Source organism: Tsukamurella pseudospumae (assembly GCF_001575205.1).
GTDB lineage: Bacteria > Actinomycetota > Actinomycetes > Mycobacteriales > Mycobacteriaceae > Tsukamurella > Tsukamurella pseudospumae.
The window spans coordinates 114,077-169,534 of sequence record NZ_LSRE01000013.1; the positions used below are offsets into that span (position 1 = coordinate 114,077).

The 55,458-nt window shown below is 71.0% G+C and carries 56 protein-coding genes (2 of these 56 only partly in view); 25 read left to right on the forward strand and 31 right to left on the reverse strand.

The features are described 5' to 3' along the window. From AXK61_RS11450 to AXK61_RS11470, 5 genes are all read left to right on the forward strand, one after another. Positions 1 to 498, forward strand: partial view of a superoxide dismutase gene (locus AXK61_RS11450; RefSeq protein WP_068573585.1) — the 3' portion only. The gene continues 105 nt to the left of window position 1, outside the view; 498 of the gene's 603 nt are visible here — the last part of the coding sequence; its start codon lies beyond the left edge, outside the window; its stop codon occupies positions 496 to 498. A gap of 138 nt (positions 499 to 636) precedes the next feature. Continuing rightward, positions 637 to 1,110, forward strand: coding sequence for a hypothetical protein (locus tag AXK61_RS11455; protein WP_068745402.1), 474 nt, complete (start codon positions 637 to 639; stop codon positions 1,108 to 1,110). A gap of 30 nt (positions 1,111 to 1,140) precedes the next feature. After that, the gene (locus tag AXK61_RS11460) at positions 1,141 to 1,746 is read left to right on the forward strand and encodes a class I SAM-dependent methyltransferase (RefSeq protein ID WP_068745404.1); all 606 of its coding nucleotides are present in this window, start codon (positions 1,141 to 1,143) and stop codon (positions 1,744 to 1,746) included. A 288-nt stretch (positions 1,747 to 2,034) separates the two neighbouring features. Beyond that, the gene (locus tag AXK61_RS11465; protein ID WP_068745406.1) at positions 2,035 to 2,760 is read left to right on the forward strand and encodes a TMEM165/GDT1 family protein; all 726 of its coding nucleotides are present in this window, start codon (positions 2,035 to 2,037) and stop codon (positions 2,758 to 2,760) included. 79 nt (positions 2,761 to 2,839) lie between these two features. Next, positions 2,840 to 3,598, forward strand: coding sequence for an SDR family NAD(P)-dependent oxidoreductase (locus AXK61_RS11470; RefSeq protein WP_068745408.1), 759 nt, complete (start codon positions 2,840 to 2,842; stop codon positions 3,596 to 3,598). On the opposite strand, the gene AXK61_RS11475 is transcribed toward AXK61_RS11470, so the two are convergent. The 3 genes from AXK61_RS11475 to AXK61_RS11485 all read right to left on the reverse strand — a co-directional run bounded on the left by AXK61_RS11475 (position 3,595) and on the right by AXK61_RS11485 (position 5,789). Continuing rightward, complete coding sequence (locus AXK61_RS11475) at positions 3,595 to 4,707, reverse strand: MAB_1171c family putative transporter (RefSeq protein ID WP_068745409.1); 1,113 nt, start codon at positions 4,705 to 4,707, stop codon at positions 3,595 to 3,597. The genes AXK61_RS11470 and AXK61_RS11475 overlap by 4 nt on opposite strands. Next, complete coding sequence (locus AXK61_RS11480) at positions 4,698 to 5,201, reverse strand: hypothetical protein (RefSeq protein WP_068573579.1); 504 nt, start codon at positions 5,199 to 5,201, stop codon at positions 4,698 to 4,700. The genes AXK61_RS11475 and AXK61_RS11480 overlap by 10 nt, the downstream gene beginning before the upstream one ends. A 105-nt stretch (positions 5,202 to 5,306) precedes the next feature. Then, positions 5,307 to 5,789 (reverse strand): helix-turn-helix transcriptional regulator, encoded by a 483-nt coding sequence (locus AXK61_RS11485; RefSeq protein WP_068573578.1) that lies wholly within the window; start codon positions 5,787 to 5,789, stop codon positions 5,307 to 5,309. Positions 5,790 to 5,986: 197 nt separating this feature from the next. On the opposite strand from AXK61_RS11485, the gene AXK61_RS11490 reads away from it, so the two are divergent. Continuing rightward, positions 5,987 to 7,054 (forward strand): hypothetical protein, encoded by a 1,068-nt coding sequence (locus AXK61_RS11490; RefSeq protein WP_068745411.1) that lies wholly within the window; start codon positions 5,987 to 5,989, stop codon positions 7,052 to 7,054. On the opposite strand, the gene AXK61_RS11495 is transcribed toward AXK61_RS11490, so the two are convergent. Continuing rightward, positions 7,051 to 8,637 (reverse strand): TM0106 family RecB-like putative nuclease, encoded by a 1,587-nt coding sequence (locus AXK61_RS11495; protein WP_068745413.1) that lies wholly within the window; start codon positions 8,635 to 8,637, stop codon positions 7,051 to 7,053. The genes AXK61_RS11490 and AXK61_RS11495 overlap by 4 nt on opposite strands. A gap of 97 nt (positions 8,638 to 8,734) precedes the next feature. Between AXK61_RS11495 and AXK61_RS11500 the strand changes: the two genes are divergently transcribed. Then, positions 8,735 to 9,430 carry a DUF6474 family protein gene (locus tag AXK61_RS11500; RefSeq protein WP_068745415.1) on the forward strand — a complete coding sequence of 232 codons (696 nt, stop codon included), beginning with the start codon at positions 8,735 to 8,737 and terminating at the stop codon, positions 9,428 to 9,430. A gap of 1 nt (position 9,431) precedes the next feature. Here AXK61_RS11500 and AXK61_RS11505 read toward each other — a convergent pair whose 3' ends face one another. Together AXK61_RS11505 and AXK61_RS11510 are read right to left on the reverse strand one after the other, a co-directional pair. Next, positions 9,432 to 9,980: a M15 family metallopeptidase gene (locus AXK61_RS11505; protein ID WP_068745417.1), complete on the reverse strand. Its 549-nt coding sequence runs from the start codon at positions 9,978 to 9,980 to the stop codon at positions 9,432 to 9,434. Positions 9,981 to 10,060: 80 nt separating this feature from the next. Next, positions 10,061 to 10,552, reverse strand: a complete 492-nt coding sequence (locus tag AXK61_RS11510) for a hypothetical protein (protein WP_156485640.1) — start codon at positions 10,550 to 10,552, stop codon at positions 10,061 to 10,063. 85 nt (positions 10,553 to 10,637) lie between these two features. Here AXK61_RS11510 and AXK61_RS11515 point away from each other — a divergent pair, with 85 nt between their 5' ends. After that, complete coding sequence (locus AXK61_RS11515) at positions 10,638 to 11,564, forward strand: SGNH/GDSL hydrolase family protein (protein WP_068745419.1); 927 nt, start codon at positions 10,638 to 10,640, stop codon at positions 11,562 to 11,564. On the opposite strand, the gene AXK61_RS11520 is transcribed toward AXK61_RS11515, so the two are convergent. Further along, positions 11,547 to 12,308: a helix-turn-helix domain-containing protein gene (locus AXK61_RS11520; protein WP_068745421.1), complete on the reverse strand. Its 762-nt coding sequence runs from the start codon at positions 12,306 to 12,308 to the stop codon at positions 11,547 to 11,549. The two genes, AXK61_RS11515 and AXK61_RS11520, sit on opposite strands and share 18 nt — an antisense overlap. Before the next feature lie 125 nt (positions 12,309 to 12,433). On the opposite strand from AXK61_RS11520, the gene AXK61_RS11525 reads away from it, so the two are divergent. Continuing rightward, the gene (locus AXK61_RS11525) at positions 12,434 to 12,787 is read left to right on the forward strand and encodes a nuclear transport factor 2 family protein (protein ID WP_068745423.1); all 354 of its coding nucleotides are present in this window, start codon (positions 12,434 to 12,436) and stop codon (positions 12,785 to 12,787) included. A gap of 52 nt (positions 12,788 to 12,839) precedes the next feature. On the opposite strand, the gene AXK61_RS11530 is transcribed toward AXK61_RS11525, so the two are convergent. Further along, complete coding sequence (locus AXK61_RS11530) at positions 12,840 to 14,390, reverse strand: succinic semialdehyde dehydrogenase (protein ID WP_068745425.1); 1,551 nt, start codon at positions 14,388 to 14,390, stop codon at positions 12,840 to 12,842. Between the two features lie 233 nt (positions 14,391 to 14,623). Between AXK61_RS11530 and AXK61_RS11535 the strand changes: the two genes are divergently transcribed. Next, positions 14,624 to 15,529, forward strand: coding sequence for a PDDEXK family nuclease (locus AXK61_RS11535; RefSeq protein WP_068745427.1), 906 nt, complete (start codon positions 14,624 to 14,626; stop codon positions 15,527 to 15,529). A 38-nt stretch (positions 15,530 to 15,567) separates the two neighbouring features. After that, positions 15,568 to 16,059 carry a ribonuclease E activity regulator RraA gene (rraA, locus tag AXK61_RS11540; RefSeq protein ID WP_068575230.1) on the forward strand — a complete coding sequence of 164 codons (492 nt, stop codon included), beginning with the start codon at positions 15,568 to 15,570 and terminating at the stop codon, positions 16,057 to 16,059. Between the two features lie 80 nt (positions 16,060 to 16,139). On the opposite strand, the gene AXK61_RS11545 is transcribed toward rraA, so the two are convergent. Together AXK61_RS11545 and AXK61_RS25385 are read right to left on the reverse strand one after the other, a co-directional pair. Continuing rightward, positions 16,140 to 16,358 carry an RNA-binding S4 domain-containing protein gene (locus AXK61_RS11545; protein WP_414929997.1) on the reverse strand — a complete coding sequence of 73 codons (219 nt, stop codon included), beginning with the start codon at positions 16,356 to 16,358 and terminating at the stop codon, positions 16,140 to 16,142. A gap of 8 nt (positions 16,359 to 16,366) precedes the next feature. Further along, a complete protein-coding gene (locus AXK61_RS25385; protein ID WP_068573570.1) occupies positions 16,367 to 17,185 on the reverse strand; it encodes a hypothetical protein in 819 nt (272 codons plus the stop codon). A 47-nt stretch (positions 17,186 to 17,232) separates the two neighbouring features. Between AXK61_RS25385 and AXK61_RS25390 the strand changes: the two genes are divergently transcribed. Next, a complete protein-coding gene (locus tag AXK61_RS25390; RefSeq protein WP_068573569.1) occupies positions 17,233 to 18,063 on the forward strand; it encodes an alpha/beta fold hydrolase in 831 nt (276 codons plus the stop codon). Here AXK61_RS25390 and AXK61_RS24945 read toward each other — a convergent pair. After that, positions 18,056 to 18,196, reverse strand: coding sequence for a hypothetical protein (locus AXK61_RS24945; protein ID WP_156485641.1), 141 nt, complete (start codon positions 18,194 to 18,196; stop codon positions 18,056 to 18,058). The genes AXK61_RS25390 and AXK61_RS24945 overlap by 8 nt on opposite strands. A gap of 201 nt (positions 18,197 to 18,397) precedes the next feature. On the opposite strand from AXK61_RS24945, the gene AXK61_RS11560 reads away from it, so the two are divergent. Then, entirely contained in the window at positions 18,398 to 18,925 is a 528-nt protein-coding gene (locus AXK61_RS11560) for a DUF937 domain-containing protein (RefSeq protein ID WP_068573567.1), read from the forward strand. Between the two features lie 98 nt (positions 18,926 to 19,023). Here the strand turns inward: AXK61_RS11560 and AXK61_RS11565 are convergent, their stop codons facing one another. Together AXK61_RS11565 and gltB are read right to left on the reverse strand one after the other, a co-directional pair. Further along, positions 19,024 to 20,490 (reverse strand): glutamate synthase subunit beta, encoded by a 1,467-nt coding sequence (locus tag AXK61_RS11565; protein WP_068573566.1) that lies wholly within the window; start codon positions 20,488 to 20,490, stop codon positions 19,024 to 19,026. Next, on the reverse strand, positions 20,483 to 25,090 hold the full coding sequence (gltB, locus tag AXK61_RS11570; protein WP_068745429.1) for a glutamate synthase large subunit: 4,608 nt from the start codon (positions 25,088 to 25,090) through the stop codon (positions 20,483 to 20,485). Before gltB ends, AXK61_RS11565 begins: the two co-directional genes overlap by 8 nt. A 227-nt stretch (positions 25,091 to 25,317) precedes the next feature. Between gltB and AXK61_RS11575 the strand changes: the two genes are divergently transcribed. Further along, the gene (locus AXK61_RS11575; RefSeq protein ID WP_068573564.1) at positions 25,318 to 26,100 is read left to right on the forward strand and encodes an ABC transporter permease; all 783 of its coding nucleotides are present in this window, start codon (positions 25,318 to 25,320) and stop codon (positions 26,098 to 26,100) included. A gap of 46 nt (positions 26,101 to 26,146) precedes the next feature. On the opposite strand, the gene AXK61_RS11580 is transcribed toward AXK61_RS11575, so the two are convergent. Next, positions 26,147 to 27,019 carry an aldo/keto reductase family oxidoreductase gene (locus tag AXK61_RS11580; RefSeq protein WP_068745431.1) on the reverse strand — a complete coding sequence of 291 codons (873 nt, stop codon included), beginning with the start codon at positions 27,017 to 27,019 and terminating at the stop codon, positions 26,147 to 26,149. A gap of 91 nt (positions 27,020 to 27,110) precedes the next feature. Next, a complete protein-coding gene (locus AXK61_RS11585; protein WP_068573562.1) occupies positions 27,111 to 27,572 on the reverse strand; it encodes a GbsR/MarR family transcriptional regulator in 462 nt (153 codons plus the stop codon). A 65-nt stretch (positions 27,573 to 27,637) separates the two neighbouring features. On the opposite strand from AXK61_RS11585, the gene AXK61_RS11590 reads away from it, so the two are divergent. From AXK61_RS11590 to AXK61_RS11600, 3 genes are read left to right on the forward strand one after another with little or no spacing between them, the layout of a single operon-like run. Next, complete coding sequence (locus AXK61_RS11590; protein WP_068745433.1) at positions 27,638 to 28,534, forward strand: ABC transporter ATP-binding protein; 897 nt, start codon at positions 27,638 to 27,640, stop codon at positions 28,532 to 28,534. Next, positions 28,531 to 30,111, forward strand: coding sequence for an ABC transporter permease (locus AXK61_RS11595; protein ID WP_068573560.1), 1,581 nt, complete (start codon positions 28,531 to 28,533; stop codon positions 30,109 to 30,111). The genes AXK61_RS11590 and AXK61_RS11595 overlap by 4 nt, the downstream gene beginning before the upstream one ends. 53 nt (positions 30,112 to 30,164) lie before the next feature. Next, complete coding sequence (locus AXK61_RS11600; protein WP_068573559.1) at positions 30,165 to 30,668, forward strand: hypothetical protein; 504 nt, start codon at positions 30,165 to 30,167, stop codon at positions 30,666 to 30,668. Positions 30,669 to 30,827: 159 nt separating this feature from the next. On the opposite strand, the gene AXK61_RS11605 is transcribed toward AXK61_RS11600, so the two are convergent. The 4 genes from AXK61_RS11605 to AXK61_RS11620 are packed head-to-tail and all read right to left on the reverse strand — an operon-like array spanning position 30,828 to position 34,356. Beyond that, on the reverse strand, positions 30,828 to 31,625 hold the full coding sequence (locus AXK61_RS11605; protein ID WP_068573558.1) for a glutamate racemase: 798 nt from the start codon (positions 31,623 to 31,625) through the stop codon (positions 30,828 to 30,830). A gap of 9 nt (positions 31,626 to 31,634) precedes the next feature. Further along, positions 31,635 to 33,023 carry a sensor histidine kinase gene (locus tag AXK61_RS11610; protein ID WP_068573557.1) on the reverse strand — a complete coding sequence of 463 codons (1,389 nt, stop codon included), beginning with the start codon at positions 33,021 to 33,023 and terminating at the stop codon, positions 31,635 to 31,637. Positions 33,024 to 33,047: 24 nt separating this feature from the next. Continuing rightward, positions 33,048 to 33,734 carry a response regulator transcription factor gene (locus AXK61_RS11615; RefSeq protein ID WP_068573556.1) on the reverse strand — a complete coding sequence of 229 codons (687 nt, stop codon included), beginning with the start codon at positions 33,732 to 33,734 and terminating at the stop codon, positions 33,048 to 33,050. Beyond that, a complete protein-coding gene (locus AXK61_RS11620; protein WP_139058044.1) occupies positions 33,706 to 34,356 on the reverse strand; it encodes a hypothetical protein in 651 nt (216 codons plus the stop codon). The genes AXK61_RS11615 and AXK61_RS11620 overlap by 29 nt, the downstream gene beginning before the upstream one ends. 229 nt (positions 34,357 to 34,585) lie before the next feature. Here AXK61_RS11620 and AXK61_RS11625 point away from each other — a divergent pair, with 229 nt between their 5' ends. Both AXK61_RS11625 and AXK61_RS11630 read left to right on the forward strand, forming a co-directional pair. Next, entirely contained in the window at positions 34,586 to 36,091 is a 1,506-nt protein-coding gene (locus AXK61_RS11625) for a SulP family inorganic anion transporter (protein ID WP_068573554.1), read from the forward strand. 9 nt (positions 36,092 to 36,100) lie between these two features. Next, on the forward strand, positions 36,101 to 36,508 hold the full coding sequence (locus AXK61_RS11630; protein ID WP_068573553.1) for a MerR family transcriptional regulator: 408 nt from the start codon (positions 36,101 to 36,103) through the stop codon (positions 36,506 to 36,508). A gap of 101 nt (positions 36,509 to 36,609) precedes the next feature. Here the strand turns inward: AXK61_RS11630 and AXK61_RS11635 are convergent, their stop codons facing one another. From AXK61_RS11635 to AXK61_RS11645, 3 genes are all read right to left on the reverse strand, one after another. Further along, positions 36,610 to 38,760 carry a solute carrier family 23 protein gene (locus tag AXK61_RS11635; RefSeq protein ID WP_082789317.1) on the reverse strand — a complete coding sequence of 717 codons (2,151 nt, stop codon included), beginning with the start codon at positions 38,758 to 38,760 and terminating at the stop codon, positions 36,610 to 36,612. A 69-nt stretch (positions 38,761 to 38,829) separates the two neighbouring features. Next, the gene (locus AXK61_RS11640) at positions 38,830 to 39,753 is read right to left on the reverse strand and encodes a sensor histidine kinase (RefSeq protein ID WP_068573551.1); all 924 of its coding nucleotides are present in this window, start codon (positions 39,751 to 39,753) and stop codon (positions 38,830 to 38,832) included. Further along, complete coding sequence (locus AXK61_RS11645; protein WP_175400074.1) at positions 39,750 to 40,439, reverse strand: response regulator transcription factor; 690 nt, start codon at positions 40,437 to 40,439, stop codon at positions 39,750 to 39,752. Before AXK61_RS11645 ends, AXK61_RS11640 begins: the two co-directional genes overlap by 4 nt. Positions 40,440 to 40,507: 68 nt before the next feature. Between AXK61_RS11645 and AXK61_RS11650 the strand changes: the two genes are divergently transcribed. Both AXK61_RS11650 and AXK61_RS11655 read left to right on the forward strand, forming a co-directional pair. Further along, positions 40,508 to 41,392 (forward strand): cytochrome c oxidase assembly protein, encoded by an 885-nt coding sequence (locus AXK61_RS11650; RefSeq protein WP_082778245.1) that lies wholly within the window; start codon positions 40,508 to 40,510, stop codon positions 41,390 to 41,392. Between the two features lie 29 nt (positions 41,393 to 41,421). Next, entirely contained in the window at positions 41,422 to 42,057 is a 636-nt protein-coding gene (locus AXK61_RS11655; protein WP_068573549.1) for a DUF998 domain-containing protein, read from the forward strand. Here the strand turns inward: AXK61_RS11655 and AXK61_RS11660 are convergent. Then, entirely contained in the window at positions 42,005 to 42,349 is a 345-nt protein-coding gene (locus AXK61_RS11660) for an ArsR/SmtB family transcription factor (RefSeq protein WP_068573548.1), read from the reverse strand. The genes AXK61_RS11655 and AXK61_RS11660 overlap by 53 nt on opposite strands. 105 nt (positions 42,350 to 42,454) lie before the next feature. Here AXK61_RS11660 and AXK61_RS11665 point away from each other — a divergent pair, with 105 nt between their 5' ends. Next, a complete protein-coding gene (locus AXK61_RS11665; protein WP_068573547.1) occupies positions 42,455 to 43,672 on the forward strand; it encodes an MFS transporter in 1,218 nt (405 codons plus the stop codon). Between the two features lie 617 nt (positions 43,673 to 44,289). Here the strand turns inward: AXK61_RS11665 and AXK61_RS11670 are convergent. Genes AXK61_RS11670 through AXK61_RS11685 form a run of 4 tightly spaced genes read right to left on the reverse strand, consistent with a single transcriptional unit; the run spans position 44,290 to position 47,474 of the window. Next, the gene (locus AXK61_RS11670) at positions 44,290 to 45,633 is read right to left on the reverse strand and encodes a L,D-transpeptidase (protein WP_068575228.1); all 1,344 of its coding nucleotides are present in this window, start codon (positions 45,631 to 45,633) and stop codon (positions 44,290 to 44,292) included. A gap of 34 nt (positions 45,634 to 45,667) precedes the next feature. Further along, positions 45,668 to 46,309: a 5,6-dimethylbenzimidazole synthase gene (bluB, locus tag AXK61_RS11675; protein ID WP_068745439.1), complete on the reverse strand. Its 642-nt coding sequence runs from the start codon at positions 46,307 to 46,309 to the stop codon at positions 45,668 to 45,670. After that, the gene (locus AXK61_RS11680; RefSeq protein WP_068745441.1) at positions 46,309 to 46,851 is read right to left on the reverse strand and encodes a GNAT family N-acetyltransferase; all 543 of its coding nucleotides are present in this window, start codon (positions 46,849 to 46,851) and stop codon (positions 46,309 to 46,311) included. Before AXK61_RS11680 ends, bluB begins: the two co-directional genes overlap by 1 nt. Beyond that, complete coding sequence (locus AXK61_RS11685; protein WP_197466797.1) at positions 46,848 to 47,474, reverse strand: TetR/AcrR family transcriptional regulator; 627 nt, start codon at positions 47,472 to 47,474, stop codon at positions 46,848 to 46,850. The genes AXK61_RS11680 and AXK61_RS11685 overlap by 4 nt, the downstream gene beginning before the upstream one ends. Positions 47,475 to 47,613: 139 nt before the next feature. On the opposite strand from AXK61_RS11685, the gene AXK61_RS11690 reads away from it, so the two are divergent. The 3 genes from AXK61_RS11690 (at position 47,614) to AXK61_RS11700 (ending at position 51,664) form a co-directional block, all read left to right on the forward strand. Then, positions 47,614 to 48,009, forward strand: coding sequence for a DUF5313 domain-containing protein (locus tag AXK61_RS11690; RefSeq protein ID WP_068573543.1), 396 nt, complete (start codon positions 47,614 to 47,616; stop codon positions 48,007 to 48,009). Between the two features lie 92 nt (positions 48,010 to 48,101). Further along, positions 48,102 to 49,184: an alpha/beta hydrolase gene (locus tag AXK61_RS11695; RefSeq protein WP_068573542.1), complete on the forward strand. Its 1,083-nt coding sequence runs from the start codon at positions 48,102 to 48,104 to the stop codon at positions 49,182 to 49,184. 230 nt (positions 49,185 to 49,414) lie between these two features. After that, a complete protein-coding gene (locus AXK61_RS11700; protein WP_068745518.1) occupies positions 49,415 to 51,664 on the forward strand; it encodes a heavy metal translocating P-type ATPase in 2,250 nt (749 codons plus the stop codon). 165 nt (positions 51,665 to 51,829) lie between these two features. Here the strand turns inward: AXK61_RS11700 and AXK61_RS11705 are convergent, their stop codons facing one another. The 4 genes in view from AXK61_RS11705 to AXK61_RS11720 are tightly spaced (at most 56 nt apart) and all read right to left on the reverse strand, a layout consistent with a single transcriptional unit that may run on beyond the window. Continuing rightward, a complete protein-coding gene (locus AXK61_RS11705) occupies positions 51,830 to 53,668 on the reverse strand; it encodes a cytochrome c oxidase assembly protein (RefSeq protein WP_139058043.1) in 1,839 nt (612 codons plus the stop codon). 10 nt (positions 53,669 to 53,678) lie between these two features. Further along, entirely contained in the window at positions 53,679 to 54,401 is a 723-nt protein-coding gene (locus AXK61_RS11710) for a hypothetical protein (RefSeq protein WP_139058042.1), read from the reverse strand. Between the two features lie 56 nt (positions 54,402 to 54,457). Then, entirely contained in the window at positions 54,458 to 54,913 is a 456-nt protein-coding gene (locus AXK61_RS11715; RefSeq protein ID WP_139058041.1) for a hypothetical protein, read from the reverse strand. A 10-nt stretch (positions 54,914 to 54,923) separates the two neighbouring features. Then, positions 54,924 to 55,458, reverse strand: the 3' portion of a protein-coding gene (locus AXK61_RS11720) for an O-antigen ligase family protein (protein WP_082789319.1). It continues 839 nt past the right edge of the window; 535 of the gene's 1,374 nt are visible here — the last part of the coding sequence; the start codon falls outside the window, past its right edge; the stop codon is at positions 54,924 to 54,926.

Genomic DNA, 55,458 nt, shown 5'->3' on the forward strand with positions numbered 1-55,458 from the left:
TACGTCGCCGGCGCCAACCAGGCCCTCGAGCAGCTCGCCGAGGCCCGCGAGGACGGCTCGATCGCCACCAAGGCGCCGCTGCTCTCGAAGAACCTCGCCTTCCACCTGGGTGGCCACACCAACCACTCCATCTTCTGGAAGAACATGTCGCCCAACGGCGGCGACAAGCCGGTCGGCGACCTGGCCGCGGCCATCGACGACCAGTTCGGCGGCTTCGACAAGTTCCAGGCGCACTTCAACGCCGTCGCGATGACGCTGCAGGGCTCCGGCTGGTCCGTGCTCGCGTACGACCACATCGGGCAGCGCCTCGTCATCCAGCAGCTGACCGACCAGCAGGGCAACATCTCGGAGGCCCTCACCCCGCTGCTGCAGCTCGACATGTGGGAGCACGCCTTCTACCTGCAGTACAAGAACGTCAAGGGCGATTACGTGAAGGCCTGGTGGAACGTCGTGAACTGGGACGACGTCGCCGCGCGCTACGCCGCCGCCACCGCCTGAGTCCTCATCCCCTCAGCCTCGGAACCCCGTCCAGCGCACTGCGCCGGCGGGGTTTCGTCGTCGGGGCACATCTCGCGCGACAGGAGTACCGTTTTTCGTTATCGTGATTACGGTATTCACGTCATCGGAAGGATCTCCATGATCTCGCGCGGCTCCGCAGCAGTGCTCATGTCCACCGTCTCCCTCGCCGCCCTCGGCCCCGCCGTCGCACACGCCGCGCCGGCCCCCGGCGACGAGGCCACTGCCCGTCGGATCGCCTGCGAGCAGTACGCGGTCGGCGCCGCCACCGTCGACTACCGCGAGTTCGGCCAGTGGCGCGCGAGGCTGACCCGAGGCACCACACCCGAACTCGCCCGGACACTGACCGACGCCTCCGTCGGTATGGAGTCCCTCTACCGGGATCTCCAGTGGGTCTCGACCGCCGGCCTCGCGGGTGCGGAGATCACGTCGCTGGGCAATGACACGTGGCGCGCGACGTGCTTCGTACGGATCCGCACGACCTCTGTGAAGGCGCCGGCCGGGGCGTCCACGGTCTCGGTCTACAACGTCACCCTCGACAAGAAGCGCAACTGGCAGATCACGGACATCGAGGGGGATCCCGCCGCGCGCTGAGATGTCGGTGCCCCGTGCCACAGTGATCGCATGACGCAGCCGGGGTACGACGCGATGGCCGATCTCTACGCGGAGACCTTTCCGGACCCGTACGAGTTCCCGATCGAGGCGCACGCCGCTGCTGCGTTCGCGGAGGCGGCCGCGGGTCGCCCCGGTCGCACCGTGGACGTCGGGTGCGGTGTCGGGCACGTCGCCGCCGATCTGACCGCGCGGGGCCTCGACGTGATCGGTGTCGATCCGAGCCCCGGCATGCTCGCCCACGCCCGCAGGCTGCACCCCCACGTTCCCTTCGTCGACGGTGACGCCTCCCTCAGCGCCCTGCCCGCCGGCCCGATCGCCGCGATCCTCGCCCGGTTCAGCCTGATTCACGTGGAACCGTCCGAGGTCCGCCGGGCGTTGGGGGCTTGGGCCGCGCTCCTGTCCCCCGGCTCGCCGGTGCTCGTCGCGTTCCAAGCGGCCGACGAGCCGGGCCCGCCGATCCCCTTCGATCACGCCGTCGCGCCGGCCTGGCGATGGCACCCGGACGGGTTCGGCGAGGTCCTCGCCGAGGCGGGTTTCGACGAGGCCTGGCGGATCGTGTACCGCGACAAGGGCTACCGCTTCCCGATGGCGCAGTTGCTGGCCCACCGGCGTTGAACGGGGCACCGGCACCGTCGGATACGGGGAGCCGAAACCCTCGCACAGGACGCCTGAAGAACTGCGACAGGTCGTTAAAACTATTGCGTTACTTGCGATTCCGCTGAGGCGTGACTACGCTGGACTATGCACGAAGGGGAGTAGCCCCCAATCGCGCGGTCGACACACTGGAACCCCGATGGCGCCCGGCCCCGCGAACCGCACGTCGCGGTGGGCGAGACCTTTGTGCCACTTGCGCGGTCTGCGAACGCGGATCCGTGTGGCACAGGTCTTTTCGGAGGTTCCACCGTGTTCAACGCTTTGATCGTCGGCTTCCTGGTCGTCTTCCTCGCCGAGCTGGGGGACAAGTCCCAGCTGATGGCGCTCACGTTCGCCATGAAGCACCACTGGGCCACCGTCCTCGCCGGCATCACCGTGGCCACCGTCGCGATCCAGGCCGCATCGGTGGTCATCGGGGCGACGGTCGGCGCGGCACTCCCGACGCACGTCCTGGCGGTCGGCGCGGCGCTCACGATGCTCGCGTTCGCGTTCTGGACCTGGCGTGGCGAGGGCCCCGACGACGACGAGCAGCCCGACACCGCGGCGTCCGCGCGCTCCAACTGGGCGGTGTTCCTGGCCGTGACCTCGGCGTTCGTCCTCGCCGAGCTCGGCGACCGCACCATGCTCGCCACGATCACCCTCTCCACCGGCCACAACGCGCTGGGTATCTGGATCGGCTCGACGATCGGCATGATCCTGGCCGGCGGCATGGCGATCGCGGTCGGCGCACTGTTCGGGCACCGCATCCCCGAGCGCGCGGTGCACGTCATCGCGACGGTGCTGTTCTTCGGCTTCGCCGGGTGGATGCTCGTCGACGCGATCGTCGGGCTGACCAGCGGTACCGCGGTGGCCGTGACCCTCGCGCTGACGACGGCCGTCACCGCCCTGGGCCTGTACGCGGTCCGGCGCGCCCATGTGGCCCGACGGTCCGCCCTCGCCCCGGCCGATGAGCTGTCCGGCACCCCCGCGCCCTGAAGAACGGCCGCTCACTACTGTGAGACGGGTCGCCCCGCCCACCGGCGAGGGCGCATGTCACCACAGAAGGGAAACAGCCATGGACGTGTCCGGCTCCTCCGTCATCGTCACCGGCGCCGCCTCCGGCCTCGGCGCCGCCACCGCCAAGCGCTTCGCCGAGGCGGGCGCCACCGTCTTCGGGCTCGACCTGCAGCCGTCGATCGACAAGGCCACCCCCGTCGAGAACGTGCACCTCATCGCCACCGATGTGACCAAGGAGGACGAGGTCCTCGCCGCGATCGCCGAGGCCGTCAAGGCCGGCCCGCTGCGCGTGGCCGTCAACTGCGCCGGCGTCGGCTGGGCCGGCCGCATCCTCTCCAAGAACGGCCCGCACGCCCTGGACCTGTTCCAGACCGTCATCAACATCAACCTGGTCGGCACGTTCAACGTCATGCGCCTGGCCGCCGACCAGATGAGCAAGCAGGAGACGGCCGACGCGCAGGGCTCCCGCGGCCTCATCGTCAACACCGCGTCCGTCGCCGCCTTCGAGGGCCAGATCGGCCAGATCGCCTACACCGCCTCCAAGGGCGGCGTGCACGCGATGACCATCACCGCGGCGCGCGACCTGGCGCAGTTCGGCATCCGCGTCAACACCATCGCCCCCGGCATCATCAACACCCCGATGCTCGCCGGCGTGACCCCCGAGTTCAAGCAGACCCTTGAGGCGGGCGTGCCCTTCCCGCAGCGCCTCGGCGAGCCGTCCGAGTACGCGGACCTCGCGTACTTCCTCTCGCAGCACGACTACCTCAACGGCGAGACGGTGCGCATGGATGGGGCCATTCGGATGGCTCCGCGCTAGATCTGCAGTTCCTCCGCCGGCGTCGCCCCGACCGCGTCCGACAGGACGAGGAGCGGGGCGGCGTCGTCGTCTATCGAGGTGCCCTCGGGCGGCAGCACCATGCTCGACGGTGCCGGGGCCGCCCCGGCCTCGTTACGCAGGTCGATCGCGACGAGCAGGTTGTGCACGTTCTCCTCGGGAACCCCGTCGCCGAAGTCGTCCGGCAGGTAGGGGCTGAGCTGGACCAGTACGTCCCGGATCTCGACGACACGTCGCTGGAACCGCAGGTGCGGGTCCTTGCCGGCCGATTTCGCGTCGAGCACGACCTCGGGCACCGCGGTGGTCAGGAGCTGCCACAGCGGCTCCAGCCGCTTGTAGTCCCGGCGGTGCCGCTTGCGGTAGTCGAGCTGCACGAAGAAGCCCCGCACACCGGGGTAGCTGAGCCCGATGACGAACAGCACGATCCCCACCGCGGTGCACCCGCGCGAGACCGTGAGCAGGACCGGCCAGGACACGGCGTGCACGATGCTGGTGAGCACGAAGACGACCTGCGTGAGGGAGCCGATCGCCGTCAGCGCGAGGCCGGCGGCCATGAGCCGCAGCGAGGTCACCAGGTAGCCGTCCGCGAAGGGCATGAGTCGCGTGAGGGACAGGACGCAGTCCGCGAGGCCGTACATGAGGTAGCCGCCCGCGATCGCGAAGAACACGGCGAAGCCGAGCTCCTGCACGGTGAGCGTGTCCAGGGTGGCATCGCGCAGCGACGGCGGCATCACCGTCATCGCGACGGACAGACCGATGACGGACGCGAGGAGCGGGACCGCCTCCATGCCGGCGCGACGCTGCCGCGCGGACTCGGTGGGGCCGTAGAAGAAGGCGACGGCGAGCGCGGCCACGCCCAGCGCCAGCGCCGCGTAGCCGCCGAGGCGGCTGGAGCCGCGCCACAGCGCACCGTCGATGCTCGAGGCGAGGGGCGAGTTCAGCAGGAGCACCGCCAGGGTGAGCGCCGCGATGGCGACGGTCACGGCCACGGCCTGGATGCCGGCCTTGGCGCGGTAGAGCCGGTCGACGCGGTAGCACAACACCAGGGTGAAGAACGCGACGCCGAGTACGTTCACGATCTTCACAGCCACCGGGAATGTCCTCCCAACGCGCGTTGGATGCCGCGCAGGCTGTCGTGTTTCGCGGTGCGGCCGGCGAGGGCACCGGCCTCGGACGCCCAGCCGAGGATGATGGAGGCGATCATCTCCGCCTCCCACTCGTTCGCGTCGTCGTAACAGGTCCGGTGCAGGGCGGCGTCGGCCTCCTCGGCGGGCATCTGCTCCGCGTGCACCGAGGGGCCGGCGTTCTGATGACCGGCGATGAGGTGGCCGAACTCATGGATGATGATCTGGTCGCGATGGGTGCGCGACGTGTTCGCCTGGTAGAAGAAGTAGTCCGCGTCGTCACCGACGAGCCACAGCCCGTTCGGCATTCCGACGGGAAGCGGCTGCGAGATCACCAGGATGTCCCGACCGCGGCGCTTGCCGTACTTCTCGCACAGCTGCACCGCGTCGAAGGGCAGGTCGAGGTCGAGACTGCGCACCTCGTTCTCACAGAGGCGGCGAAGGGCCTTGACGGAACGCACGCACGCCCCTCCTTCGACGGATCCAGGAGGGACGGCGCGGACCGGCAGACGCGCGCTCGCGGCCCGTCCTACGGGCCGCTGAGCGGCGAGGTCAACCGGAGAAGGTTACAGTCCCTCAGTTTCGCGCGAGTCTACGGGAAGTTCCGGCGGATCGGCGGGCAGGCCCTGCTGCACCCGGAGCACCTTGATGAGCTCGTTGACCATGTTCACCGAGTCCGGCGAGAGGCCTGCCAGGCGGAACGCGGCCATCTGCACCTTGGTGTCGGCCTGGAGCCGCATGAGGTGGATCTGGTCACGCGTGCGCTGCGCCGCCTCGTCCTCGAGGAAGTAGTGCACGTCCACACCGAATGCCGCGGAGATGCCCTCGACGGTGCGGAACGACGGCGACTTCGCCTTGCCCGAGCGCAGCTGGCTCAGGTAGGACTCGCCCAGGCGGAAGCCCAGGGCCGTCGACCGCTGGGCGATCGCCTTCGCGGTGAATGCGCGACCGTTGGGGCCGGGCACCGTGCGGAACAGCTCCTCGAGCCGACTCGCGAACAGACCCTGACCCACCAGGGCGTCGCTGTCGTACTTATTACCTGTGTCCACTTTGTGCCATCCCTCTCTATCACCGGCACGACCTGCCGCCTGTGGCCCCACCTCGTCTGTTGCGAGTCCACCAAGCTTGATCACACTATAGCGCACTTTGCCATCGGCCACGACCTCTTCGTGATCGCCTATCGAATCAGTGCATCCATGCTGTATTCTTACTCATAACTGTGCGACAACTGCGGAAGGGGTGCGTTGTGTCTCGCCCTGCGCATCTTTCCCGCCGCATTCGGGCCGTCATCGTAACGGCCCTGGCAGTCGGTGCAATCGCATCCGCGCCGGCGTGGGCCGCCCCCGATTCCGACACCTCGTCCGGCTCCTCCGATGGAGGCCAGTCGACCTCGCAGAGCGAGAGTTCGTCCTCGTCGAGCAACGACGACAGCAACTCCAACGACGGCAACTCCGGCGGCGGTGTCCGCGGCGGCGACAGCTCGGCGTCCGGCTCGGGCGGTAGCTACGGACGGGGCGTCAACCCCTCGAACTCCGGCAACGACAGCAACGGCGGCACCGGCAACGGCAACGGCAACGGCGGCACTGGAACCGGCACCGGCGGCACCGGCACCGGCACCGGCACCGGCACCGGCACCGAGAGTGGTGGAACCGGCGGCACGACCGGAACCGGCGGAACGGGCGGCAACGGCGGCAGCCACCACGGTGGCGGCATCATCGGCGGAATCCTGGGTGGCATTTTCGGCGGCTCGGGCAGCGGCTCGTCCGGCGGCGCCACGGCACCGTCGATCCCCTCCGGCTCGACCGGCGGATCCTCGACCGGCGGGTCGACGGGTCCGGCGAAGCCCGAGACCCCCGGCGTCCGCACCGGCAGTCCGCTCCCCGAGACCACGGCGGGCCTGGGCGACGATTCGTCCGCCACTGCCGACGAGCCCAGCGCTCCGGCCGCCGCTCCCGCGGCGCCCGCCGCCGCGGCGCCCGCACCGGTCGTGGTCCCTCCCCTCGTGGTGGGTCCCGTCGCCGCTGCGCCGGCACCGGCCGTCCCGAAGCCGGTTCCCGCACCGGCTCCGGCCGCGCCGAAGCCGGCACCGTCGGACACGGACCGCCCGACGAGCAACCAGAGCACCGGCCCCCAGGAGACCACGGTGTTCGCGTCGGCGGTCACGTCCGCGCAGCGCGTGGCGCCGGTCGCCGCGGAGACGGCGCGCCAGCTCTCCCCCGCCATGATCGCGATCCTCGGCGGCATCGCACTGCTCGGCAGCGGCAGCTTCGCGGACGCATTGCGGCGCGCGCACCTCCGCCAGGCGCAGGCCTAAGCGCCCACCACCGGCAGCGCGAGTACGCGGTCGCTCGACATGAACGCGCGGAGCGCGGCCGTGGCCTTCACGTCGTCCTCGTTGTACTCGAGGATCCGCTGCCGCTGCACCGCGCGCTCGGCGTCGCCGAATCCCCCGTCGATCCCGACGCCCACGCGGTACCAGAGCATCGAGGCCTCGCCGCCGGCTTCGGCGTCGCGCCAGTGGAATCCGGCGACGGGCGCGACCTTCTTCAGGCCCCGGCCCTCCAGTGAGAGGAAGGAATCGCCGACCGCGTCGAACATGTCGACCCATTCCGGTGACGCGATGAACTCCTCGACCGCGCGCCGCACCGGGACGCCGGGCTCGCCCACGAACCTGTCCGCCGACGCCAGGAGCCACTTGTTCTCGGCGTTCTGCGAGTAGCAGTACGCCGCGAAGGTCCTGCCCGTGGCGTGCGCCTCCGCGCGACGGTCCATGAGGAAGGCCCAGAACTCCGCGAAGGAGCGCGCCTCGTCACGCGTGGGCACCGGGTCCCAGGTGACGAAGGGCCGGTAGCCCAGCTCGACGCCGTCGCGCCGCAGCCACGTGCCCCAGAGGTACGCGCCGTACTCCTGGTAGCTCTCCATGTCGACGTCCACCTCGACATCGGCCCGGCGCACCGTCACCTCCGGGCGCCGCCGCACGAGCACCTGCCCGTCGCGCCAGGCGCGCGCCATCGCGCGCAGGTCGGCGATCGGGACGGGCACGTCCTCGGGCTGGGGCCCCTCGTACTCGGCCAGCTGGTCGACGGTGACGATGCCCGCCTCGCGCAGGCCGGGTGCGGAGCGGCCGTCGGCCACCAGGCTCACGTCCCGGGCCAGGGTCAGGGTCTGCGCGCACTGGGGCCACCAGGGGCACCTCCGGCATTCGGCCACGCGCACGGGCTCCGTCTCCACGACGCCCGCGAGCACGGCCCGACGGTCCGCGAACCGCTCGTCGTAGGCGGCCAGGAGCGGGCCGACCTCGTGCACGACGATCCGCGCACCGTCGACCCCGATGCTCCCGCCGAGCAGCGTGCGCGACGCGAACCCCGTGTCCTGCAGCATGCGAGTGATGTGGGCGAGGCGCATCTGGTCGCCGCGGTGTTGGCGGACCCGCACCGTCTGGTCCTCGTGGGGCTCCCAGCGCTCCAGCGGCGAGGTCACGGGCCCGCGGGGCGCGCCGTCCGGTCCGGGGGCGGGGCGCGAACCGGAGACGGGATCGCAGGTCTTGTGGTTGACGACGATGACGGGGATGTAGCCGTCGGCGAGCCGGACCAGGAGTTCGCTGTGACCGCGGCGGTCGTGCGCGGTGGGCAGCACGGCGTTCCAGATCCGATCGGCGCCCGCCTCCATCGCCGCGAGGGTGCGGCGGACCGCTCCCTCACCCGGCGCGATGACGGTGAGTCCCGGCAGACCGTCCCGGACCGACGCGCGGAACACGGCGGCCGCCTCGACCCGCAACTCCATGCCCGGGTCCGGCTCGCCCTGCGGGGCGCGGGCCTCGAGAGCCAGACGGTGCCGGCAACCGGTGAGCGACCCTGCGCTCACCGGATTCGTCGTGGTTGCCTCGTTGATGTTCACTTCCCTAGCAGTATGGCGGGCGGCACCGACAACTCGCGGAGCCGCGCTGTGCAATGCTGTACCGGACGGCAGTACTGACCTACAAGGACGTGCACTGATGGGTTTGTTCGGCAAGAAGAAGAAGTCCTCCCGCGCGGAGCGCCGCGCGCAGGCCAAGGCGCTCAAGTCCAAGGCGCGCCTCGAGGCGAAGCTCGCCGCCAAGAACGCCGATCGCGACGCCAAGCGCGTCGTCAAGAGTGCGTCGAAGAGTGAGCGCAAGGCCCTCAAAGCAGACCTGCAGCGCTCGAAGATCGTGGCGAAGGCGCAGGGCAAGGCGGACGCGGCGAACCTCAAGATCGCGGAGACCAATGCTCGCGCGGCGGTCGAGGGCAAGCTGCTCTCCGAGGCGCGGCTCAAGCGGTACATCTCCACCGCGCGCCTGCTGGCGCCCGTCGTGGTGCCGATCGCGTACCGCGCGGCGCAGGCCGGCCGGAACCAGTTGGACGCGGCGAAGGCCTCGCGCCTGGGCGTGCCCGTCGACGAGGTCGCGGCGTTCGCCGGCTACGGCGGCGGGCTCTCCGCCCGCGTCGCGGCGGCGCGGCGCTCGCTGGACCAGCTCGCGGCCACGCATCCCGACGCGGAGACCAAGTCCTTCACGGCCTCCGTAGCGAAGCGCCTCGACGACCTGGGCACCGCGGTCACCGCGTCCGAGTCGATGCCGCCGGCTCGGCGTCGCCCGGCGCACCAGGCCATCGCCCGCGAGCTCGACGGCATCGACGCCGACCTGCTCAACCGCCTGGGCGTCAGCTCGTAGTTCACCGCTGCCGCTCCGAGGCGTCGGCGACCAGGTCCGGGCACATGCGCCCGGACCTGCGTTCGTAGTGCCAGATCTCGTTCTCGTAGATCCGGCACAGCCCGTACCGCTCGCCGTTGCGACTCATCCATCGGGCGGCCTCGTCCGGCCCGATGTCGACCGCGTCGCCCGTCACGTGTTCGGAGTCCGTCGGGCTCGCGACGAGCCGCGCCGCCTCCTGCGCGCCGTCGCGCCGCACGGCCTCGTCGTAGAGGAACCGCTGGTAGCGCTGCGAGCGCCAGCCCGACGTGAGATAGGTGCTCACCCCCTCGCGCTCGGCGGCGAGCGCCGCCTTCCGCACCGCCTGCCGCAGGCGCGGATCGAGGTTCGTCACCGCGGGCACGTCGGCATCGACGGCCACGTGGTCCGCAACGACGCCGTCCGCCTCCCCCAGCGGCCCGACGGTGCCGGCGCCCGTCCCGTCCGGTATCCCCGGAAGCGTCTCCGAGCACGCGGCGACCGTCATCACGATCACCAGTGCCGCAGTGGATTTCGTGAACACATGAGCCATGTGCCCACGGTGGGCCGCTCACGTCCCGGTCCCGTCGCCGACGGTCCGCCGTCCCGTCCCGGTCGTGCCCCGATCCGGTCTCACCACCGCAGTACGAGTTCACCGCCGTCCGGAAGGGCGGCCCAGCGCGGTGCGATGTCGTCGTAGCGGGCGAAGATCCGGTCCCGCAGGGCGGGCTCGACATCGGCGTCCTCGAGCGCGCCGGGCCAGGCGGGCTCCGGCTTCCGGTGCCCGCGCTCGACCTCCCACAGCGCCGCGGTCAGCGACGCCAGGTACTCCGACCGCGCCATGTCCGCGGACTGCGCCGGGGTCGGCTGCCGATTGCGCCGGGAGGCCTTTCGGCGCTCCGCCGGATCGGCCGGCCAGAACAGCCCGTCGAGGCCGTTGGCGTCGGCGAGCCGCCCGAACACACCGCCGCGCAGGCCCGCCTCGGCCTCCACGATGAGATGCGCGATATCGTGCGGCACCGGCGGGCGGCCGCCCGGGCCGCCGCGCGGCGCGAGCTCCGGGCCCTTCGCACGAGTGATCCGCACGTCGTACCCGTTCCGGCGCTTGACGAACGTGACCTCCATGCCTCCAGGTTCCAGCATCCGGCTCCGCGCCGCAACGGGATTTCGACGGGCTGCGGCCGTCGACCGCGCGCAATACAGTGACGGCATGTCGATGCGCACCCGCCCGTCCCTGTCCCTGCTCGGCGCGGCGGTTCTCGTCACGACGGCGGTGCTCGGCGCCGCACCGGCGGCGGCGGCCCCGCCCGCGCCGGCCTATGTCGCGCTCGGAGATTCCTACTCGTCGCTGCCCGCCGACGCCACCGTCGGCACTTCGCAACAGGAGCGCTCGTGCGGGCGATCCACGCAGAACTACCCGAAGCTCGTCGCCGCCTCGCTGGGCCTCGCGCCGAACGCACTGCGGGACAACACCTGCGGCGGCGCGAAGACCGACGACGCCTTCACCCGCCAGCGGGCCGGATCACCGAAGCTCGGGTACTACTCCGCCGCACCGCAATTGACCGGCATCGGCGCGGAGACGAAGCTGGTGACGATCTCCCTCGGCGGCAACGACGGCGATCTGTTCGCGAACATCCTCGAGGCGTGCGCGGCACCGTCGGCCTCGAAGACGGTGCGCTGCACCGCGGACGAGCGCACCCGCCCGGCCCGCCTGTCCGACGGGGCCGTCACCGCCCGGCTCGCCCGGATCACCGCGGCGAACGAGCGCATCGTCCGCGCGGTCCGCGAGCGGGCGCCGCGGGCGCGGATCCTGGTGGTGGGCTATCCGTCCGTGCTCGACGGTGACCGCTCCTGCGCGACCATCCGGTTCTTCCGCACCGCGTCGATCCCGTGGATGCGGAGCATCCTCACCGAGCGGCTCAACCGCGCCGTCCGGCAGGCCGCTGCGAGCACTCAGGCGGAGTACGTCGACATGGAACCCGCGTCGAAGGGCCACGAATTGTGCAGCGCCCGACCGTGGATCAACGGCGTCGACGACGATCCCCGCGCCGCGGAGATGCACCCGTTCCCCGAGGAGGGGCGCGCCGTCGCGGCGGCGATCACCGCCGCGCTGCGGGCGTCAGGGCCGCGCCTGTAGCCGTTCCCGGGTCGCCTCGTCGGCGGGCAGGAAGGTTTCGAGATGCAGCTCGTCGACGGTGGCGTCGTGGGGCGTGAGCACAGCGCTGACCACGCTGAACAGCCGCAGGTGCGGCGCACCGTCGGGCATGCGGAGCACGAGCTCGACGACGGGGCCCGAGGGCTCCGGCGCCGGTGCGCCGGCCGGGTACTCCCGGCACTCCGCGAGCAGCGCCGCCAGTCGCGGGTCGGCGGTCCGGTCGGCGCGCGCGGACAGTTGGTGCAGCAGGTGCGCACGCCACGCCCCGAGCTCGACGATGCGCGGCGCGAGCCCGTCGGGGTGCAGGCTCAGCCGGACGACGTTGATCGGCGGCTCCAGCAGGTGCGCCGCGCAGCCGTCGAGGAGCGGCGGCACCGCGTCGTTGGCGTCCACGAGATCCCAGTACCGGTCGAGCAGCACCGCGGGATAGGGCGCGTGCGCGTCCAGAAGCGTGCGGAACGACGCGAGTACCCCCGCCGCGTCGACGGGGCTGTCGTGGCGCGGCGCGAAACCGCCGGCGACGAGGAGCGCATCGCGTTCGCGCGGCGGCACGTCGAGGTGTTCGGCGAGCCGCAGGATCATCTCCGCGCTCGGGTGCGAACGTCCGGTCTCCACGAAGCTCAGGTGCCGCCCGCTGACCTCGGCGCGGCTCGCGAGCTCGAGCTGACTGAGCCGTCGGCGCTGCCGCCAGGTGCGCAGGAGCGGGCCGACCTCGATCGTCGTCATGGACGCGAATCTAGTCGCGCGGGGGAAGCGCCACCATGACCTCGGAGGTAATCGTCACCGGATCCCGCCGCCGGCAGACTCGGCGTCGAACGATCAGCAGGATCCGAAAAACACTGGAGGACATCATGAACGACATCGTCACCGCCTACCTGAGCACGTGGAACGCGGTCGATCCGGAGACCCGTCGCGCGCTGCTCGACGCGCACTGGACCCCCGACGCCACCTACGTGGACCCGATGGCCGCAGTCGCCGGGACCGAGGCCATCGGTGCCGTCGTCGAGGGCGTGCACGAGCAGTTCCCCGGCTTCGAGTTCACGCTCGTCGGGGAGCCGGACGCGCACCACGACCAGGTGCGCTTCCAGTGGGGCCTCGGCCCCGCGGGCAGCGAGCCGCCCGTGATCGGTTTCGACGTGGTGACCGTCGACGCGGACCGTCGGATCGCCACCGTCGCCGGATTCCTGGACCGCGTACCCGCCTGACCGGGAGGACGCCGATGGCCCCTCCGCAGAGGGGCCATCGGTGCTCGTCGGCCTACCGGCCGATCAGCTTGAGCGCCTTGATCGCCGAAGGCACGATGCCCAGGAAGACATTGCGGGGCACACCCTTGATGCCGCCGATGCCGATGATCCGCTGCTGCGCAATGGTCTTCGACTCGCAGTACTTGAGCAGGCCCTCCGTGCCGTGACGCCGGCCCACACCCGAGATACCCATGCCGCCCATCGGCGCAGCGGTGGAACCCCATGCCGCGGCGTAGCCCTCGTTGATGTTGACGGTACCGGCGTTGATCCGCTCGGCGATCTGCTGCGCCTGCTTCGTGGTGCCGGCGAAGACGCTGGCGTTGAGCCCGTACTCGGTGTCGTTGGCCTTCTCGATCGCCTCGTCGACCGAGTCCACCGGGTAGATGGACACGAGCGGGCCGAAGGTCTCCGACTTGAAGCAGACGGCCTCCTCCGGCACGTCCTTGAGCACCGTCGGCTCGTAGAAGAACGGGCCGAGGTCCGGGCGGGCCTTACCGCCCGCGAGCACCGTCGCACCCTTGGCCACCGCGTCGTCGACATGCGCGGCCACGGTGTCGATCTGCGCCTTCGACGCCAGCGAGCCCATCTCGTTGGTGAAGTCGTAACCCGCGCCCAGTGCGAGCGTGGCGGTGCGCTCGGCGAAGGCGCGGGCGAACTCGTCGGCGATCTCCCGCTCGACGTAGATCCGCTCGATCGAGATGCACAGCTGGCCCGAGTTCGAGAACGCGGCGCGGGCCGCACCGTCGGCCGTGTGCGCGATGTCGGCGTCCTTGGTGACCACCATGGGGTTCTTGCCGCCCAGCTCGGCGGAGAAACCGATGAGCCGCCTGCCGCACTGCTCGGCGAGCGTGGCGCCGGTCGCGGACGAGCCGGTGAACATGAGGTAATCCGCGGCCTCGACGATCGCGGTGCCCACGACGCCGCCGGGGCCCGGGACCACGGCGAACAGGTCGCGCGGCAGGCCGGCCTTGTACAGCAGCTCGACGGCGGCGAGCGCGCAGTACGGGGTCTGCGAGTCCGGCTTGAGCACCACGGCATTGCCCGCGGCGAGCGCGGCGATGCCGTCCGATACCGCGAGGGTGATGGGGTAGTTCCACGGCGCGATCACACCGACGACGCCCTTGGGCTGGTACCGCACGCGCGTCTTGGTGAACACCGGCAGCATGCCGTCGGTGCTCTTCTCCGCCAAGATCTTCGGCGCGTTCTTGCCGTACCAGCGGGCCGTCATCGCGACGTCCAGCGCCTCCTCCTGCGCGTACTGGCGGGCCTTGCCCGTCTCCAGCTGCACCATGTCCATGAGTTCGGCGCGGTTGTCCCCCACCAGGTCCGCGAACTTCAGCAGCACCTTCGCGCGGTCCTGCGGGGTGCGCGCCGCCCACTGCTTCTGCGCGACGCGGGCGCGCTCGAAGGCCTTGGCCACGTCCTCGGCGGTGCCGACGGGGATCGTGGTGACCTTCTCCCCGGAGAACGCTTCGAGGACATCGCGCGATGTCCGCTCCTCCGGGTGATCGATCGCCGAAAGGGCGCGAAGACGGTCGAACGTGGCCTGGGTGGGTGCTGGCATGACGCCAGATTACCCGCTTGTTGATGGTCACTCAATAGACGGTGGCAACCGGCCCGGCCGCGGCCTCGGAGATTCGGCCGGATCCCCCGCGGAACTGGATACATGCGCTCTGAGCAGGAAATCTGCGGATTCCCCAACCGCCTCTCTCCACAGATGAGGTTATGAAACTTCGTTCCTCCACAGCTGGCACATCATCGGGCGATCCGGCGGCCGAGCCCCGAGAGGATGCTCTCATGGACACGATCGAGATCCTCGAGACTCTCGCCGGGCCCGACGGAGGAGTTTTCTCACGCCGAGCGGCACTGACGGCAGGAGCCGATGCTGCTGGAATCGAGCGGCTGCGCCACAGCGGAGACATCGTGGCAGTACGTCGGGGCTGGTACCGACTCGGCGGCGCCGACGCGCTCGTGGTCGCCGCAGTCAAAGGCGGAGCGGTTCTGGCCTGCGTGTCCGCTCTGCGGTATCACCCCGGCGTGTGGATCCCGCCGGATCGGAGCAAGACCCACCTGCGACGGGCCCGGCATCGACGCAAGCCGGCGCACCAGGACTGCGACGCCGGACACCCCATGAGCTCTCCTGTTCGCGCGGTCGACTCGCTCCCGGATGCTCTCCGGTGCGCAGCGAACTGTCTGGCCGCCGACGAGTTCGTCGCAGTCCTCGATTCGACGCTCCGCCTCGACCATGACCGTTACTCGGTCGCCGATCTCCGCGAGATCTTCGACGGTGCCTCGCAGCACATCACTCGGCTACTGGACTTCCTCGATCCGGTGGCAGGTTCCGGAACCGAGTCGCTCGTCCGATTCCGCCTGCAGTACGCGCGGATCAGGGTGCGGAGCCAGCAATCCATCCCCGGCATCGGACGTGTCGATCTGCTCGTCGGCGACCGGCTCATCATCGAGTGCGACAGCACTGAGTACCACAGCGGCGCGCAGCGTCTGGAGGACAACCGGCGAGACCGGGTCGCGACTCGCGGCGATTACCGTGTGATGCGCATCGACTACTCCGAGGTGATCGGCGCGTGGCCGCGGATCCTCGCCGACATTCTCGACATCGTTCGCACCGGTCGCCACCGCGGACCCGTCCGGATCGTGGAATCCGACGATTTCGACGCGGGGGCGGATATGCCGAGCGCCACCTAGAAATCCTCCGATTCCTCGAGCCGGATACCCTGGCGAACATGAGCAACGTGCAGTTCACCCCCACCGCGGACCTGGTCGACGAGATCGGCCCCGACGTGCGCAGCTGCGACACGCAGTTCCGCCAGTTCGGCGGCCGCAAGCAGTTCGCCGGCGAGGTCGTCACGGTGAAGTGCTTCCAGGACAACGCGCTGCTCAAGTCCGTCCTCGGCGAGCCCGGCGAGGGCCGCGTGCTGGTCATCGACGGCTCCGACTCCAGCGGCGTGCCCTCGCTGCACACCGCCCTGGTCGGCGACCTCATCGCCGAGCTCGGCCGCTCCAACGGCTGGGCCGGCATCGTCGCGTACGGCGCCGTGCGCGACGCCGCCGTGATCGGCACTCTCGACATCGGCGTCAAGGCCCTGGGCACCAACCCCCGCAAGTCGACGAAGACCGCGGAGGGGCAGCGCGACGTGCCGCTCACCTTCGGCGGCGTCACCTTCACGCCGGGAGACACGCTTTTCAGCGACGAGGACGGCATCGTCCTCCGGTAGGGCCCCCACCCCGGTGCCACCCTCTTCCAGCGCCGGGACGGCATCGTCCTCCGGTAGGGCGCCTCAGCCGGCGAGCCGGGTCAGCGCGCGACGCGCGCCGACCGCCCGAACACCTCGACCACGTCGCCGACCGCGAGCTGTCGGCCGCGGCGCGTGTCGACCTCGCCGTTCACGGTCACCTCACCGTCCGCGATCACTCCCTTCGCCTCCGCCCCGGAGTCGATGAGGCCCGCCAGCTTGAGGAACTGCCCGAGCCGAATCACGTCGTCGGAGATGGTCACGTCGATCGCGTTGTTCACGCCGACCATCATGCCGCACGACGTGCCCGCTCCAACGTGGTGACGAGCAGCCGGTCCAGCAGTGCGGGATCCGCGACGCCGTCCGCCTCGACGACGACCACCACCGACCGCACCCGCGCCAGCAGGATCCGCCGCTCCTTCGCGAGCTTCGACAGTGCCGGCTTCGACGCCGATTCGTCATCGAGGTCCACGGACGTCGAGGTGTAGACGTAGGACGGGAGTCCGGAGACCGCCGCGCCCGGCCCGAAGGTGTCGGTCACCCCGCGGTTGCGGGTCGACGGCGCCGCGAAGTCGGGGAAGGCCCGCTCGTAGGTCCCGCATCCGGCGATCCATGAGGTGGTCAGGGCGAAGACATCGGCGCCCTCGCGTTCCCGCTCGATCGTGACGCTGACCCAGCCGGCGTCGCCCTGCGATGTCGTGGACGCCGCGTAGTAGAGGTTCCAGTCGGACCCGTCGGGGTTGCGGGAGAAGCTCTTGCCGAACGGCGTGTAGAGGCACTGCGCGGGCCGCGTCTGTCCGTCGGTCTGCCCGTGCAGGCCGAGACCCGAACCGTCCTCGTCCGCGATGTTCGTCGACGGTGCCGCGCCGCCCGGGAAGTCCCCGGCACCGGGGAGCAACGCCGCCAGTTCGGCGTTGCTCCGCGCGCCGAGGCCCGCGTGGTTCGGATGGAACCGCCCCTGGTATTCGGCGAACAGGCCCGGATAGCTGCGCGCCGACGACGGTGCCGCCGCACCACTGGACGCGGCGGAACCGTCGCCGTCCGACCCCGGGTCGCACGCCGCCACCGCCAGAAGCGCGACGAGCGCGAGGGCGCGTCCGTACCTCATGTTCCCTCCCCCGGCCGGAATTCCCCGACGGTACTACTCTCGCCGGTGTGCTGCTCGAACTCGCGGGTACCCGCACCCACGTGGTGGTCGACGGTCCGCGCGGCCCAGCCTCCGGGCCGCCCGTCGTGCTCAACTCCGGCCTGGCCGGCAACTGGTTCGACTGGGACGCCGTCACCGAGCTCCTGACGGTGGGCCGCACCGTCGTCCGCCTGGACCGGCCCGGTTACGGCCTCTCCGATCCCTGGCCCGACGGTGCCGTGCCCACCCTGGGCTCCGAGGTCGCGCGGCTGCGGGACCTGCTGGACGCGCTGGAGCTGGAGTCCGCGGTCATGGTGGGGCACTCGATGGCGAGCTTCTACGTGGAGGCCTTCGCGCGCGAACACCCCGCGCGCACGGCGGGCGCGGTGATCCTCGACGGCAGCGTCGAGTCCTCGCCGCGGTGGGTCCTGCCGGGCGACCTGCGCGACGAACTGCTGCTGCGATCGGCCGACGTGGGGGCCGCGGTGGGCATGAACCGCGTGGGCCCGGCGGCGCACCGGATGCTCGGCGGCGCGACCCCTCCGCCGGAGTACGCGGACATCCTGAAGTCGGACGCCTACTTCAAGGCCGCGTTCCTGGAGAACGGGCGGTACCCGGTGCTGGCGCGCGAGCTGGCGGCGCTGCGCGGACGCCGGGAGCTGCCGCCGGGGATCCCGACCACGGTAGCGGCGGCGTACGGGGGGCACCGCACTCCCCTGTCGGCGTCGTGGCTGAAGGAACAGCGGGGTCTCGCGGACCTGCTGCGCGCCCGCTACGCGGTGATCTCGCCCAGCGGACACCAGGCGATGGTCGACCAGCCCGCCCAGGTGGCGGCGCTGGTGCTCGACACGGTCAGCTGACGCGGAGGCTCCGCAGATCGGACGCGGTGACGAGGCGTTCGCCGTCCTCCGTGAGCAGGAGCGCGAGGCGCCGGTTCCGCAGGCGGGTGAGGGTGCGTGAGCCCAGGATGGCGGGGCGGCGGGTCAGCTTCACGGGGATCTCCGAGGGTGCGATCTCGATGCGGAACGGTTGGTTACAGATACTGTATTGCTTCCTGAGGGCGGGGTCCAGCGCTCGGACCGCGAGCGTGTCCCTCCTCACAGCCGGGTTCGGCGAAGACCTTCCCGACCGCGCCGCTAATCTGTCATTGTTCGACCGCAGTTTTGCGTCCCCACACATCCTCCAAGGAGAACCGTGTCCGATCTCGACGACCTGCTCAAGTCCATCCCGCTCGCCGACATCGCGGCCCAGCTCGGCGTCTCGGAGGACGTCGCCTCGGAGGCCGTGAACCAGACCGTTCCGACCCTCCTCGCCGGTCTCCAGGCGCAGGACACCACCGAGGCCCCCGCCCAGCTCATCGACGCCGCCGACAACGGCGACGGCCAGGAGATCGTGGCCAGCCTGTTCGGTGACAAGACCGACGACGTGGCGGCCGCCGCGGCCGCTCCGCTGTCGTCGGGCGTGACCGACGGCCTGGTCAAGCAGCTGCTCCCGATCCTCGCGCCGATCGTGATCAGCTTCGTCATGAAGAAGCTCACCAGCGGCGGTGCAGCGGCCCCCGAGCAGCCGCAGGCCCCGGCCCCGCAGCAGGGCGGCGGCGACCTGCTCGGCAGCATCCTGGGCAACATGCTCGGCGGCGGCAACTCGGGCGCGGGCGCCGGCGGCAACGCCGCGGGCAACGTGCTCGGGAGCATCCTCGGCGGCCTGCTCAAGGGCAAGTAGCCGCACCGCGACACCACGCAGAAGGCCGGGCTCCCCAGGGAGCCCGGCCTTTCCGTTCGCGGGGCCCGACGGTGCGCGCGGCACCGTCGGGCGTGCGACTACCGCTGCGGGGCGGCGGTGGGCACGATCGGCGCGGGAAGCGCCGTGTCGCCCATGAGGAAGCGGTCGACGGCGGCCGCGGCGCTGCGGCCCTCCGCGATCGCCCACACGATCAGCGACTGGCCGCGGCCCGCGTCGCCGGCCACGAACACGCCCGGCACGGTGGACTGGAAGTCGTCGCCGCGCGCGACATTGCCGCGCTCGTTGTACTCGACGCCCAGCTTGTCGAGCAGGTCGTCGCGCTGCGGGCCGACGAAGCCCATCGCGAGGAGGACGAGGTCGGCCTCGAGGGTGAAGTCGGTGCCCTCGACCTTCTCGAACCGGCCGCCCTCCATCTTGACCTCGTAAGCCTTGAGGCCGGTGACCTTGCCGTCCTCGCCGACGAACTCCTCGGTGCTGACGGAGAACTTCCGCTCGCCGCCCTCCTCGTGCGCCGAGCTGATGCGGTACATGAGCGGGTAGGTCGGCCACGGGGTCGACTCGGCGCGCTCGCGCGGCGGGGTCGGCATGATCTCGAACTGGTGCACGATCTCCGCGCCCTGGCGCAGCGACGTGCCCAGGCAGTCGGCGCCGGTGTCGCCGCCGCCGATGATGACGACCTTCTTGTCCTTGGCGTGCAGCGGCGGCAGGCCGTTCTCGTCGAGGACGTCATCGCCGACCGCGGCGCGGTTGGCCCACGGCAGGAACTCCATCGCCTGGTGGATGCCGTCCAGCTCACGGCCGGGGATCGGCAGGTCGCGCCAGACGGTGGCGCCGTTGGCGAGCACGACCGCGTCGAAGTCCTCGCGGAGCTGCTCGACGGTGACGTCCACGCCCACGTTGACCCCGGTCTTGAAAACTGTTCCCTCGGCGTTCATCTGGGCGAGGCGACGGTCGATGTGCCGCTTCTCCATCTTGAACTCGGGGATGCCGTAGCGCAGGAGGCCGCCGATGCGGTCGGCGCGCTCGAACACGGTCACGGTGTGCCCGCCGCGGGTGAGCTGCTGCGCGGTGGCCAGACCCGCGGGGCCCGAGCCGACGACGGCGATCTTCTTGCCGGTCAGCTTGGTCGGGTGCTGCGGGGAGACCCAGCCCTCGTCGAAGGCCTTGTCGATGAGCTCGACCTCGACCTGCTTGATGGTGACGGGATCCTGGTTGATGCCGAGCACGCACGACGCCTCGCAGGGCGCCGGGCACAGCCGCCCGGTGAACTCCGGGAAGTTGTTCGTGGCGTGCAGCCGCTCGATGCCGTCGTGCCAGCGGTCCTTGTACGCCAACGTGTTCCACTCGGGGATCAGGTTCCCCAGCGGGCAGCCGTTGTGGCAGAACGGGATACCGCAGTCCATGCACCGGGACGCCTGCTTGCGCAGGGTGGCACCGTCGAAGGGCTTGTAGACCTCGTTCCAGTCCAGCAGACGGAGCGGGACCGGCCGGCGGACCGGCAGTTCACGGGAGTTGTGCTTGAGAAAGCCTTGCGGATCAGCCACGAGCGGCCTCCATCACTGCGTCGTCGATGTCGCGGCCGTCCAGTTCGGCACGCTTGATGGCGGTGAGCACGCGCTTGTAGTCACGCGGCATCACCTTGGCGAAGAGCTGGCGCTCCCGGCCCCAGTTGGCCAGGATCCGTTCCGCGATGGCGGAGTCGGTGTACTCGTAGTGCTTGGTCACGGCCTCGAGGACGAACTCGATGTCGTCCTCGCCCAGCGACTCCAGCTCCACCAGCTCGGTGTTGAGGTCGCGCTCGAACTGGCCGTCGGCGTTGTAGACGTACGCGACGCCGCCGGACATGCCGGCGCCGAAGTTGCGTCCCGTGTCGCCGAGGACCACCACGCGGCCACCGGTCATGTACTCGCAGCCGTGGTCGCCCACGCCCTCGACCACCGCGACGGCGCCCGAGTTGCGCACGGCGAAGCGCTCGCCGGCCTTGCCGCTGAGGTACACCTCGCCGCCGGTCGCGCCGAACAGGATCACGTTGCCCGCAATGATGTTCTCCGCGGCGACGAAGCCCTCGGGGGCGTTGCGCGCCGGCCGGACGATGATCTTGCCGCCGGAGAGACCCTTGCCCACGAAGTCGTTGGCGTCGCCCTCGAGGCGCAGCGTGATGCCCTTGGGCACGAAGGCGCCGAAGCTGTTGCCCGCGCTGCCCTTGAACGTGATGTCGATCGTGTCCTCGGGGAGGCCGTCGGCGCCGTGCGCCTTGGTCACCTCGTGGCCCAGCATCGTGCCGACGGTGCGGTTGACGTTGGAGATCGGCGTCTCGATCGTGACCGGGGCACCGGTCTCCACCGCGACCCGCGCCTGCGAGATCAGCTGCTGGTCCAGGGCCTTCTCGAGGCCGTGGTCCTGCGGCTGGCTGCAGAACGGGTCCTGCTTCATGAACGGCGAGTCGACCTGCGCCAGGATCGGCGAGAGGTCGAGCTTGCCCGCCTTGGCATTCGCCCAGTGGGCCTGCGCCGCCTCGGTGTCGAGGATCTGCGACTGGCCGACGGCCTCCTGCAGGGTGCGGAAGCCCAGCTCGGCGAGCAGCTCGCGCACCTCCTCGGCGATGTAGAGGAAGAAGTTCTCCACGAACTCGGGCTTGCCGTTGAAACGGCGGCGCAGCACCGGGTTCTGGGTGGCAACGCCCACCGGGCAGGTGTCCAGGTGGCACACCCGCATCATGATGCAGCCCGAGACCACCAGGGGGGCGGTCGCGAAGCCGAACTCCTCGCCGCCGAGCAGCGCGGCGACGATGACGTCCCGGCCGGTCTTGAGCTGACCGTCGACCTGCACGACGATGCGGTCGCGCAGACCGTTGAGCAGCAGCGTCTGCTGGGTCTCGGCGAGGCCGATCTCCCAGGGCGCGCCGGCGTGCTTGACCGAGGTCAGCGGGGTCGCGCCGGTGCCGCCGTCGTGGCCCGAGATGAGCACCACGTCGGCGTGCGCCTTCGAGACGCCGGCCGCGACGGTGCCGACGCCGATCTCCGAGACCAGTTTCACGTGAATCCGCGCCTGCGGGTTCGCGTTCTTCAGGTCGTGGATCAGCTGCGCGAGGTCCTCGATCGAGTAGATGTCGTGGTGCGGGGGCGGCGAGATCAGGCCGACGCCCGGCGTCGAGCCGCGGACCTCGGCGACCCACGGGTACACCTTGTGCGGGGGCAGCTGGCCGCCCTCGCCGGGCTTCGCTCCCTGCGCCATCTTGATCTGGATGTCGGTGCAGTTGCTCAGGTAGTGCGAGGTCACGCCGAACCGGCCCGAGGCGACCTGCTTGATCGCCGAGCGGCGCAGATCGCCGTTCTCGTCGGGCGTGAAGCGCGCCGGATCCTCGCCGCCCTCACCGGAGTTGCTGCGGCCGCCGAGGCGGTTCATGGCGATCGCCAGGGTCTCGTGGGCCTCCGCCGAGATCGAGCCGTAGCTCATGGCGCCCGTCGAGAACCGCTTGACGATCTCGCTCGCGGGCTCCACCTCGTCGATGGAGATCGACGGGCGGTCGGAGGCGAACCGGAACAGGCCGCGCAGCGACGCGAGCCGCGCGCTCTGGTCGTTGACCAGCGCGGTGTACTCCTTGAACACCTTGTACTGCCCGGTGCGCGTCGCGTGCTGGAGCTTGAAGACGGTGTCCGGGTTGAACAGGTGGTACTCGCCCTCACGACGCCACTGGTACTCGCCGCCCACCTCGAGCTCGCGGTGCGCCAGCTCCTCGGGGCGGTCGTTCATGGCGCGCTTGTGCCGCGCGGCCACGTCGGCGGCGATCTCGTCCAGGCCGATGCCGTCGAGCTGGCTCTGCAGGCCGGTGAAGAACTCGTCGACGATCTCCTGCGACAGGCCGATGACCTGGAACAGCTGCGCGCCGGTGTACGAGGCGAGCGTGGAGATGCCCATCTTGGACATCACCTTGAGCACGCCCTTGCCGGCGGCCTTGACGTAGTTGGCGTTGAGCTTCTCCAGCGGGGTGCCGTTGAGCTCACCGCGGATGTGCATGTCCTCGATGGTCGCGAAGGCCATGTACGGGTTCACCGCCGCCGCACCGCAGCCGATGAGCGCGGCCATGTGGTGCACCTCGCGCGCGTCGCCGGACTCGACGATGAGGCCGACCTTGGTGCGGCTGCGCTCGCGCACCAGGTGATGGTGCACAGCGGAGGTCAGCAGCAGCGACGGGATCGGCGCCAGCAGCCGGTCGGAGTTGCGGTCCGACAGGATGATCAGGCGCGCGCCCCCGGCGATCGCCTCGGAGACCTGGGTGCGCACGGTGTCGAGCGCCTCGCGCAGGCCCTTGCCGCCCTCGGCCACGTGGTACAGGCCCGGGATGACCACGGACCGGAACTCGGGCAGCGTGCCGTCGTCGTTGACCTTGACCAGCTTGATCAGCTCGTCGTTGTTGAGGATCGGCTGGTCCAGGTGGATCTGGCGGCAGCTGCCCGGCTCCGGGTGCAGCAGGTCGCCCTCGCCGCCGATGGTGCCGCCGAGGCTGGTGACGATCTCCTCACGGATGGCGTCCAGCGGCGGGTTGGTGACCTGCGCGAACAGCTGCTGGAAGTAGTCGAACAGCAGCCGGGGGCGCAGCGACAGCACGGCGACCGGGGTGTCGGTGCCCATGGAACCGATCGCCTCGGCACCCGTCTTCGCCATCGGCGTGAGCAGCAGGTCCAGTTCCTCGGTGGTGTAACCGAACATCTGCTGCCGCTGGGTGACCCGGTCGTGCGGCATCACGGGGTGCGGGCGGTCCGGAAGCTCCTTGAGGCGCAGCAGGCCCTCGTCGAGCCACTGCTGGTAGGGCTCGGCCGCGGCCAGGTCGCTCTTGATCTCCTCGTCGGAGACGATGCGGCCCTGCGCCGTGTCCACCAGGAACATGCGGCCCGGCTGCAGGCGGGTCTTGTAGACCACCTCGGAGTGGTCGATATCGAGGACGCCGACCTCCGAGCCCAGCACGACGAGGCCGTCCTTGGTGACCCAGATCCGCGACGGGCGAAGGCCGTTGCGGTCCAGCACGGCGCCGATCAGGGTGCCGTCGGTGAAGCAGACCGACGCCGGCCCGTCCCACGGCTCCATCAGCGAGGAGTGGTACTCGTAGAACGCCCGGCGGGCCGGGTCCATGTCCTGGTGCCGCTCCCACGCCTCGGGGATCATCATCAGCACGGCGTGCGGCAGGCTGCGACCGCCCAGGTGCAGCAGCTCGAGCACCTCGTCGAAACGCGCGGTGTCGGAACCGCCCTCGGTGCAGATCGGGAAGATCTTGTCCTCGGCATCGGCGCCGAACGCCGAGACGTCGAGGAGCGCCTCGCGGGCCCGCATCCAGTTCTCGTTGCCGCCGACGGTGTTGATCTCGCCGTTGTGGGCGACGCGGCGGTACGGGTGGGCCAGCGGCCAGCTCGGGAAGGTGTTCGTGGAGAACCGCGAATGCACCAGGCCCAGAGCGGATTCGACGCGCTCGTCCTGCAGGTCCACGAAGAAGCCGCGCAGCTGCGGGGTGGTCAGCATGCCCTTGTAGACGAAGGTCTGACCGGACAGCGACGGGAAGTACACCGACTCCTCGCCCTGCGAGCCGGCGCCCGCACCGTCGGCTCCGAGCTCGCGCTCGACCCGCTTGCGGATCACGAAGCAGCGGCGCTCGAGGTCCATACCGGAGAGCGGCGCACCGTCGGAATCCGTTCCGGCGATGAAGATCTGACGCATGGTGGGCATCGCATCGCGGGCCAGCGCGCCCAGCGAGCCGTCGTCGGTGGGCTGATCGCGCCAGCCCAGGACCGTCAGGCCCTCCTCGACGACGATCCGCTCCACGCCCTCCGCGGCGGCGGTCGCCTCCGCGGCGGCCTGCGGCAGGAAGGCGATGCCGGTGGCGTAGGCGCCCTGATGGGGCAGCTCGAAGTCCACGACCTCGCGGAAGAAGCGGTCCGGCACCTGGATCAGGATGCCTGCGCCGTCACCGGTGTTGGGCTCGGCGCCGGCGGCGCCGCGGTGCTCCAGGTTGACCAGGGCGGTGATGGCCTTGTCGACGATGTCCCGGGACTTGCGTCCGTGCATGTCCACCACGAAGGCGACGCCACACGCGTCGTGCTCGTTCGCGGGGTGGTACAGGCCCTGGGGACCCGGGGGGACGAATCGGCTCATCGAATACCTGCCTTAGCGCAGCGCCTCACGGCGGAACGGATGGATCAAGGGCGGCGATCGGCTCGCGTCCGGGGACGCGGCTCGCCTCAGGCATCGTTGGCTGTACTCAAAACTGTAGTTTCCCCCGCCCGGATCACAAAATGAAAGGCCATCCTTACCGACCGTGACCTGCGGGTATCCGCGGTCACGTCGCCGCGGGCAGCGTGTTTCGACTAGGTTTCCTGCACGTGACCGGAGGTAGTGATCCGGGCGAGCTGCTGAGCGTCGGGCCGGGCCTCGCCGTCGCGCTCGTCGCCCTCGCGCTGATGGGCGCCGCAGTGGCGTGGCTCGGCCGCACCGGCTACGGGCCGGCGGTACTCGGAGCCGCGGCGCGGGCCACCCTGCAGCTGGCCGTCCTGGGCATGGCGCTGAGCCTGATCGTGCGGAGCCTGTGGTTCACGGCGGCGTTCACCGTGCTGATGGGGTGCACGGCGGGCTGGACGGCGGCCGGGCGCATCGTGGGGCGCCGGCCCCGCTGGTCCGAGTTCGCGGTGACGACGGTGACCGTCGCCAGCCCGGCAGCGCTCCTGACGGTCGCGCTGATCCTCTCCGGCGTGCTACCGGCGCGCGGGATCGCCGTGATCCCCGTGGCGGGCAGCGCGATCGGGGCGGCCATGGCCGCGGCGGGGTTGGCGGGCAAGCGCGCACTGGAGGAGCTCACCGCGCGGCGCGGCGAGCTCGAGGCAGGACTGTCGCTGGGGCTGGACCCGATGTTCATCCGGCTCGACCTGACCCGCTCCGCGGCGGCGACCGCGCTGATCCCCGCGCTGGACCAGACACGGACCGTCGGGCTGGTGACGATCCCCGGCGCCTTCGTCGGCATGGTGTTGGGCGGCGCCTCGCCCGTGGCGGCCGCGGTCATGCAGCTCTACGTGCTCGTCGCGATCCTCTGCGTGACCCCGGTCGCGATCGTGGCGATCACGTGGCTGGTCGCCGACGGCAGGTACGAGACGGGCTCGCGCAACTACTGAGTCCCTGTGGTCGATAGTGCCCGCTGAGCGGGCACTATCGACCACGCTAGGAACCGGCGATGGCGTCCAGCTCAGCGACGACGTCGGCGGGCAGCTGCAGGGCCGCGCCGGCGATGTTCTCGCGCAGGTGCACCACCGACGAAGTGCCGGGGATGAGCAGGATGTTCGGCGAGCGCTGCAGGAGCCAGGCCAGCGCAACGGCCATCGGGGTGGCCTCCAGCCGCGCAGCGACGGCGTTCAGGCTGTCGGACTGCAGCGGGCTGAACCCGCCCAGCGGGAAGTACGGCACGTACGCGATCCCCTGCGCCGCCAGCGAATCCACGAGCTCGTCGTCCACGCGGTGAGCGATGTTGTAGAAGTTCTGGACGCACGCGACCGGGGCGATCGACTGCGCCTCGCGCACCTGCTCGGCGGTCACCGTGCTGATGCCGAGGTGGCGGATCAGCCCCTGCTGCTGCAGCTCGGCGAGGACGGTGAAGGGCTCGGCGATCGAGCCGGGAGCGGGCGTGTCGAAATCGCCGACGCGGAGGTTCACCACGTCGATCGCGTCGAGCCCGAGGCGCTCGAGGTTCTCGTCGACGGCGCGGCGCAGGTCGTCGGGCTCGAGGGCCGGCGGCCAGCCGCCCGTGGCGTCACGGCGGGCCCCGACCTTGGTGACGATGTGCAGCGAGTCCGGGTACGGGTGCAGTGCCTCGCGGATGATCTCGTTGGTGACGAACGGCCCGTAGTAGTCGCTGGTGTCGATGTGCGTGATGCCGAGGTCGATCACGTCGTGCAGGACCTCGATCGCGGCCTCACGGTCGGCCGGCGGGCCGAAGACGCCGGGGCCGGCCAGTTGCATCGCGCCGTAACCGAAGCGGGTGACCGTCAGGTCACCGCCCAGATCGAAGGTTCCGCCGGGCGGGGTGGGTGCGGTCATGGGGGACTCCTTCGTGGCGAGGACGTGCGACCCCTCCAGGATTCCAGTTTCCCGCCCGCGCCGCCGAACGACGGCGCCTGGACGGGACCCGTCAGTACCCGTGCTTGTCCTGCCGCACCTGCCGCCAGCGCTCCATCATCTCGGGGAGCTCGGTGATCATGAAGTCGAAGAAGTCCCGCATCACGGACAGCCGTTCCGCGGCGGGCCCGCCCGCGGGGAGTTCCTCGATGCCCTCGATCGCCACCTCGCGCCACCGCTCCAGGATCGGATTCCGCGAGGCGAAGGCCTCGTACCAGATGTCGTCGCCGAGCGTGATCAGGCTGTGCCGCGAACCCGGGACATGGGTGCGGCGGATCATGGACGTCTGCTCGAGGTACCCCACCGCGCCGGACACCGCCCCTGCGGACACCTGCAACTGCGCGGCGATCTGCGACGGGGTCAGCGCGGCCTCCGGCGAGGTCAGTACCGCGGCGAACACACGGGACGCCATCCGCTGCATCCCCGCCTCCACGAACGCGGCTGCCATGTTCTCCACGAAGTTCGGCGCGTCCATATCGCGCAGATTATACGAATTTTTAACACTTCACAAATTTGTGAAACGCGCGTAGCGTCAGCGCCATGACAACTGACGTCATCCGCGCCGAGGGCCTCACCAAGACCTTCGGCAGCGCACATGCCCTCAACGGACTCGACCTGACCGTGACCCCCGGGGAAGTGCACGCCTTCCTCGGACCCAACGGCGCCGGCAAGTCCACCACCATCCGAATCCTGTTGGGGCTCCTGAAGAAGACCGCGGGCACCGTCGAACTGCTCGGCGGCGACCCATGGCGCCAGGCCCCCGAACTGCATCGTCGCCTGGCGTACGTACCGGGCGATGTCACCCTGTGGCCGAACCTGTCCGGCGGCGAGATCATCGATCTGGTGGGCCGTCTCCGGGGCGGGCTCGATGAGGCCCGTCGCGCCGAGCTCATCGAGCGATTCGCCCTGGACCCCGCCAAGAAGGCGCGCACCTACAGCAAGGGCAACCGGCAGAAGGTCGCGCTCGTCGCGGCGTTCGCGGCGCGCGCCGAGCTCATGATCCTCGATGAGCCGACGTCCGGCCTCGACCCGCTCATGGAGGAGGTGTTCACGCAGTGCCTCACCGAGGCGAAGGCCGCGGGCACCTCGATCCTGCTGTCCAGTCACATCCTGTCCGAGGTGGACCGGGTGGCGGACACCGTGACCATCATCAAGGACGGTGCGACCGTCGAGACCGGTTCCCTGGCCTCGCTCCGACACCTGTCCCGCACGCGCGTCGAGGCGACCCTCGCGCAGCCCGTCGACCTGACGGGTACCGCGGGCGTGCACGATCTCCAGGCCGACGGTGACCGCGTGTCTTTCAGCGTCGAATCCCGTGACCTGGGGCGGATTCTCGGCGAGCTGGCGGCCGCCGGTCCCACGTCGCTGACGAGCCGTCCGCCCACGCTCGAGGAGCTGTTCCTGCGGCACTACGACACCGCGGGGGCCGTGCGATGACGGGCCTCGCCCCCACTCTCCGGTTGGTGCTGCGGCGCGACCGGATCCAGCTGATCGTCTGGCTGCTGCTGTACGTGGCCATGGCCGCGTCGGCGTACTCGACGGCGAAGACCAACTACGCCGATCAGGCATCGCTCGACTCCGCGGCGCGCGCCGCGAGCGAGAACCCCTCCCTCGTCGCGATGTTCGGCCCGGTCTACTCGTCCACCGTGGGCGCCGTCGGCATGATCAAGATGGTCGTCATGATGGCGGCCGCGCTGGGCCTGCTCACCGGCCTGCTCGTGATCCGGCACACCCGCGCCGACGAGGAGTCCGGCCGCCGGGAGATGTTGGGCGCCTCCGCGATCGACCGCACCGCTCCCCCGATCGCCGCGCTCGTCGAGTCCGTCGTGCTGAGCCTGGCGATCGGCGTGCTCAGCGCGCTGGTCCTGATCGGCATGGGTGCGGACGCGCGCGGCAGCCTGAACTTCGGTGCGCTGTGGGCGTTCACGGGCATCGTGTTCGCGGCATGGGCGCTGCTCTGCGCGCAACTCACGGAGGGCGCCCGCGCGGCCCGCGGGCTGTTCGCCGTGGGCCTCGGCGCCGCCTACCTGCTCCGGGCCGTCGGCGACGTCTCCGTCATCCGGACCGACGGTACGCTGCCGGCCGAGCCCGGCTGGGAGTCCTGGCTCTCCCCACTGGGGTGGGCGCAGCAGATCCGGCCCTTCGCCGAGGACCGGCCGTGGCCGATCCTCCTGCTGCTGGCGCTGTCGGCGGTGTTCATCGCGGTGGCGCTGCGCCTCGCCGCTCAGCGCGACCTGGGCGCCGGACTCATCCCCGTGGGCCGCGGAAAGGCCCGTGCCGGAGCCCTGCTCGGCACCGTCGAGGCGCTGACCTGGCGGCTGCACCGGGGTCAGGTGATCGGCTGGAGCGTCGGCTTCCTCGCCGTCGGCCTCGCCTTCGGCGGCATGGGCAGCGCGATCGACTCCCTGGTCGGCAACAGCGGCACGCGCGAGATGCTCGAGCGGCTGGGCGGATCCGGCTCGAGCATGCTCGACATCTTCTTCGGCGCCGAGTTCTCGATCATGGGCATGGCGACGGCCGCGCTGGGCATCTCCATCGTCAACACCGCGTGCTCCGAGGAGACCTCGGGCCGGGCCGAGTACCTGCTGTCCGCGCCGGTCCGGCGCCTGCGCTGGTACGCCTCGCACCTGACGGCCGCCGTGATCGCGACCTCCGTCGCGACCTTCGCGCTGGGCGTGGGGGTCTCGCTCACCGCGGGGCGCCAGCTGATCCTGCCCGCCCTGGCCGCGCTGCCCGCCGTGTGGGTGATCACCGCGATCGCCGCCCTGGCCGGCGCGATCTCGGCGCACTGGTCCTCGGTCGGCTGGGTGGTCCTCGCGCTGTGCGTGATGACCATGGTCGCCGATGTGCTCAAGCTGCCCGACTGGGTCGCGAAGGTCTCGCCGTTCAAGCACGTCGCGACGCAGCCGGGAGCGACGGTTCTCACCGGCGCCACCCTCGCACTGGTCGTGATCGCCGCGGCCGGACTCATCGCCGCCGCGTTCTCCGAATCGCGCCGGGACCTCGCGTCGTAGTTCCGAATCGGGCCGTTGCGATCGTTCAGCCCGTCCGTGCCAGACTGCACCACGTGAGCGAGACGCCCGATACGATCCCCGCGACCACCGTTGAGTGGATCGCCCGGCCCGGTGACCCTCGCCGCGCAACGCTGGCGTCGCTGCGGCAACGGCGGGCGTGGATGAAGCCCCTGGCGATCGGGCTGGCGATCGGCGTCGTGGTCACTGCGGTGTGTGTGGCGACCGACAGCGGGTGGCCGCTGGGACTGGCGATCGGCGCGGCGTTCTTCGTCGGAGTGGTCGTCGAGATGGAGCTCGTGGCGTTCATCGCCATCTACCGGCACAACCGGAAGGGGCTGGCACCGGGCGCGCGGTGGGCGGCGGGCAGCGACGCGGCGCGGATCCGGTTCGACAGCCCGATCGGCACGACGGTGCTCGATCGGGCGAACGTCCTGAGCATCGAGCGCGCCACGTTCCTCGCGGTTCTGACGGTGCGGCCGAAACAGCGCCTGGGCATCCCCGTCGCACTCCTGCCCGCGATCCTGCCCGTAGCCGACGACCGGAATCTCATCGACTGAGACGGTTGAACTTTCACCTGAGAGACGCCGGGCTAACTTGAGAGATCAAAAGCCCTGCAAATGACTACTGACCGCAGCGAGCGAGTCAGCTGCGGTCAGTGCCCTCTCAGGATAACAGGACAGTTGCGATCATGCATATATCCCGTCGCGGTATTTCTGTCACGTGTTTTTCGCACCGCGCGCGCAACGCTCGAGCAGCAGCCGGCCCGCGGGGTAGGCGGCCAGCGCCACGGGCAGCGTCCCGACCCGACCCGACTCCAGCACGGCCACCACGTCGCCCAGCTCCGACGGCCCGCCGGGCTCGACACCGAGCCGTCGGAGCGTCTGCCGCGCGACCGGCTCCGGCGAGTCGAAGACGGCCACCTCGCGCCCCGTCCGCTCCCGCAGGGCTGCCACGATCGGCTCCCTGACCAGGCCGTAATGGGTGCAACCGAGCACCACGGACTCGATGTCCGCGGGCGTCGCCGCGGCCGCGGCCGTGATCGCCTCCGCCACGCGAGACGGCTCGCCGGAGTCGATCGCCTCGGCCAGGCCGTAGCAGGGGATGCGGTGCGCGAGCGCCGAGTCGGCGAAGGCGTCGATGAGCGAGGTCTGGTAGTCGCTCACGGTGGCGGCCGCGGTGGCCCACACGGCGAAGGGACGCCCCGTCGACCCCGCCGGGCGGATGGCCGGCACCACTCCGACCACGGGGATCGCGGGTTCGAACCGGGCGCGGGCCGCTTCCAGCGCGTACATGGAGCCGGTGTTGCAGGCGACGATGATGGCGTCCACGTCGTACCGCGCCGCTGCGCCGGCCATCGCCACCACGCACTCGGAGATCCGCGCGGGTTCGAGCAGGCCGTAGGGCATGTTGTCGGGGTCGCGCGCCAGGACGAGCTCGGTGTCGGGGCGCACGCGGGAGAGGGCGTCGGCGTAGTTGACCATCCCGAAGCCCGAGTCGATCACCGCAACACGCATGCCTCGAATTTACCGGGCGAGCCGCAGCCGGAAGACGGTGGTCGCACCGTCGCGGCGGTAGTCCACATCGCCGCCCAGCAGTCGCGCGTTGTCGCGGGCGATGGCCAGCCCGAGCCCCGCTCCCCCGCCGCCGCCCCGCGACCGCGCCTCCTGCCCCTTGGCGAACCGCCCGAACACCCGCTCGGCGTCGCACTCCGGCACGCCCGGGCCCGCGTCGCGCACCTCGACGACGACCTCTCCCGGGGCGGTGGCCACGGTCACCGCCACCGGCGGCGCCCCGTGCCGGACCGCGTTGCCCACCAGGTTGGTCACCACCGCGACCACCCTGCGCCGGTCGGATTCGACGGTGAGCGGCGCACCGTCGAGCTCGACGGACCGCCACCCGCGCGCGGTGAGCGCCTCGCGCAGGGCGCCGACGAGCTCGAAGGGCTCGCTCCGCACCTCCGCCGCACCCGCGTCGAGGCGGGTCATCTCCAGCAGGTCGTCGACGAGACCCGCGAGAGTGTCGACCTCGGCGGCGACGAGCTCGGACGCGCGCCGCAGGTCGTCACCGGGTTCCAGCGCGGCGGCCTCCTCGAGCAGCACCTCGGCGGCGGGGACCAGCGCGGCGAGCGGGCTGCGCAGCTCGTGCGAGACATCGCCGACGAACCGCCGCGACCGCTCGTCCTGGCGGCGCAGCACGTCGATCGACTCGCTCTGCCGGTCCAGCATGGAGTTGAAGGTCTCTGTGAAATCACGTAATTCGGTGACGTTCGTGGCGGGCAGGCGCGCCTCGGGGTCGCCGTCCGTGACCCGCGCCGCCACCGACTGGATCCGGCCGAGCGGCCGGATCACGATGCGCGCCACGACCAATGCCACCAGGATGCCCAGCAGCGCACTGCCGCCCACTGCGACGAGCACCACCAGCGTGAGCCGGTCGAGCCGCTGCTGCACATCGCCGAGGGGCTGGACGCTGTACACGACCAGGGTGTCGGCGTCGGCGGCATTCGGACGGTTCATGCTGTGCGCCACCAGCACCCGGCCACCGGACAGCCGCTGGAAGCGGTACAGCGAGGGCACCCGTTCCAGCTCGGAGCGCATCTCGGCCGGGATGTCCTCCGGGCGCACCGTACCGGCCTGGACCGTCCTGCCGTCGACCTCGACCGCGTAGTCCGACGGCAGCCCGAGGGACTCGGAGGGCGTCGCCCACTCCTGACCGCCGCTCCCCGGCACGGGCCGCGTCGGCCGGCTCTCGAAGCTCTGCATGTCGTGCCGGAAGGCCGTGAGCACCGCGTCCTGCGCGTCCTGGTACACCCAGTCCCGCACCACAACCGTCACCGCGATCCCCGTGACACCGGCGGTCAGGCACATCACAACCGCGATGATCGCGAGGATCCGGGCGCGCAGGCCCTTCAGCACGGCACCCGCCTCATGGCACACGCCTCACGGTGACGCCCGGAACCGGTAGCCGAAGCCCCGCACCGTCTCGATGTGGCTCGGGCCGTCGTCGGGGTCGATCTTCGGTCGCAGCCGCAGGATCGCGTTGTCCACCAGGCGGGAATCGCCGAGGAAGTCCTGGTTCCAGGCCAGCGCGAGCAGCTGCTCGCGGCTGAGCACCTGGCCGGGGTGGTCCGCGAAGGCGTACATCAGCCGCTTCTCGGTCGGCGTGAGCGGCAGCGGCGCACCGTCGCGCAGCACCTCCGCGCCGGCCCGGTCGATCACGAGCGGACCGTCGTTCGACGGTGCCGGGCCCGCCTCCGGGGGCGCGCAGGGGACCGAGCGACGCAGCGCGGCCTTGATCCGGGCGTCGAGCACACGGGGGCTGACAGGTTTGACCACGTAGTCGTCGGCGCCGGCCTCGAGCCCGGCGACGGTGTCGATGTCGTCGGAGCGCGCGGTGAGCATGAGGATCGGGACCGTGCTGGAGCGGCGGATCCGGCGGCACACGGCGAAGCCGTCGTCGCCGGGTAGGCCCACGTCGAGGATCACCGCGTCGGCGGCGGCGACGCGCTGCTCGAGATCGTCGGTCGCGGCGCCCAGGTGCTCGACGACGTGGTCGAGCCGGCCGAGCGACAGCACGAGGGCGTCGACGATCGAGGGGTCATCCTCGATGAGCAGCAGCCTGACCACCCGTGAGGCTCCCTTCCACGTCGGACGTCCAGGCCCAGGCCGCCTGACCGACCCGGACCGTCGCGGCGGTTCCCACCGCCACCAGCCATGCTCCCAGGACATCGCCCGGGCGGTGCCACTGTTGGGCGACGACGAGCACGGACACGACGGCGCCGACACTGCCCGCGATCAGGATCGCGAGGCCGCGATAGGGGCGCGCCGCCGAACCGACGAGGATCACCGCCAGCGCGGCCACGACCGCCACGGTGTTCGACGGGAAGGAGTTGAGTTCCGGGCCGATGCCGAACGACGGGCGGTCCAACAGGGCCTTCAGGACGAAGGCGACCGCCACCGTCGCGGTGAGGACGAGCGCGGCGGACACGGCCACGGTCTTCGAGCGGCGGCTCGCGACGACCGCCGCCACGAGGAGACCGCCGACCGCGAGCATCGGCAGTTGGTAGCGGCCCAGCGCGCCCTCGACGGGGTTCTCGACCCCGAACGCCGCGGAGACGATCCGCATGAGTTCGTGGTCGACGTGCTGCCCCGTCGGGGTGCCGACGACCGCGAGGTAGAGCCCGCCGAGGGCCAGCGCGGCGACGACGGCCGTCGTCGCGGCGGTCCAGGGGCGTGTGGTTGCGAACATGACGCCGAGCATTGTGCCCCATGGTCGTCGGGTCTCATCCGTTTCGCACCACGAATGTCACAGCCGTGTCGCAATCCGCGTCGCAAGCACCGACCTCGTGCACAACCCTCCCCTTACGGGAGGGTAGAGTTTCGACCGTTCGCGCGGTGCATCCGCGCACCGTCTCGTCATTCACCCCCGCACTCGGCAGTCGCCGCGAGGTGCGACCGATGTACGAAGGATCCGATCGATGGCAATCGACACGCGCGCGGCGCGGGCCCTACGGGACAGCGAGGTCGTGGCCGCGCTGCGCAGCCCGAAGCGCCTCAAGACCGAGACGCTCGCGGGTCTCGTGGTGGCGCTGGCGCTGATCCCGGAGGCGATCTCCTTCTCGATCATCGCCGGCGTCGATCCGCGGGTGGGCCTGTTCGCCTCGTTCACCATGGCGGTGACGATCGCCGTCGTGGGCGGTCGTCCCGCGATGATCTCCGCGGCCACCGGCGCGGTCGCCCTGGTCGTCGCACCGATCGCGCGCGAGCACGGCCTGGACTACCTGCTGGCGACCGTGATCCTGGCCGGGGTCCTGCAGATCGTGCTCAGCGCCCTCGGCGTGGCGAAGCTGATGCGATTCATTCCGCGATCGGTGATGGTCGGATTCGTCAACGCCCTCGCCATCCTGATCTTCCTGGCCCAGGTGCCGCACATGACCGGCGTGCCGTGGCTCGTGTACCCGATGATCGCGGCAGGCCTGCTCATCATGATCGGCCTCCCGCGCCTCACCACCGCGGTGCCGGCGCCGCTGGTGGCGATCGTCCTGCTGACCGCGGTGACGATGGTCGCCGGCCTCACCGTCCCGAACGTCGGCGACGAGGGTGAGCTACCGAGCACCCTGCCCCAGTGGCTCGTCCCCGACGTCCCGTACGACCTGAGCACGCTGCGGCTGATCGCGCCCTACGCCCTCGCTGTGGCGCTCGTCGGTCTGCTCGAATCGCTCATGACCGCCAAGCTCGTCGACGACATCACCGATACCCACTCCGACAAGACCCGCGAGGGCTGGGGGCAGGGCGTGGCGAACGTGGTGACCGGCTTCTTCGGCGGCATGGGCGGCTGCGCGATGATCGGGCAGACGATGATCAACGTCAAGAGCTCCGGCGCCCGGACGCGGATCTCGACCTTCCTCGCCGGGCTGTTCCTCCTGATCCTGGTCGTCGGCCTGGGAGACCTCGTGGCGCGGATCCCGATGGCCGCGCTGGTGGCGGTGATGGTCATGGTCGCCGTCGGCACCTTCGACTGGCACAGCATCGCCCCGGCGACCCTGCGTCGCATGCCCCGCAGCGAGACCGCGGTCATGCTGGTCACCGTCGCGATCACCGTCGCCACCCACAACCTCGCATACGGCGTGGTCGGCGGCGTCATCGTCGCGACGCTCCTCCTGGTGCGGCGCGTCGCGCACTTCACTGAGGTCGCGCCCGCCGAGTCCGACGTGCCCGGCGTGCGCACCTACCGCGTGCGGGGCGAGTTGTTCTTCGCGTCCAGCAACGACCTGGTGCACCAGTTCGACTACGTGAACGACCCGGATCACGTGATCGTCGACCTGTCCGCGACACACGTCTGGGACGCGTCGACCGTCGCGGCACTCGACGCGATCGAGACCAAGTACCGCGGCAAGGGCAAGACGGTCGAGTTCGTCGGGCTCGACGCGGCGTCCGCGGAGCGGCACGGGCGTCTCAGCGGGCACCTCGGCGGCGAGAACTAGGCTCCCGGCATGGCAGACGCAGCGGAGATCGGCCGCCTCCTCCAGATCGGACAGGTCGCGGAGGCGACGGGGCTCTCGCTCAAGACGATCCGGCACTACGACGAGGTCGGGCTGGTCACGCCGTCCGAGCGGAGCCCGGGCGGATTCCGGCTCTACACCTCCACCGACGTCGACCGCCTCCTGGTGATCCGCCGGATGAAGCCCCTCGGCTTCACTCTCGAGCAGATGCGGGACCTGCTCGCGGCGCTGGACACGCTCGCCGACGACGCGGCGACCGACGCGGTGCGCGCCGACGCGGAGGTCTTCGTCGACCAGTGCTCGGACTCCGCGCAGCAGCGCTGCGCGGAGCTTCGAACGCAGTTGGCGATCGCGGAGGAGTTCGCGAGCACGCTCGCCGATCTCGCCCGGCGGCGCTGACGACCGGGCGGCCACGACCGCTGCGCCCCGGTCGGGTCACCCGAGGACGGAGATGCGCGGCGCCGCGGGGGTGAGCTCCGCAGCGCCGCGCCGGCGAGCCGTCAGGCGTGGGTGAGGGTGTCCGCCTCCACGACCGCCGAGTCCGTCACGCGCAGGACCCGGCCGGACGCGATGTCGAAGAACAGACCGATCACCTCGACCCGCCCCGCCCGGACCTCGTCCCGCACCAGTGGATGCTCCGCCACCGCCGCCACCTGCATCGCGACATTGACCAGCGAGAGCTGATCCGCCTCGCCGAAGCCCAGGCCCGCCGCCGCGCGGCGCACGGGATGCCCCGCACGGAAGGCATTCGTCGACGGTGCCGCGTGCGCGATCCAGCGCTCGATCGTCGGAGGCACCGGGGGCGAGGAGAGCGCGACGCCCATCGCCCCGCACGACGAGTGGCCGCAGACGATGACCTGCCGGACCCCGAGCTCCTCCACCGCGAACGCGAGCGAGGCCTCCATCGACGGGTCCGTGCCCGCGGGCGGCACCAGGTTGCCCACGTTGCGGACGGTGAACAGATCGCCCGGGCCGCTCCCGGTGATGACGTTCGGGACGATCCGGGAGTCGGCGCAGGTCAGGAACAGCGCCTCCGGCCGCTGTCCGCCGCTGAGCTGGTCGTAGTCGTCACTGAGCAGCGCCGCGTGCCGCCGGTGGTACCGGGCGATGCCGTCGGCGAGGCCGCCGCGGGCGTGCGCGCGCCAGGGCAGGAGGCCGCGTTCGGCCGGGCGCTGCGTGGTGCGCCGGGGCGTGCGCGTGGCCGCCGCGTCGAGGGCCGCGCCGCCGAGATCGTCGACGGTGACGGTGCCGCCCGCGGCCCGGTAGCGCCGCGCCCACTCGAGGATCTCCTCCGCCGCAGCGTGATCGAGGAAATCGACGGTCAGCTCGATCGCGACGTCCCGCCCCGGCGGGACGGTGGCGAGCACTCGCGTCAGGCGCGGCAGGGAGAAGAAGGACAGCGTCCCGTCGACGGTGACGTGCCAGCGCCCGGCACCATCGACCGCGGCCTCGATGTGGGCCCGGGCGACGCGCCACAGCACGAGGACCAGCGCAACGACCAGCCCGGCGAGCACGCCCTCGAGCAGGTTCAGGAACAGGACGCCGCCGATGGTGACGCCGTAGACCAGGAGGTCGCCGGTACGGCGGGCGCTGCGGATGTGCGAGATCTTCACCAGCTGCACGCCGATCACGATGAGCAGTCCCGCGAGCGCGGAGGTGGGGATCTTCTCGACGAGACCCGACAACGCGACGGAGAACAGCAGCAGCCAGACGCCGTGCAGGACGGCCGACCAGCGCGTGCGCGCCCCGGCGGCGACATTGGTGGCGCTGCGGACGATGACGCCCGTGACGGGCAGGCCGCCGAGCAGTCCGGAGAGGGTGTTGGCCGCGCCCTGCCCGACCAGCTCGCGGTCGAGGTTCGACTTCGGGCCGTCGTGCATGCGGTCGGTCGCGACCGCCGAGAGGAGCGATTCGACGCTCGCGATGAGCGCCACGGTGAGCACCCCCAGCGCGACCGCGCCCCAGTTCCCGGTCGGCATGGACGGCAGGCCGATCGCGTCGATGATGGAGCCGTTCAGGCGGATCCGCTCGACGCTCATCGGCACCACGAGCGACAGGACGGTCGCGGCGGCCACGGCGACGAGCGCGCCGGGGACGCGCCGCCACGCCGCGGGCAGCTTCGGCCACTCCACCATCACCCCGATCACGACGAGGCCCACGGCGAGGTCCGGCCAGTGCAGCGCGCCGATCCGCGCGGGGAGGTCGAGGAGGTTCTGCAGCACGGAGCTGCGCGACGATCCGCCGAGCAGCACGTGCGCCTGCTGGATCACGATCGTCACGCCGATGCCGGCGAGCATGGCGTGCACCACGACCGGGGAGATCGCGAGTGCGGCGCGGGCGATCCGGCTCAGGCCCAGGCCGATCTGCACCAGGCCGGCGGCGACGGTGATCGCGGTGGTCACCTTCCAGCCGAAGGTCGCGATGAGCTCCGCGACCACCACGGTGAGACCCGCCGCGGGTCCGCTGACGAGCAGCGGCGAGCCGCCCATCAGGCCGCCGACGATGCCACCGACGACGCCCGCGATGAGCCCCGCCATGAGCGGAGCGCCCGACGCGAGCGCGATGCCGAGGGACAGTGGCAGCGCCACGAGGAAGACGACGATCGACGACGGCCCGTCGAATCGCGCTATGTCTCTGAGTTTCTCCTGCATGCACCCCACTGTGGAGGCGGGGTGTGGACGCGTCGCCGCGATGTCGTGAAGATCGCGTGAAGCCGGGGATCAGGGGGCGGGGAGGGTGAAGGCGAACACGGCGCCGCGCCCCTCGCCCTCGGATTCCACCCACATGTGGCCGTCGTGCGCGAGCACGATCGCGCGGCTGATGGTCAGGCCGACGCCGCTGCCTCCGTGGTCCCGGTCGCGCGCGATGTCGGTGCGGTAGAAGCGCTCGAAGATCGATTCGAGGTGGTGCGGCGCGATGCCGTCCCCGTTGTCGGCCACGCGGATCCGGACCCGGCGGTGGGGTGCGGCGTCCGCCCCGAGCTCGACGGTGCCCCCGGGGTCGCTGTGCCGCAGGGCGTTCGACAGCAGGTTGGCGAGCACCTGATCGAGGCGGTGGCGATCGGCGACGAGGGGGCGGCGAGCCGCCGGCGCGACCCGCACGCGCAGCTCCACGCCCCGGTCCGCGTAGCCGCGGCGGGCGGCCGCTGCGGCGGCCTCGAGCAGCTCCGGCACGTCGACGGCCGTCGGCCGCAGGTCCAGTGCGCCCTCCTCCGCGTGCGAGACCGACTGCAGGTCGTCGGTGAGCCGCGCGAGGCGCGTGGTCTGTGCACGGAGCACAGCGAGTGTCGCAGCGTCGGGTTCGACCACGCCGTCCTGGACGGCCTCCAGGTAGCCGTCGAGAACGCTGACGGGCGTGCGGATCTCGTGTGCGAGGTCGGTGAGCAGGCGCCGGCGCTCGCGGTCACTGTGCTCGAGACGCGCCGCCACCGAGCGATCGAGCCGCCTGGCCAGAACGCCGCTCACCGAGATCGACACCACGACGGCGCCGACGAAGCCGGTCAGCGCCGCGAGGACGTTGACCCGCTCCGCCGACTCCCGGCTGAGCACCAGCGGCCAGATCACGAAGTCGACGAGCGCGGTCACCGCCAGCGTCCCCAGCGCCACCGCCATGAGCAGCGGTCCGGGGCTGCGCGGCCGGATCATCCGGGACCCATCCGGTAGCCCACACCGCGGACGGTACGGACGAACCGCGGGTCGGCGGCATCGTCACCGAGCTTGCGGCGCACGCGGCCGACGTGGACGTCGACGAGCCGCTCGTCGCCGACCCAGCCCGTACCCCAGATCGATTCGATGAGCTGCGCCCGGCTGAAGGCCACGTTCGGGCTCCGCGCCAGGGTCGCGAGCACGTCGAACTCGGTGGCCGTCAGCTCCACGGCCTCATCGGCCACCCGGACCTCCCGGGCGATCGGATCGACGGTCAGCGCGCCGAACCGCCGGGCCGCGCCGGCACCGTCGGGCATGGTGCGCGGGCGGCGGAGCATGGCCCGGACCCTGGCCACGACCTCGCGCGGACTGAACGGTTTGACGAGGTAGTCGTCGGCGCCGACCGACAGGCCCACGATCCGGTCGAGCTCGTCGCCGCGCGCGGTGAGCATGATGACGTAGGCGTCGCTGAAGGAGCGCACGGCGCGGCACACCTCCAAGCCGTCGATGCGCGGTAGGCCGATGTCCAGCAGGATGACCGCGGGTTCGAGCTCGCGGGCGAGGGCCAGCCCCTGCTCACCGTCACCCGCGATCGTCACGTCGAATCCGTCCCGCACGAGGTACTCCCGGGTGAGCCGCGCGAGAGCGGGCTCGTCCTCGATCACCAGCACTCTGTGAAGGTCCATGCCGAACATTGTAATATGCGCATGTGACTATTCCTGATCCGCCGGTGGAGGCACCGTCGATCCTCGGAATGCTCGCGTGGGATCCGCCGGCGCTCCCGATCCTGCCGCTGGCCGCGATCGCGGCGGCCGCGCTGTACGTCGCGGGGGTCCGCACGCTGCGCCGGAAGGGCCGGCGGTGGCCGGTCGCGCGCCTCGTGAGCTTCCTGCTCGGCTGCGCGGTCCTCGCCGGGGTGACCGGACTGCGGATCGAGGCCTACACCTGGCACCTGTTCAGCGCGTTCATGTTCCAGCAGCTCACGCTGTCGATCCTGGTCCCGCCGCTACTGATCGGGGGCGCCCCCGGGGTGCTGCTGCTCCGCGCGACGCCGCACCGCGGGCTCGGACGAGTGGTGCTCGGCGCGGCACTGGGGCTCCTGCGCAGCCCCGCGCCGCGGATCCTGCTGCACTCGGCGTTCACCATCCCTCTGTTCCTGGTGAGCTACTACGGTGTCTATCTCGCCGGAGTGGTGGACGCGATCGGCGGGACCCGGGCCGGCCACACCGCGCTGCAGGTCTTCTTCCTCGGGGCGGGGCTGCTGTTCATCATCCCGATCCTGTCGATCGGCCCGCTGCCCGGCCGCGACTCGTGGCTCATGCGCTTCTTCGACATCTTCATCGAGATGCCGCTGCACGTGTTCATCGGCGTGATCCTCATGATGGCGACCACCCCCATGGTCGCCGCGTTCGCCGCACCGCCGACGTCGTGGGGGATCGACCCACTGCGCGACCAGTCCATCGCCGGTGCGCTCGCCTGGTCCTACGGCGAGCCCGTCGCGATGATCACGACCTGCCTGTTCGCCCTGCGCTGGCGCCGGGCCGAGCGGCGGGACGCCGAGCGGGCGGGGGCGGACCGTCGGGAAGCGGACGAGACGAACGCCTACAACGCCTACCTGCGCGAACTCGGCCGCGGCTGAGACCCGCTCGCCGACGGTAGCCTGGCCCCATGCGCCGCGCCCGCCTCATCGTGATCGGCGGCGCCGTGCTCTATTCGACGTGGCTGATCGCGTCGCTGCTCGGCTCGGAGCTCAGCCCGCTGACCTCGTTCGTCAGCGAGGTCGGGGCCTCGGGCCAGCCCTACGCGAAGCTCTTCCGTGCGACGGATCTCCTGGCCGGCACCGCCTTCGTCGTGGCCGGGGCCCTCGCGTGGCGCGCTGCACGCCCGGCGCCCTGGACGGCCCGAGGGGCGCTGATCGGCCTGCTCGTCCTGGGCGCCGCCACCATGTGCGACGCCCTGATGCCGCTGTCGTGCACCCCGACCGCGGACGCCGCGTGCGCCGCGCGCGAGGCGGCCGGCCTGGTGCCGTTCACGCACGTCGGGCACGCCGTCTCCTCCGGGATCGCGGGCTTCGGCGGCGTGGTCGCCGTCCTCGGCTGGGCACTGTGGCGCCGCGGATCCGGGTTCGACGGCGCCCGGCTCCCCCTGGGCGCCGGCCTCGCATTCCTCCTCGCGACGGCGTGGACGCTCGTCGCGATGCTCGAACCGGCGCTCTACCTGGGGTTGGCGCAGCGGGCGCAGATCCTCGCGCTCACGCTGTGGCTGGTGCTGGTGGCGCTGCCGCCTCGCGCTCGGCCGCGCTGATCACCGAGCCGAGCAGGCCGGGGTAGGCGCGCTCCACGTCGTCGGCCCGCAGCAGCTGCCGGGTGTGGGCGCCCACGTCCTCACGTCCGGTGATCCCGGCCTCGCGGAGCACCTTGAAGTGGTGGCTCGCCGTCGCCTTGGTCACGCCGTCGTAGAGGTCCGCGCACGCCATGGGGCCCCGCTCGCGGTGCAGGCGCCGGACCATCTCCAGGCGCACCGGATCCGCCAGCGCGCTGAGCACGGTGTGCAGCGAGGCGACCTCGATGCCGGAGGCGACTGTGACGTCGATCATGATTCTCGTTCCCTGAGATAATGGTTTGATCCTCGTCGAACCGGGTGTACTGTACGACATGGTTCGACGATCATCGAACTCAACCGTACACCGGAGGCGTCCCCGATGAGCATCACCGAGCAGATCGCACCACCGTCGACTCATGCGCACCCACAGCGCTGGGCCTTCGCTCTCCTGCTCACGCTGCTCGCGCTGGCCCTCGGAGTCTCGGGCCTCCCCTCCCCGCTGTACCCGCTCTACCAGGAGCAATGGCACCTGTCGGCGCTGTCGACCACGGTCGTGTTCGCGGTCTACGCCATCGGCGCACTCGGCGCGGCGCTCACCGTCGGGCCGATCTCCGACGCGATCGGCCGCAAGCCCGTACTACTGGTCGCGGTCGCGACGATCCTGCTCGGGCTGGTGCTGTTCCTCTTCGCGGGCGCCGAATGGCAGCTGATCCTGGCGCGGTTCCTGCACGGCGCGGCGATCGGCTCGATCACCGTGGTCGCCGGGGCCGCCCTCCTCGACGTCCGGCCGGACGACGGTGCCCGCAACGGCATGCTCTCCGGCGTCGCGCTCAACGTGGGCATCGCCGCGACCGCACTCGGCGCGGCGGCCGTGGCCCAGTACGCGCCGCACCCGCTGCGCACGCCGTTCGTGACGATGGGCGTCGTGGTGCTCGCGATCCTCCTCGGCGTCATCGCGCTGATCGAGCCGCACACCGGTCGCACCGGAGGCCGCGTGCGCCTGAGCCGGCCCAACGTGCCGGGCGAGATCGCCTCCGACTTCTGGTTCTCCGGCATCGGGATCATCACGGCGTGGTCGGTGCTCGGCGTCTTCCTCAGCCTGTACCCCGCTCTCGTGCAGCACGTCACGGGGCACCACTCGGTGATGTTCACCGGCGGCCTCGTCGCGGTGATGGCCCTCGCGTCCGCGATCTCGCAGTACATCGGTGGCCGCTACCCGGCGCGTCCCACCGCCGTCGTCGGCGACATCGGCCTGGCGATCTCCCTCGCGCTCGCGGTGTTCGCCGTGCGCGACGGCCACACCTGGCTCATCGTCGTCGACACCATCCTGCTCGGCGCCACCTTCGGCCTGGCCTTCGGTGGTTCGCTGCGGCACCTCGCCGCCGTCGCTCCGGCGCACGCCCGCGGCCAGGTGATGAGCGCGTACTACCTGCTCGGCTACCTCGCGATGGGCGTGCCGACGGTGATCGCCGGCTACCTCGCCACCACCTACAGCACCGCCACGATCTTCCCGTGGTTCGCGGCCGCCGTCGCCGGTGCCTGCCTTCTGGCCGCCGCCATCGGCGTCCGCGGCCGACGGTCCGCCGTGCTCACGTAGGCCGGGTCGAGATCGACGGCCGCACCGATCGGCGGCTGGCGGCTGGCGGCTGGCGGCTGGCGGCTGGCGGCTGGCGGACCATGGGATCGGGTTCGATGGGCGGGAGGACGAACGCGGGGACTCGACGATCCGCTGACTCTCGGATTCTGACCGACATGGACACGCTCCCGAACCGTCGTGCGCCGCACGGGATCTAGCGCCATATGGGGGATCGACGCCTCATGGGGGACACGGCGCCGCGCGGGGGACGGCCGAGCCCCCACCGAACGACTGGCGTGCGATAGGGGTACGAACGCCCGGCGCTCCTTTCGGCGCCGCGCGGGGGACAACGGCGCCGCGTGGGGGACGACGCTTCCCTCGCGAAACGCCGGGCGTCCGATGGGGGTACGAACGCCCGACGCTCCTCTCGGCGCCGCGCGGGGGACGAAACATCGAACTGCGTGATCCCGCCCGTGCCGACCCACCGGCGCTGTCCATCTCGGTCAGGATCCGAGAGTCGCGAGATCGGCTGCGTCCCTCTGTCGTCGGCGCAGAGCGCACGAAGCCATCGCGTGGGTCGCGGGAGACCACCGACACCGGCCTCGCGACCGCAGTCCGCCGCCGGCGGAGTCCGTGGATCAGCCTCCGGGCGTACTCGTCCCGGGCTCACCGGTGGAGGGCACCGTCGACGACGGGGAGGGTGCGGCGGACGAGGTCGGGGCGAGCGGGACACCGTCACCGTCGACGGGCACGGCGCTCCCGGCGACCCAGGTGGACCACGGGACGGACCAGTCGCCGTTCTGCCACTGCTCGAGCGCGGGCCCGCCGGTGTTGCGGACCTCCACCACGTCACCCGGCTGTGAGAGCCCGAAGAACCACTGCGCGTTGGCCGGGCTCAGGTTGAGGCAGCCGTGCGACTGGTTGCTCACGCCCTGCGCCCAGATGTTGTCGAGCGCGTGCAGGTAGATGCCGTCGTTACTGATGCGGGTGGCCCAGCCGATGGTCTGCTTGTAGCCCAGCCGCGAATTGATCGGCAGGCCGTAGGTCGACGAGTCCATGATCACGGGATTCGCCTTGTCCAGCACCGTGTAGACGCCGCGCTGCGTCCAGAAGTGGAAGGTCTTGCCGTTGATCACCTGCTCGCCGCCCTGCCCCATCGACGTGGGCATCGACCGGACCATCTGACCGTTCACGAAGACCTGCACCTGCTTGGTGGTGTCGTCGGCGATGGACACGTGCGACTCACCGATGGTGAACGAGACGGAGACGTCCTTCTCACCCCAGAGCCCGGGGCTGACCTCCTTGCCGAACACGCCCGCCTCGATCGACACCTTCGTGCCGGACGGGTAGTAGACCTTCGGCCGCCACGCGACGGTCTTGTCGGTCGTCCACATCCACGCACCCGGCACCGACGGGGTCGTCGTGACCTTGAGCAGCTTCTGCGCCATCGCGCGGTCCTTGATCGGCTCGTCGAAGTGGACGACCGCGACCTGCCCCACGCCGTAGACGGCACCGTCGTTGAGCGACATCCCGCCCGTGTTCTCGAAGTAGGGCTGGGTCTTGTTCGTCTCGTCGACCTTCACCGTGGAGAAGGTGGCGCGCTTCTCGCGCGGCTGGCCGAGCGTCTCGTACTTCGCGACGAGCGTGTACACGCCGTTGTAGGCGAGCGGCTTCGTGGGCTTCCACGAGAGCAGGTCCGTCGAGAGCTCACCGTCGACCGCGACGCCCTTGTCGTCGGTCAGCGTGACCGAGCCCAGTTTCGCCTTGGCGATCGACACCGTGACCGGGGCGATCGGACTGACGGCCTGCGCACCGTCGGCCGGGTTGACCGTGACCTCCGCCGGATCCGGGGGCGGGCCGGACGGGCCCGCGCTGGCACCCGAGCCTCCCGTATCGCCGATCGTGCAGCCCGCGACCACCACGGGCACCGCGGCCGCGGCACCGATCAGTACCGCGCGCCGGCCGACACGCTCGTTGAACATGCTCACTGAGTTCCCCTCGCCACTTGCCCGCAGTCTAGCGATCGGAAGTGACATCGCCGTTCGGGTAGCACTCGCGGTGCACCGCGTCGGACAGGGGCCGACGCTGCCGCCACCCGAATCGCTCCAGGTCGGGGACGGTCTGGAGCTGGGTGACGGGTCCCACGCAGAGCCATGCGACGACGTGCACGTGTTCCGGCACGCCGACCAGTTCCCGCAGGAAGGGCTCGCGGTAGAAGGACACCCAGCCCACGCCGATGCCCTCCGCCGTCGCGGCCAACCACAGGTTCTGGATGGCCAGCGCCACCGACAGGTGCCCGGTCTCGTCGATCGTGTGCCGGCCCAGGATGTGCGTGCCGCCGCGGGTCGGGTCGTAGGTGACCACGACGCCGGTCCGCGAGGACTCGATCCCCTCGATCGAGATGGGATTGAAGGTGTCCTTCCGGTCCGCGGGCAGGGAGCGCGCGAAGTCCTCGCGGCAGTCGCCGACGTGCCCCGCGAACCGGGCGAGCGTGCCCGGGTCCTGCACCACGACGAAGTCCCAGGGCTGCGTGTTGCCGACGCTCGGCGCGCTGTGCGCGGCGCTGAGGATGCGCAGTAGGCGGTCGTCGTCGATGACCTCGCCCGCGAACTCGTTGCGCACGTCGCGACGGCGCAGGATCGCCTCGAAGACGTCCATCAGGCGTCGCCCGGACCGGACCGCGCGCCCGCCGGGCCGGGCCCGGCGGCACCGTCGGCGACGGCGGCCAGGGCCCCGAGGGACGGACCGGTGAGCCGCTGCGTCGCCCACTCGTCCATGGGCACGGCCCCGATGGACCGGTAGAAGCCGATGGCCGGCGCGTTCCAGTCGAGGACGGTCCACTCGAGCCGCTCGTAGCCGTTGTCCCGGCACTCCTGCGCGAGCGTCGCCAGCAGCTGCTTGCCGTGCCCGCCACCGCGCACGCCGGGGCGCACGTACAGGTCCTCGAGCCAGATGCCGTGCGTGCCGGTCCAGGTGGAGAAGGTGCGGAAGTACACGGCCATGCCGACGACGGTCTCGGTGCCGTCGGCGCCGACCTCGGCGGCGATACGGGCGAAGACCGCCGGCGCGGGCCCGAACAACGCGGCCTGCAGCTGCTCGGCGGTCGCGACCGCGGCGTCGGGCTCCTTCTCGTACGCGGCGAGCTCGGCGATCATGGTGAGGATCTCCGGCACGTCCGCCGGTGTCGCGGGCCGGATCACGAGGCGCCGCCCGATGCCGCTCCACCGGCGGCAGCGGCCTGCGCCGCGATCGCGGGCATCAGGCACTCCCGGACCACCCGACCGGCGGTGTAGGGGTCGTCGAAGCTGATCAGGCCGTCCGGCGCCAGCAGGACCGAGTGCCCGACCCGCGCGAAGATCTCCGCGATCGGTTTGGCGTCGAACTCGGGCAGCTCTCCCTTGGCCTGGAAGCCCTCGATGATGTGCGCGGCGAACTCACGGCCGATCTCGATGAGCATGCCGCCGCCCTGCGCGATCATCGGCAGGCCGACCACGACGTTGCCGTCGCCGATGCCCCGGATCAGGGGCCGACGGTGCGCCTCCCGCAGGAACGTGACGAACCCCTCCGTCAGCGCCTCCTCGACGGTGCCCAAGCCCGTGACCTGCTGTTCGACAGCGCTGAGCAGTTGCTCGGCCTCGTACCGGATGGCCTGCTGGACGAGGTTGTCCTTGCGGTTGAAGCGGCGGTAGACGGTGGCCACGCCGATGCCGGCGAGATTCGCGACGTTCTCCATCGTCGTACGCGAAATACCGACGCTACCGATGCTGGACACCGCCGCAGACAGGATGCTCTGCGCGGTCTGATCGTTTCTGCCGGGACTCACAGCAGCCGATTCTATGCGGTGCGTCGGTTCCGGGGGTTCCCACTAACGGTCCGCGGCATTGATCTTCTATTATTACAAGTGGCGCTCGTAGAAATAGCCCCGGAGAGCCGGGCGTCGGAACCGAGAGGAGCATGGAGCGATGAGCGAAGGCCGGAGCAAGCCGAACGTGCTGCAATTCATTCCGTACGCCTACGGCCGCACGGTCCTGCCCCCGTCGATGCACCCGTGGGTCGCCAACGACCTCGCCGGGCCCGGCGCCGCGATGCGCACCGTCGTGCGGTTCGCGATCCCCTGCTTCCTGATCCTCGTCCCGTTCTGGTTCATCGACACGTCGGTGCTCAACCGGATGACCATGACGCTGCCGATCTTCATCCCGTTCGTCTACTTCTCGATCGCACTGAACAAGATCTACCGGCGCGGGCGGCTGCGGCATCACGGCCTCGACCCCGAGCTCGTCGACGTGATCGCGCGGGAGAAGGAAGCGGACGTGCACGCCGACTACCGGGCCAAGTACGGCCCGCGCGACGACGACTGACGCACCCGCGCCCGGGCGCACGAGTCACCACGAGTCACCGAGAGGCGCCCGTACCCGCCGTGATACGTGACGCACGTCCTACTATCGGGTCCATGGCGCTCACCGACCTCCTCCACACGCTCTCCCAGAAGATCCCGACTCCGCTCGTCGCGGGCGGCGCGAAGCTGCTGTTCGGGCTGCCCGTGTCCGTCAAGCAGCGGCTCGGGACCCCGCAGACCGTCGAGGGCAACGAACTCGGCATCGACTCGCAGATCACGCTCCTGCTGCTGGGCCTGCAGGGCGTCGACGGGCTGTCCGGCGCCCGCGACGTCGCCTTCTCCCGCGTATCGCTGAACAAGCTCGGCCAGGCCGTCGGCACCGGTGCCGGTCCGACGGTCGGCGCCCGGGGCCTCATGGTCGACGGTGCCGCCGGCCCGCTCCCGGCGCGGCTCTACACGCCCGCGGGGCTGGAGGCCGGGTCTCCGCTGGTGGTCTTCTTCCACGGCGGCGGTTTCGTGCTCGGCGACCTGGACTCGCACGACGCGCCCTGCCGGTACATCGCCGACCGTGCGCGTGTGCGCGTGCTGTCGGTCGACTACCGGCTCGCGCCGGAGGCGATCTTCCCCGCGGCCGCCGACGACGCCGTCGCCGCGACGAAGTGGGCCCTGGAGCACGCCGACCAGCTCGGCGCCGACCCCGCGCGGGTCGCCGTGTCCGGCGACAGCGCGGGCGGCAACCTGGCCGCGGTCGCGGCCCGCGAGCTCTCGCTCGAGGGCGGCGCACAGCCCGCCTTCTCGCTGCTGTTCTACCCCGTGACGGGTGCCGATCCGGGTAACCGCAGCCGCGACACCTTCGCCGAGGGCTACTTCCTCACCAAGGCCGACATCGAGTGGTTCCGGCAGATCTACACGCCGGAGCCCGGCCAGGACACGGACCCCAAGTTCGACGTGCGGCACGCCGACAGTCTCGGCGGCATCGGGCGGACCCACGTCGTGGTGGCCGGTTTCGACCCACTGCGCGACGAGGGCGCCGCCTACGCGCAGCGCCTCCGGGACGCCGGAGTGGACGCCACCACGCAGTTGGCACCCGGCTCGCTGCACGGATTCATCAACTCGGTGGGCGTGAGCGCCGACGCCCGCGTCGAGGTCGACGCCGCTCTCGACGTGCTGCGCGATGGCCTTGCAAAACGGTCGTGACAACCGGCCGTGAGCTGCTGCGGATCGACACGACGCAGCGCATCGCAGGAAAGGTGGCACGCGTACGCGTACACCACGTATCGTAGGTTCTGCGGCCGCCATATGACGTCTCCCCCCACGTCGGTGGCTGCGTGATTGAGCCTTGATACCGGTTCCCCCTCCTCCCCCCATTCCGGGAGCCGGTATCAAGGCCTTTCGCGTATTCGGGGGCATCTGCGGATACTGGAGTGGTGACCGACCTCTCCACCCCCGCCCCACCCGCCTCCGCCGCCCCGGAGCCGGGCGGTGTGCAGCGCACCTTCCTCGAGGTCGACGGCATGACCTGCGCCGCGTGCGTCGGGCGGGTCGAGCGCAAGCTCGCCAAGGTCGACGGGGTGCGCGCCGTCGTCAACCTCGCGACGCGGACGGCCACCGTCGAGCATCCGGCCGAGGTCACCGTGCGGCAGCTCACGGACACCGTCGAGGCCGCCGGCTACAGCGCGACCCCGAAGTCGCCCAACCCGCGCCGCGCGATCCTCGCCGAGGAGCGCGAGCGGCGCGACGTGCTGCGCCGGCTGATCGTCTCGCTGGTGCTGTTCGTGCCCGCCGCGGACCTGTCGATCGTGCTCGCGACCATCCCTTCCACGCGGTTCACGGGATGGCAGTGGGTGCTGCTCGCGCTGAGCCTGCCGGTCGTGACGTGGGGCGCCTGGCCGCTGCACAAGCGGGCCCTCCAGGGCGCGCGGCACGGTGCCGCGACCATGGACACGCTGGTGTCGGTCGGTATCACCGCGGCCACCGCATGGTCGGTGGTCACCGTGCTCACCCCGGGGCGGCAGCGCCCCGACCCGCACGGCTTCTGGAACGCCGTGCTCCAGTCCGACCCGATCTACCTCGAGGTCGCGATGGGCGTCACGGTCTTCGTGCTGGCCGGCCGCTACTTCGAGGCGTCGGCGCGCGCGAAGGCCGCATCCGCGCTGCGCGAGCTCGCCACGCGCGGCGCCCGCGAGGTGTCGGTACTGGTCCGCGACGGCTCCGAGCTGCGCATCCCCGTCGGGGAACTGCGCGAGGAGCAGCTGTTCGTCGTGCGCCCGGGCGAGACGATCGCGACGGACGGCACCGTCGAGTCCGGGTCGGCGTTCATCGACAACTCGGCGATGACGGGCGAGTCCCGGCCCGTTCCCGCCGGGCCCGGCAACCGGGTCGTGGGCGGCACCGTCTGTCAGGACGGCCGCCTGACGGTCCGCGCCACAGCCGTCGGCGAGGACACCACCTTCGCGGCGATGCTGCGGCTCGTCGAGGACGCGCAGGCCACCAAAGCGCGGATGCAGCGCCTCGCCGACCGCGTGTCCGCCGTCTTCGTTCCCTGCGTCTTCGCCATCGCGACGCTCACCTTCGTGGGATGGCTGATCGGGAGCGGGTCCATCGATCACGCGGTGAAGGCCGCGATCGCCGTGTTGGTGATCGCCTGCCCGTGCGCGCTCGGGCTCGCGACGCCGGTCGCGTTCATGGTCGCGTCGGGTCGGGGCGCGCAGCTCGGCGTGTACGTCCGCGGCCACCGGGCCCTGGAGGCCACCGAGACCGTCGACACCGTCGTCTTCGACAAGACGGGCACCGTCACCACCGGCGTGCTCTCGGTCGCCGTGGTGAGCGTCGCGCCGGGGTTCACCGAGGACGCGGTGCTACGGCTGGCCGGGGCGGTCGAGAACGCGTCCGAGCACGCCGTCGCGCGCGCCGTCGTGGCGCGGGCGGGCGCCGACCTGCCCGCCGTGGAGGACTTCCGGGCCGTGCCCGGGCTCGGGGCCTCGGGCGTCGTCGGGGGTGCGACGGTACGCGTCGGATCGCCCCGCTTCGTCGCGCCCGGAGCGCTCGGCGGGGCCGTCGCCGCCGCGGCCGAGTCCGGGCGCACCGTCGCCGTCGTGGAGGTCGACGGTGCCGTCGCCGCCGTCCTCGAGGTGGCCGACACGATCAAGCCGGACGCCGCTGCCGCCATCGCGCGGCTGCACGCGGCCGGGATCCGGACCGTCCTGCTCACCGGCGACAACGCCGCCGCCGCCGCGAAGGTGGCAGCGCTCGTCGGGATCGACGACGTGCGCGCCGACGTGCTGCCGGACGGGAAGGTCGCAGCCGTCCGGGAGCTACAGGCGTCGGGCCGGAAGGTCGCGATGGTGGGCGACGGCGTGAACGACGGCCCCGCCCTGGCCGCCGCGGACCTGGGCCTGGCGATGGGCACCGGCACCGACGTGGCGCAGAGCGCCGCCGATGTCGTCCTCATGCGCGAGGAGCTGTCGGCGGTGCCCGACGCGCTGGGCCTGGCCCGCGCGACCCTGAAGACCATCAAGACGAACCTCGTGTGGGCCTTCGGCTACAACGTGGCCGCGATCCCGGTCGCCGTCGCGGGCCTGCTCAACCCTCTCGTCGGCGCCGCCGCGATGGCTTTCAGCTCGTTCTTCGTGGTGTGGAACAGCCTGCGCCTGCGGAAGTTCGGCACGCGGCCGTAGTCGGCGCCGGGCACGCGGAACGACGAGCCGCTGACGGCGGACGAGCGAGCGGCCTGGCGCTGACGCGAGCTGGAGCGATGACCGATCGGAAAGCCATGCGCGGCACGCATGGCTCTCGAAATGACATCACCAGGCCAGCGCAGGAGCTTTCGGGGCGGGCGTAGCTCAGAGCAGCTCGGGCTCGGAGTCCTCGTCGCGGTTGCGCCAGGCCCAGTGCAGCACCAGCCCGAGCGTCACGAGCGCGATGGCCGCCTCGTCGGTCGCCCAGGCCACGACGCCGCCCACGAACTGGTCGCGATGCAGATCCGTCATCCACGGGAAGTCGAGGTACAGGTACAGCCGCGAGCCGACCAGCCCGTCCATCGTCATGACGATGAGGGCGAACACCATGGTGATCGGCATCATCGCCAGCAGCATGCCGATCCGGCCGATGAAGGGCAGCTCGGTCGGTACCGGATCGATCTGGAAGACCCGCCAGTAGAACAGGAAGCCGGTGAAGAGCAACGCGGCGTAGATGGCCAGATGACCCCAGTGGTAGCGGCCGATGGTGTCGAACAGCGGCGTGAAGTACAGGCCGTAGAGCACGAACGCGAACAGCGCGAGCTGCACGACCGGCCGCATCAGCACCGCGAAGGACCGGGAGTCGAGCAGCATGGCCAGCCACCGGGCCGGGGCGCCGCGCAGCGTGTCGCGCAGCAGCGTCACGGGGGCGCCCAGCAGGAGGAACACCGGGACGATCGAGGTCATCAGCATGTGCACCACCATGTGCACACTGAACATCGCGTTGGAGTAGGTGCGCAGCCCGGAGCCGGTCAGGGTGAGCAGCGCGACGCAGCCCAGCAGGAACAGCACGGTGCGGTACCACGGCCAGTTCGCCGTCCGCCGGACCAGGATCAGGTAGCCGACGGCGAGGGCGATCGCGAACGGGGCCAGGTTCAGGTCGGGACGCCAGTTCCCGAGGAAGGCCATCGCACTCGGCGGGTCCGGCAGGTTGTAGCCGAGGAAGTTCTCGCCCACCGTGGGCCGGCTGCGCAGGAAGGGCGGCGGGGTCAGCTCGGACGCCGCGATCGCGGTGCCGAACGCGGCCGTCAGCAGCGCCGCCGCAGCGGGTAGGGCGCGCAGCCAGTGCGCCGCGCCCGCCGCCACGAGGAGCACGCCGGTGGCCAGCAGCAGCTGCCCGTACCAGGTGACCCAGAGGTCGGAGCCGGGCGCCATGATCAGCGCGATCACCGCGCCGTTGACGAGCGCGAGCGCGGCGAACAGCGGACCGATCCAGCGCCGCTCAGACCGCGCCGGCAGCCGCACCGCCGACCACAGCCCACCGAGCCACAGCGCCGCGACGACGGCGAGGGTGGTCAGGGCCGCGGTGGAGTAGTCGTGGTTCCAGTTCTGCGCCTCGTTGGCGGTGACGATCGTGGCCAGCAGGCCCACCACAGCGGGCAGCAGGATCCACAGGTGCGCGACCCAGGTGTACGCGGTGCGCAGCGCCACGGACACGGCCACCGCGCAGACCAGCGAGACGATCCAGCCCTTCGCCGTGTCCGACGCCGAGATCAGCACGCCGAGACCGCCGACCCGGTACGTGGCCACGAGGTCCTGGGCTGCACTCTCCGCGGCCGCGAGGAAGACCATCGGGACCGAGACGACGGCCCAGGCGGCGGCGTACCGTCGGGCCTGCAGTTGCGTGAGGTACCCGCGCAGGCCGAGCTCGCCCGAGTCGAGGGCCCGCGTACGGAACACGGCGTAGCCGATCGAGCCGAAGGTCAGGGCCGCGGCGACGGTGCCGACCAGCCGGCCCACGGCCGCCCCGTACGCGGTGAGCGCGCCCGGGTAGGCGTTGCCGTTGACGAGGTAGCGCAGCTCGCCCTCGCTCGCGACGAGCCAGAGCACCACCGCGAGGGCGGCGGCCGAACCGATCAAGAGTGCGGCGATCCCGCCGCGGGGCGCCGCGACCGGGCGCTGCTGCTCCGCCTCCGCAGCGGCTCCCGACTGCTCCTGCGCCACCGCCGACAAGCTACTTCGCGTCCTTGATCTTCTTCACGGACTTGTCGAAGAACGAATCGAACTCACCGCGATCGGGATCGCCGCCGAGCTTGGTGCCCTGCACCGCGACGGTGTAGCCGCGCAGCGAGGCCACGCCGACCAGCACCTTCTGGTGGATCGGGAAGGAATCGGTGCCCTTGGTACGGGTGCCGTCGAGAGCGATCTCGAAGGTGGCCTTCTGCGTGTCCGAGGCCACCTCCTTGGTGATGGCGCGGGCCTTGATCGTGCCGCCGCGCGGGTCGCCCGTCTCGATGGTCACGTCGGAGCAGGTCTTGAGCAGGCCGACCTTGAGCGTGTCGACGTCGACGTCCTTGGCCACCAGTGACGCGCTGAGGCTCTTGCGGTCCTTGTCGTTCACGCCGGCGATCGTGTTGGCGTCGCCCTCGGAGCTCTTCAGCGCGGACAGCAGGTTCTTGCACTCCGGCGGGTTCACCTTCGCCGACGACGCGAGGGTCAACGGGTCGGCGCCCAGCTCGTTCGCCAGCCGCTGCTGCGGTGCGGGCACGATGATGTAGCCGCCGGGGAAGTCACTGGAGTTCGCCAGCAGGTCGGACGCCGGCGCGGTGGGCTTGGCGGTGGTGTCGGGATCGGCATGGGCGATGCCCCCGGACAGGCCCACGACCAGTGCGGTCGCGGCGGTCAGGGTGGCGGCGCGACGCAGGCCCGCTCGCTTGAGGTCAGTCTTCGCGTTCATCTTCCACTTATCTCCGGTCCCGAAACCTTCGTTACGCAGGTCGACGGTGACCGTGGTCACCGTGCGGCCCGCCTGCGCAGGGCGATCATGCCGAGGGCGGCCACGGCGACCACGATCTCGGCTGCCGCGAACACGATCATCAGGGTCATCCAGGGCTCCATCGAGCCCATGGAATGGCCCATCGAGCCCATGTCCATGCCGGGCATCGAGTGGTCCATGCCGCCCATCGACGAGCTCATCGCCGACATCAGGACCGGGTGGAGGGCGATCATGATCGCGCCCATCGCTCCGGTCAGCACCCAGGCGCTCACCGTCGGATTGCGGAACAGGCAGACGGAGCAGTGCGCGCACCCGATGAGCATCGCCGCGACGAGGATGGACACCACCCAGCTGTGCTCGCCCAGCATCGGCAGGTGCACGAGCGACGTGGCCAGCGCCACGGCGGCACCGACCCAGCCCCAGATGCGGGCGGTTCGGGACGTTCCGGCGGCGTCGGCGTGCGCGTGGTTCACGACCGTGATCCTACCCGGCGGGCACTTCACCGGATTCCTGCGGCGGTGGCTCACCGGAAAGCCGGTACGCCGCCCCCGCGAGCGCGGCGAGGATCCAGGTCAGGTACCAGATCTGCATGAATCCGGAGGTGTCGAGGATCAGGCAGATCACGATCAGCGCGGCGACGGCACCGCTGATGCCACTGGCGAGCTCGGCCGTCGCGCCCGACGCCCGCGCGGACGCCCGGATCGCGAGGTAGAGGGCGAGCGCCAGCGCGGCGATGAAGGTGACCAGGCCGAAGATCCCCGCCTCCATGAGCCGGGAGAGGTACTGATTGTCGAGCACCGGCTGCTTGAGCGTCGGGTACGCGCCCACGCCCTGGCCGAACCAGAGTCGTTTCCACACGTTCTCCGCGACGAACGCCTGGCCCACGGCCCGCGACTGCAGCGAGGAGTCGTTGCCCGAGCCCGCGAAGGTCTCGATCAGCGCGAGGATCACCTTGATCTGGAAGACGGTGCCGACGAGGAACAGGCCGACGGCGCTCGTCACGATTACCAGGAGGCGA

What these genes read in the sequence shown, in the direction of transcription:
- AXK61_RS11635 (WP_082789317.1), bottom strand. Translation starts at nt 38,760, where the DNA reads ATGCAGGAGAAACTCAGAGACATAGCGCGATTCGACGGGCCGTCGTCG.
- AXK61_RS11625 (WP_068573554.1), top strand. Translation starts at nt 34,586, where the DNA reads ATGGCAATCGACACGCGCGCGGCGCGGGCCCTACGGGACAGCGAGGTC.
- AXK61_RS25385 (WP_068573570.1), bottom strand. Translation starts at nt 17,185, where the DNA reads ATGAGGTACGGACGCGCCCTCGCGCTCGTCGCGCTTCTGGCGGTGGCG.
- AXK61_RS11460 (WP_068745404.1), top strand. Translation starts at nt 1,141, where the DNA reads ATGACGCAGCCGGGGTACGACGCGATGGCCGATCTCTACGCGGAGACC.
- AXK61_RS11590 (WP_068745433.1), top strand. Translation starts at nt 27,638, where the DNA reads ATGACAACTGACGTCATCCGCGCCGAGGGCCTCACCAAGACCTTCGGC.
- AXK61_RS11690 (WP_068573543.1), top strand. Translation starts at nt 47,614, where the DNA reads ATGAGCGAAGGCCGGAGCAAGCCGAACGTGCTGCAATTCATTCCGTAC.
- AXK61_RS11585 (WP_068573562.1), bottom strand. Translation starts at nt 27,572, where the DNA reads ATGGACGCGCCGAACTTCGTGGAGAACATGGCAGCCGCGTTCGTGGAG.
- AXK61_RS11505 (WP_068745417.1), bottom strand. Translation starts at nt 9,980, where the DNA reads ATGGCTCATGTGTTCACGAAATCCACTGCGGCACTGGTGATCGTGATG.
- AXK61_RS11670 (WP_068575228.1), bottom strand. Translation starts at nt 45,633, where the DNA reads ATGTTCAACGAGCGTGTCGGCCGGCGCGCGGTACTGATCGGTGCCGCG.
- AXK61_RS11510 (WP_156485640.1), bottom strand. Translation starts at nt 10,552, where the DNA reads ATGGAGGTCACGTTCGTCAAGCGCCGGAACGGGTACGACGTGCGGATC.
- AXK61_RS11655 (WP_068573549.1), top strand. Translation starts at nt 41,422, where the DNA reads ATGCGCCGCGCCCGCCTCATCGTGATCGGCGGCGCCGTGCTCTATTCG.
- AXK61_RS11620 (WP_139058044.1), bottom strand. Translation starts at nt 34,356, where the DNA reads ATGTTCGCAACCACACGCCCCTGGACCGCCGCGACGACGGCCGTCGTC.
- AXK61_RS11580 (WP_068745431.1), bottom strand. Translation starts at nt 27,019, where the DNA reads ATGACCGCACCCACCCCGCCCGGCGGAACCTTCGATCTGGGCGGTGAC.
- AXK61_RS11515 (WP_068745419.1), top strand. Translation starts at nt 10,638, where the DNA reads ATGTCGATGCGCACCCGCCCGTCCCTGTCCCTGCTCGGCGCGGCGGTT.
- AXK61_RS11500 (WP_068745415.1), top strand. Translation starts at nt 8,735, where the DNA reads ATGGGTTTGTTCGGCAAGAAGAAGAAGTCCTCCCGCGCGGAGCGCCGC.
- AXK61_RS11640 (WP_068573551.1), bottom strand. Translation starts at nt 39,753, where the DNA reads ATGATCCGGCCGCGCAGCCCCGGACCGCTGCTCATGGCGGTGGCGCTG.
- AXK61_RS11665 (WP_068573547.1), top strand. Translation starts at nt 42,455, where the DNA reads ATGAGCATCACCGAGCAGATCGCACCACCGTCGACTCATGCGCACCCA.
- AXK61_RS11535 (WP_068745427.1), top strand. Translation starts at nt 14,624, where the DNA reads ATGGACACGATCGAGATCCTCGAGACTCTCGCCGGGCCCGACGGAGGA.
- AXK61_RS11595 (WP_068573560.1), top strand. Translation starts at nt 28,531, where the DNA reads ATGACGGGCCTCGCCCCCACTCTCCGGTTGGTGCTGCGGCGCGACCGG.
- AXK61_RS11710 (WP_139058042.1), bottom strand. Translation starts at nt 54,401, where the DNA reads ATGAACGCGAAGACTGACCTCAAGCGAGCGGGCCTGCGTCGCGCCGCC.
- AXK61_RS11645 (WP_175400074.1), bottom strand. Translation starts at nt 40,439, where the DNA reads ATGGACCTTCACAGAGTGCTGGTGATCGAGGACGAGCCCGCTCTCGCG.
- rraA (WP_068575230.1), top strand. Translation starts at nt 15,568, where the DNA reads ATGAGCAACGTGCAGTTCACCCCCACCGCGGACCTGGTCGACGAGATC.
- AXK61_RS11605 (WP_068573558.1), bottom strand. Translation starts at nt 31,625, where the DNA reads ATGCGTGTTGCGGTGATCGACTCGGGCTTCGGGATGGTCAACTACGCC.
- AXK61_RS11470 (WP_068745408.1), top strand. Translation starts at nt 2,840, where the DNA reads ATGGACGTGTCCGGCTCCTCCGTCATCGTCACCGGCGCCGCCTCCGGC.
- AXK61_RS11530 (WP_068745425.1), bottom strand. Translation starts at nt 14,390, where the DNA reads ATGCCAGCACCCACCCAGGCCACGTTCGACCGTCTTCGCGCCCTTTCG.
- AXK61_RS11520 (WP_068745421.1), bottom strand. Translation starts at nt 12,308, where the DNA reads ATGACGACGATCGAGGTCGGCCCGCTCCTGCGCACCTGGCGGCAGCGC.
- AXK61_RS11660 (WP_068573548.1), bottom strand. Translation starts at nt 42,349, where the DNA reads ATGATCGACGTCACAGTCGCCTCCGGCATCGAGGTCGCCTCGCTGCAC.
- AXK61_RS11650 (WP_082778245.1), top strand. Translation starts at nt 40,508, where the DNA reads ATGCTCGCGTGGGATCCGCCGGCGCTCCCGATCCTGCCGCTGGCCGCG.
- AXK61_RS11695 (WP_068573542.1), top strand. Translation starts at nt 48,102, where the DNA reads ATGGCGCTCACCGACCTCCTCCACACGCTCTCCCAGAAGATCCCGACT.
- AXK61_RS11525 (WP_068745423.1), top strand. Translation starts at nt 12,434, where the DNA reads ATGAACGACATCGTCACCGCCTACCTGAGCACGTGGAACGCGGTCGAT.
- AXK61_RS11455 (WP_068745402.1), top strand. Translation starts at nt 637, where the DNA reads ATGATCTCGCGCGGCTCCGCAGCAGTGCTCATGTCCACCGTCTCCCTC.
- AXK61_RS11630 (WP_068573553.1), top strand. Translation starts at nt 36,101, where the DNA reads ATGGCAGACGCAGCGGAGATCGGCCGCCTCCTCCAGATCGGACAGGTC.
- bluB (WP_068745439.1), bottom strand. Translation starts at nt 46,309, where the DNA reads ATGGACGTCTTCGAGGCGATCCTGCGCCGTCGCGACGTGCGCAACGAG.
- gltB (WP_068745429.1), bottom strand. Translation starts at nt 25,090, where the DNA reads ATGAGCCGATTCGTCCCCCCGGGTCCCCAGGGCCTGTACCACCCCGCG.